The sequence below is a fragment of the Candidatus Dormiibacterota bacterium genome (genome assembly GCA_036495095.1).
In the GTDB taxonomy this organism is placed as follows: domain Bacteria; phylum Chloroflexota; class Dormibacteria; order Aeolococcales; family Aeolococcaceae; genus CF-96.
The window spans coordinates 1-41,064 of the sequence record DASXNK010000109.1 but is presented as its reverse complement, the minus strand read 5'-3'; the positions used below and the strand labels follow the sequence as shown (position 1 = coordinate 41,064).

37 protein-coding genes and 3 tRNA genes are annotated in these 41,064 nt (G+C 73.6%); 30 read left to right on the top strand and 10 right to left on the bottom strand.

The features are described 5' to 3' along the window. Positions 1–967, bottom strand: a 967-nt coding sequence (locus VGL20_12180; protein ID HEY2704439.1) for a DUF6531 domain-containing protein, incomplete at its 3' end; no start/stop codon positions are given. A gap of 1,040 nt (positions 968–2,007) precedes the next feature. Between VGL20_12180 and VGL20_12175 the strand changes: the two genes are divergently transcribed. From VGL20_12175 to VGL20_12145, 7 genes are all read left to right on the top strand, one after another. Next, positions 2,008–2,271, top strand: a complete 264-nt coding sequence (locus VGL20_12175) for a hypothetical protein (protein HEY2704438.1) — start codon at positions 2,008–2,010, stop codon at positions 2,269–2,271. Continuing rightward, positions 2,268–2,693 carry a hypothetical protein gene (locus VGL20_12170; GenBank protein HEY2704437.1) on the top strand — a complete coding sequence of 142 codons (426 nt, stop codon included), beginning with the start codon at positions 2,268–2,270 and terminating at the stop codon, positions 2,691–2,693. The genes VGL20_12175 and VGL20_12170 overlap by 4 nt, the downstream gene beginning before the upstream one ends. Then, a complete protein-coding gene (locus VGL20_12165; protein HEY2704436.1) occupies positions 2,687–4,624 on the top strand; it encodes a TraM recognition domain-containing protein in 1,938 nt (645 codons plus the stop codon). Before VGL20_12170 ends, VGL20_12165 begins: the two co-directional genes overlap by 7 nt. Continuing rightward, positions 4,611–5,867, top strand: coding sequence for a hypothetical protein (locus VGL20_12160; protein ID HEY2704435.1), 1,257 nt, complete (start codon positions 4,611–4,613; stop codon positions 5,865–5,867). Before VGL20_12165 ends, VGL20_12160 begins: the two co-directional genes overlap by 14 nt. 28 nt (positions 5,868–5,895) lie before the next feature. Continuing rightward, positions 5,896–6,273: a single-stranded DNA-binding protein gene (locus VGL20_12155; GenBank protein HEY2704434.1), complete on the top strand. Its 378-nt coding sequence runs from the start codon at positions 5,896–5,898 to the stop codon at positions 6,271–6,273. 493 nt (positions 6,274–6,766) lie between these two features. Continuing rightward, the gene (locus tag VGL20_12150; protein ID HEY2704433.1) at positions 6,767–7,195 is read left to right on the top strand and encodes a hypothetical protein; all 429 of its coding nucleotides are present in this window, start codon (positions 6,767–6,769) and stop codon (positions 7,193–7,195) included. A 30-nt stretch (positions 7,196–7,225) separates the two neighbouring features. Further along, complete coding sequence (locus VGL20_12145) at positions 7,226–7,447, top strand: helix-turn-helix transcriptional regulator (GenBank protein ID HEY2704432.1); 222 nt, start codon at positions 7,226–7,228, stop codon at positions 7,445–7,447. On the opposite strand, the gene VGL20_12140 is transcribed toward VGL20_12145, so the two are convergent. From VGL20_12140 to VGL20_12125, 4 genes are all read right to left on the bottom strand, one after another. Beyond that, entirely contained in the window at positions 7,444–8,421 is a 978-nt protein-coding gene (locus VGL20_12140; GenBank protein HEY2704431.1) for a tyrosine-type recombinase/integrase, read from the bottom strand. The two genes, VGL20_12145 and VGL20_12140, sit on opposite strands and share 4 nt — an antisense overlap. A gap of 176 nt (positions 8,422–8,597) precedes the next feature. Beyond that, a tRNA-Thr gene (locus VGL20_12135) sits at positions 8,598–8,669 on the bottom strand. Positions 8,670–8,696: 27 nt separating this feature from the next. After that, positions 8,697–10,799: an adenosylmethionine--8-amino-7-oxononanoate transaminase gene (gene bioA, locus VGL20_12130; GenBank protein HEY2704430.1), complete on the bottom strand. Its 2,103-nt coding sequence runs from the start codon at positions 10,797–10,799 to the stop codon at positions 8,697–8,699. Next, on the bottom strand, positions 10,796–12,007 hold the full coding sequence (locus VGL20_12125) for an aminotransferase class I/II-fold pyridoxal phosphate-dependent enzyme (GenBank protein ID HEY2704429.1): 1,212 nt from the start codon (positions 12,005–12,007) through the stop codon (positions 10,796–10,798). The genes bioA and VGL20_12125 overlap by 4 nt, the downstream gene beginning before the upstream one ends. A 138-nt stretch (positions 12,008–12,145) precedes the next feature. Between VGL20_12125 and leuS the strand changes: the two genes are divergently transcribed. Together leuS and VGL20_12115 are read left to right on the top strand one after the other, a co-directional pair. Further along, a complete protein-coding gene (gene leuS, locus VGL20_12120) occupies positions 12,146–14,575 on the top strand; it encodes a leucine--tRNA ligase (GenBank protein HEY2704428.1) in 2,430 nt (809 codons plus the stop codon). 60 nt (positions 14,576–14,635) lie between these two features. Next, a complete protein-coding gene (locus VGL20_12115; GenBank protein ID HEY2704427.1) occupies positions 14,636–16,792 on the top strand; it encodes an HD domain-containing phosphohydrolase in 2,157 nt (718 codons plus the stop codon). Positions 16,793–16,923: 131 nt separating this feature from the next. On the opposite strand, the gene VGL20_12110 is transcribed toward VGL20_12115, so the two are convergent. Next, complete coding sequence (locus tag VGL20_12110; protein HEY2704426.1) at positions 16,924–17,169, bottom strand: hypothetical protein; 246 nt, start codon at positions 17,167–17,169, stop codon at positions 16,924–16,926. Positions 17,170–17,411: 242 nt separating this feature from the next. On the opposite strand from VGL20_12110, the gene VGL20_12105 reads away from it, so the two are divergent. From VGL20_12105 to clpX, 5 genes are all read left to right on the top strand, one after another. After that, positions 17,412–17,493: transfer RNA gene (locus VGL20_12105), tRNA-Leu, on the top strand. A 50-nt stretch (positions 17,494–17,543) separates the two neighbouring features. Beyond that, positions 17,544–18,425, top strand: a complete 882-nt coding sequence (tig, locus tag VGL20_12100; protein ID HEY2704425.1) for a trigger factor — start codon at positions 17,544–17,546, stop codon at positions 18,423–18,425. Positions 18,426–18,440: 15 nt separating this feature from the next. Continuing rightward, on the top strand, positions 18,441–18,845 hold the full coding sequence (locus tag VGL20_12095) for a hypothetical protein (protein ID HEY2704424.1): 405 nt from the start codon (positions 18,441–18,443) through the stop codon (positions 18,843–18,845). Positions 18,846–18,892: 47 nt separating this feature from the next. Then, on the top strand, positions 18,893–19,594 hold the full coding sequence (gene clpP, locus VGL20_12090) for an ATP-dependent Clp endopeptidase proteolytic subunit ClpP (protein ID HEY2704423.1): 702 nt from the start codon (positions 18,893–18,895) through the stop codon (positions 19,592–19,594). A 15-nt stretch (positions 19,595–19,609) separates the two neighbouring features. Continuing rightward, positions 19,610–20,869: an ATP-dependent Clp protease ATP-binding subunit ClpX gene (gene clpX, locus VGL20_12085; protein ID HEY2704422.1), complete on the top strand. Its 1,260-nt coding sequence runs from the start codon at positions 19,610–19,612 to the stop codon at positions 20,867–20,869. A 7-nt stretch (positions 20,870–20,876) separates the two neighbouring features. On the opposite strand, the gene VGL20_12080 is transcribed toward clpX, so the two are convergent. Beyond that, entirely contained in the window at positions 20,877–21,968 is a 1,092-nt protein-coding gene (locus VGL20_12080) for a hypothetical protein (GenBank protein HEY2704421.1), read from the bottom strand. A 110-nt stretch (positions 21,969–22,078) separates the two neighbouring features. Here VGL20_12080 and VGL20_12075 point away from each other — a divergent pair, with 110 nt between their 5' ends. The 14 genes from VGL20_12075 to rsfS all read left to right on the top strand — a co-directional run bounded on the left by VGL20_12075 (position 22,079) and on the right by rsfS (position 35,138). Further along, entirely contained in the window at positions 22,079–22,669 is a 591-nt protein-coding gene (locus VGL20_12075; protein HEY2704420.1) for a hypothetical protein, read from the top strand. Between the two features lie 57 nt (positions 22,670–22,726). After that, complete coding sequence (locus VGL20_12070) at positions 22,727–25,348, top strand: valine--tRNA ligase (GenBank protein HEY2704419.1); 2,622 nt, start codon at positions 22,727–22,729, stop codon at positions 25,346–25,348. Continuing rightward, a complete protein-coding gene (locus VGL20_12065; protein HEY2704418.1) occupies positions 25,345–25,830 on the top strand; it encodes a zinc ribbon domain-containing protein in 486 nt (161 codons plus the stop codon). Before VGL20_12070 ends, VGL20_12065 begins: the two co-directional genes overlap by 4 nt. Positions 25,831–25,862: 32 nt before the next feature. Continuing rightward, positions 25,863–27,521 carry a hypothetical protein gene (locus tag VGL20_12060; protein ID HEY2704417.1) on the top strand — a complete coding sequence of 553 codons (1,659 nt, stop codon included), beginning with the start codon at positions 25,863–25,865 and terminating at the stop codon, positions 27,519–27,521. Then, positions 27,518–28,153: a hypothetical protein gene (locus VGL20_12055; protein HEY2704416.1), complete on the top strand. Its 636-nt coding sequence runs from the start codon at positions 27,518–27,520 to the stop codon at positions 28,151–28,153. The genes VGL20_12060 and VGL20_12055 overlap by 4 nt, the downstream gene beginning before the upstream one ends. Further along, on the top strand, positions 28,150–29,409 hold the full coding sequence (locus VGL20_12050; protein ID HEY2704415.1) for a hypothetical protein: 1,260 nt from the start codon (positions 28,150–28,152) through the stop codon (positions 29,407–29,409). Before VGL20_12055 ends, VGL20_12050 begins: the two co-directional genes overlap by 4 nt. Continuing rightward, entirely contained in the window at positions 29,409–30,134 is a 726-nt protein-coding gene (locus tag VGL20_12045) for a hypothetical protein (GenBank protein ID HEY2704414.1), read from the top strand. Before VGL20_12050 ends, VGL20_12045 begins: the two co-directional genes overlap by 1 nt. A gap of 171 nt (positions 30,135–30,305) precedes the next feature. Further along, positions 30,306–30,968 (top strand): Maf family protein, encoded by a 663-nt coding sequence (locus VGL20_12040; protein ID HEY2704413.1) that lies wholly within the window; start codon positions 30,306–30,308, stop codon positions 30,966–30,968. 47 nt (positions 30,969–31,015) lie between these two features. Further along, entirely contained in the window at positions 31,016–31,996 is a 981-nt protein-coding gene (locus tag VGL20_12035) for a hypothetical protein (protein ID HEY2704412.1), read from the top strand. 67 nt (positions 31,997–32,063) lie between these two features. After that, positions 32,064–32,552 (top strand): 50S ribosomal protein L21, encoded by a 489-nt coding sequence (rplU, locus tag VGL20_12030; protein ID HEY2704411.1) that lies wholly within the window; start codon positions 32,064–32,066, stop codon positions 32,550–32,552. A 4-nt stretch (positions 32,553–32,556) separates the two neighbouring features. After that, positions 32,557–32,862, top strand: coding sequence for a 50S ribosomal protein L27 (gene rpmA, locus VGL20_12025; GenBank protein HEY2704410.1), 306 nt, complete (start codon positions 32,557–32,559; stop codon positions 32,860–32,862). A 1-nt stretch (position 32,863) separates the two neighbouring features. After that, positions 32,864–34,156, top strand: a complete 1,293-nt coding sequence (obgE, locus tag VGL20_12020) for a GTPase ObgE (GenBank protein ID HEY2704409.1) — start codon at positions 32,864–32,866, stop codon at positions 34,154–34,156. Then, on the top strand, positions 34,153–34,797 hold the full coding sequence (gene nadD, locus VGL20_12015; protein HEY2704408.1) for a nicotinate (nicotinamide) nucleotide adenylyltransferase: 645 nt from the start codon (positions 34,153–34,155) through the stop codon (positions 34,795–34,797). Before obgE ends, nadD begins: the two co-directional genes overlap by 4 nt. Continuing rightward, positions 34,794–35,138, top strand: a complete 345-nt coding sequence (rsfS, locus tag VGL20_12010) for a ribosome silencing factor (protein HEY2704407.1) — start codon at positions 34,794–34,796, stop codon at positions 35,136–35,138. The genes nadD and rsfS overlap by 4 nt, the downstream gene beginning before the upstream one ends. Here the strand turns inward: rsfS and VGL20_12005 are convergent, their stop codons facing one another. The 3 genes from VGL20_12005 to VGL20_11995 form a co-directional block, all read right to left on the bottom strand. Further along, entirely contained in the window at positions 35,139–36,491 is a 1,353-nt protein-coding gene (locus VGL20_12005) for a rhomboid family intramembrane serine protease (GenBank protein HEY2704406.1), read from the bottom strand. 20 nt (positions 36,492–36,511) lie between these two features. Continuing rightward, the gene (locus VGL20_12000) at positions 36,512–39,028 is read right to left on the bottom strand and encodes a transglycosylase domain-containing protein (GenBank protein HEY2704405.1); all 2,517 of its coding nucleotides are present in this window, start codon (positions 39,026–39,028) and stop codon (positions 36,512–36,514) included. Between the two features lie 67 nt (positions 39,029–39,095). Continuing rightward, positions 39,096–39,251 (bottom strand): hypothetical protein, encoded by a 156-nt coding sequence (locus VGL20_11995; GenBank protein ID HEY2704404.1) that lies wholly within the window; start codon positions 39,249–39,251, stop codon positions 39,096–39,098. A 162-nt stretch (positions 39,252–39,413) separates the two neighbouring features. On the opposite strand from VGL20_11995, the gene VGL20_11990 reads away from it, so the two are divergent. After that, the gene (locus VGL20_11990) at positions 39,414–40,739 is read left to right on the top strand and encodes an ATP-binding protein (GenBank protein HEY2704403.1); all 1,326 of its coding nucleotides are present in this window, start codon (positions 39,414–39,416) and stop codon (positions 40,737–40,739) included. Between the two features lie 73 nt (positions 40,740–40,812). Further along, a tRNA-Ala gene (locus VGL20_11985) sits at positions 40,813–40,885 on the top strand. The last annotated feature ends 179 nt before the right edge of the window (positions 40,886–41,064 follow it).

The window sequence follows — 41,064 nt, the reverse complement described above, 5'->3', positions numbered from 1 at the left end:
CCTTGGTGAAGTCCAGCTCGGTGACGCGGTGGTTGGTGTCATAGACCAGGTGCGTGTGGCCGGCCCCGGCGGGGTCGGTGATGTCGACGATCTCGTGCTTGCCCAGCGTGTCGTAGCCGAAGACGGCCGTCTTCGTCGGGTTCGCGGGGTCGGCGTAACCTGTGAGGTTGTGGCTGCCGTTGATGGTGTAGGTATAGGTGCGGCCCAGGGCATTATCCACCATCGTCGCCACGTTGCCGCCGCCGTTGTAGGTGAAGCTGACGGTTCGGCCGCTGGCGTCAGTGACCTGGTGGAGGGTTCCGTCGCCGTTGTACGCATAGGTGAAGGTGTTCGGCGCCTGAAAGCCGCTGTTGCGGTCGGCGTTGCTGGTCAGCTGGCCGGTGCCGTTGAAGGTCAAGACCTGTCCGTTATTGTGGTACGTGAGGGTGTAGGGGCCGCCGCTGGCACCGACCAGGCTGGCATCCAGCCCCGCTGGACTCGGCTCCTGCCAAGCGCTGCCGTTCGCGTTGAACACCTGCTGGAAGCTGCTCGGGCCCTGGTAGGTGATCGTGCCCACGCCGATGGTGAGCTTGACGTCGCCGCCGGCGCTCATGACCCAGTCCGAGCCGAAGTCGGCTCCGCCGCCGGCCCCGTTGGACAGGCTGTTGTAGTAGCGGTCGAGGTTGATGTTGTGGCCGGCGATGCCTGCGATCGCGAGGTCCTTCTCGTGGAGGAGGAGGTCGCCGCTGGCGACGTTCACCGAGAGGCTCGCCGTGTCCCACAGCTGATGCTTGTCCATGGTGTACCAGCTCTGTTCGCCAAGCAGGGTTGGGGTGGTCGACGCCGCCGCGATGAGCGGCCGATCGATCATGACGAGCGTGGTGGCGGCGGGCACGCAGAACGCGAAAAGGGCGAGCACGACACGGCGCCGGGCATCGAGGCGCTCGGAGTGGCGCGGGAGCATGGAGAGTCCTCGTTCGGTGGTCATGGGACCGGCAGGGTCCGCACCCCATCCGCCGGAGGAACGAGGTCAGGCGATCCTCACATGGGAATCAGGCTTTCCCGAGCCGCCGCTGGCGAGTCGTGCCAGCCCGTTACCGTGGCCACCACGTCCACCACGGGATCCGCGCTCCGCCGATCGTGGCGACCCTTGTCGGTGAGCTGCGGACCCGATCGCTACACGGGGGCTAACGCCGACGTGGGGCGACAGAGGCAGCCCCCCCGGGTTCGCCTTCTCACCGTGACACCGGCGGTGCCTATCGCTCCCGTTCCGGCGATGGCACCGTCGCAGCTCCGTCGCCGGGCGCTGACGCCGTGGCAGACCACGGTAGGCTCATCCGCGAGGTTTCCCCTCACGGTTGAGCCCCGGGGCGGAGTTGGTCTGTCGGTGACCGCATCGCTGATGCCGAACCCGAACCCCACCGCGGTGCTACGGGCGTCTGCGTACGACGCGTCAGCAACACAGCACCACAGGACGATGGGGGAGGTGAGGGGGTGCCCCCCTCGCGGACGTGGGGTCCGGGGGCGGAGCCCCTGGGCTCGCTCGCGCGCCGCGCGGCCTCCGTCAGGGTGCGGCGACCACTCTGGGTCGTGGACCTCGGGGGAATGTGGCAGCGTTCTCGCGGTGCAAGGATGCGGGCGAGGGTGGACGGGCGCCAAGCGGAGCCAGGGCGGAACGGGGCCCTCGGGCCTCGGATAGGGGGGGTGGATTAGCTCTTTGTCATCACCTTGCCATTCGAGACAGAGTGATGACAGGGTGCGCCTAGTCAGCTGGTCGCAGAGGCGGTCTCCTGCACGCACAGCGAGTTGCTGCCGTCGCCCCCATAGGCGGCGCGGCGGCGAGCTCGCTCAGCTGGATGCAGGAGCGCGCTGATGGACCGCCACCCGTACTACGCGCATGACCGGGAGAGGACACATCCCCTCCGGACCTTCGCGTTCATCGCAACAGTCCTTCTCGCGTTGGCCCTCCTCTACGTCTGGGCAGCTGGTCAGGTGCTCGGTGGCCTGGAGCACGGATCGTGGCCGGCCGTGTCTTGCGCGGACTCGGCCGCCGAGTTCATCCAGCTGAGCCAGCACCCCGGTGACCCAGTGGCCCCCGGTATCCCCGGCGGCTCCGCCTACTTCGCCGTCCTCAGCCTCCTGGTCCTCGCCAGCGGCGCACTCGCCGTGTGGCTCCTCCGGCTGGTGCGACGGCCGAGGGTGTACTGGGCACCGCCGCGGGTCATGAGCCGCAGCAGCTACCAGCCCTTCCTCCACGTGTATCGCGGCGGGCGCGCGAGGCGGTGGCGATGAGTGCCGAGGCTCACAGCAGCGCAACCGTCCTGGTTCCCTGGGACCTCGATGCGCTGACCCCCGACGAGCTCCGGTCCGCCTACCTCGACCTCTCCGGCTTCGTGGGGTGGCTTCGGGACTGCGACGTCGACGTCCCCGGGTGCTGGTACGTCCACGGATGGGTTGTCCGACGGCTCGCCGCTCTCCGCTACTGGCGAGAGGCGGTCCTCGACCCCGAGGCCCCGGCGAAGGCCGCCAATGAGTGGTGGTCCGCCCTCTTCGCCCTCCAGCGCGACTGGGAGGAGGTGCGTGGACACCACGGGGCCCACCCACCGAGGGAGCAGCCCTGGGGGAACCCGGTGGCCACGCCCGCCCTCGAGGACGCCGTCGCCGAGGCGGTGGCGCGCCGACGCCGCGCTCCCGCAGGACATCCGCCATGGTGACAACCGCCCTCCGGCGGAGCCGCAGCCGCCTGCTCGCACTCCTCCGGACCGCCGCAGCCGGGGTGCCCCCGCTCTGTGCGGCCGTCGTCCGGCTGGTTGTTGTCGCCTGGCGACGCCTCGTCGATCTGGTCATCTCGCTCGGTCGCTGGCGTCCGCACGCTCTCTGGATGGGCTGCGTCGTCGCCGGCGTGGGCGTGCCACCGCTGGTACCCGGCCTCGCCGCCCTCTCCCACGCCTCGCAGGCCGGTCGGGGAATGCGCCGGATCGCCACCGCCGCCGTCCCCCTGCTCCTGGCCATCCCGGTCATCGCCTCCATCCGCTACGGCCTCCATCTCGGGCGGGCCGGACACCCGTCGGCCGGCTGGGTCGTCGCGCTCAGCCCGGGCCTCGCGGCCGGCGGCGGCCGCCTGGCAAGGGCGGTGGACCGTCGGTCGGGCAGGCGCCCCCGCCTTCGGCCGGTGCGCGCGACGCTCGCCGTTGAGCCGTACGGCCTCCCGCCTTGCGAGGTGGTCATCGGCTTCTCGGGCCGGACCTGGATCACGGCACCGTGGCAGCACTCGGCAATCCTCCTCGGCGGCATGGGCACCGGCAAGACCCGCCGGGTGATCATCCCCAACGTCCTCGCCTGGACCGGCTGCGTGCTCACGACCACCACCAAGCGCGACGTTCTCGACGCCTGCGCCGCGGTCCGATCGCACCGGGGCACGGTGTGGTGCTTCGACCCCCTCGGGGTGCTTGGCGGGACACCCCCCGCCGTGCGACGGCTCACCTGGTCGCCGCTGCGCGGTTGCCGCGACCGCGACACCGCCCGCCAGCGCGCCTTCCACCTGTGCCAGGACGCGGGCAAGGGATCGGTCGACCGCACCCACTGGCGCACCCGCGGCACCCAGCTGCTCACCGAGTTGCTCCATGCCGCCGCGCTCGAGGGGCTGCCGATGTCGACCGTCGTCTCCTGGACGAGCGGGTTCCGCATCGAGCCGGCGATGCAGATCCTCGAGCGCCACCACGACCTCTTCGGTCTGCAGGTGCTCAAGGGTATCGCCAGGACGCCCGACCGTGAGCGCAGCTCCTTCTGGAGCGCGGTGGCGGGCATCCTCTCCGCCTTCGACACGGAGGCGGTGCTGCGCTGCGCCGACGCGGCGGATGCGTGCGGGTTCGAGCCCTACGAGTTCCTCACCGGCGCGAACAGCATCTTCGTGGTCGCCCCGAGTGACGCCCAGGTCGACCTCTCACCGCTGGTCGTCGGCCTGGTCGAGGAGGTTCGAACCGCGGCGCTCCGGGTCAGCGACCGGTTCGGCCAACTGCCGGTTCCCTTGCTGCTCGCGCTCGACGAGGTCGCCAACATCTGCCCGCTCGAGTCGCTGCCGTCGATCGTCTCCGAGGGCCGCTCCCGCAACATCGTCGTGCTCGCCGCCCTCCAGAACATGGGCCAGGCGGTCACGCGGTGGGGGAAGGACACCGCGTGGGGCCTGGTCTTCGGCGGTGGCGTCGCCACCGTCCTCTTCCCCGGGTGCGGTGACGGCGAGGTGCTGGACCGGATCGAGAAGCTCGCCGGCGAGCACTGGGTGCCGCAGCGGACGAGGTCGATCTCCCGGGGAGCCCAGGGTCCCTTCCACGCCTTCCACGTCTTCGACGTCGGCCACTACGAGAGCACCCAGGACGGCTACGTCCGGGTGCCGCGGATGCCCGCTGCGGAGATCCGGCAGATGGCGCCGGGGAACGCCGTCGTGGTCATGGGCCACTACCCGCCCGGCGTGATCCGGGTCGCCGACCACACCGAGCTGACGCCGTTCCGGCAGTGGGACAGGCTGACGCCGGTGGTCGACGTGGTCGCCGGCAGGGCGCGGATCGTCGAGCTGCACCCTGACGCGCGACGGTACGGCCGCCCGCACGGCGGACCGGGAGGGAGGACCCGCCATGGGTCTGCGTGAGTGGATGGGCGGCGGTTCCCGTCGCCGGTGCGAGCGGCGCCGAGACGTCGCCGGGGACATGGCGGAGATCCGCGACCTCGCCCGGGCGGCGTCCTCGTACGAGGAGGCTCTCCGCTCGCCGCAGGAGGCTGCCGTCCACCGCTCGGGTTTCGTCGACCTCGACCCGCAAGCACAGCTGGCACCCACAGCGGAGTGGGATGGCGATGCTCCTCGTGCCGCCGGTGAGCGAACCGCACCGTGGACTCGCCAGTGGAGTGTCATCGAGGGCGGCGATCTCACCCCGTGGATGTCACCGGAGGAACGTGAGCAGGCCGCTGGTAAGGAGATGGCCGACCTGGTGGCCCCCCGTCTGCGCCGGCCCTTCCCCTTCACGCCCACACACGAGTACGTCCACGAGATCTACGACCCAGCGGCCGAGGTCGACCAATGGCGTCCCGAGCGCCACGACTTCATGGTCGTGAACCGTGAGGCGTACGGACGCGATTCCTGGGACCGGGGCTCGAGTCCCGACTTCATCCTCGATCGTCAGGGAGGCTGGTGGGCTGACGGTGTCGGGCGCGCGTTCGAACCGGACAACGCGCCGGCTGAACTGCCCTGGCGCTACATCCCGTGGCAGGACGAGAAAGGGAGCTGGAACACCCTCGCCGCTAAGGACGAGGTCGAGTTCATCCCCCGTGGCGACGACCGGTCTACCGCCGAGGTCGCCCTCGACAGCGTCCTCCCCGGCTGGCGCGACCTCGAGGGAAGCGAGGAGAGGGTCCGCTCCGCATACGGCGAGTGGCCCTCGGCGAAAGCCCCGGTCGATCTCGACGACGCGGTGTACGTCGCGCTCGGAGAGGGTGCGGCGCTGTCCAGCCCCGAGACGCTCGCCGAGCGAGATGAGTCGTCCCAGGCCATCTCACCGGCGAGAGGGCCCATGCGTGAGCGGGACCGTCCCGTCTCGGACGACGACGTACGCCATGCGGACTTCGTTCGGGCTCGAGAGGAGGACCGGCTGGACGCGCTCGATGCAGAGCGCGAGTCCGAATGGGCGGCACGCGAGCGCGCCGCTCAGAGCCTCGACCGTCTGTACGACAGCGGACGCGAAGTCGACCGGAGGACGGCACCGGAGTCGGACGCCCTAGTGGACGTGCCGCCCGAGGAGCCACAGCGAACGCCATCGGCCGGCATCGAGTGGTCGCCTCCCGAGCGGGAGGCCATCCATCGAGGTGTCGAGCACGACCTGGACATCGGGCTCGATTGAGCCCGCACCGATCACGGAGGACTGCACCATGCTGAACCGTGCCGAGGTCATCGGTCGCCTGACGCGCGACCCGGAGCTGCGCTACACGCCGAAGGGCACGCCGGTCTGCCATCTCGCCCTGGCCACCAACGAGATGGTCGGCAGTGGCGAGCACCGCGAGGAGCGCACCGAGTTCCACGACGTCACCGCCTGGGACACGCTCGCCGAGACCTGCGCGCAGTACCTCGCGAAGGGCCGGCTGATCTTCGTCGAGGGCCGCCTCCACACGGAGCGGTGGGAGCGCGATGCGGTGCCGCAGCGGCGCACCGTCATCGTCGCCGGCACCGTGCGGTTCCTCGACCGGCCGGAGGGCACGCCCATTCCGGCGGACACCGCCGACGCGGTCACGTCCGACGCGGAGCGGTGACGATGTGCGCCCGATCGCTCCCTGCCGAAGAGCCGCCACCGATCCCCGATCCGATGGCAGGGTCGCGCGCCCCGGCGCCCGGTGCTGTCAAGCCCAAGCGGCTTCGCCGTGCCCACCGGGCAGCCCTGACAGCGGCGACGGGGCCCGCGCCGGTTCCGCCATCGGGGCCGGTGGCGCCCCAGCGGGGGACCGAGGAGGCACCTGGAATGTCCGAGCTCATCGAAGTCGAGACGATGACTCACTGGTGGTGCCGGCGCTGCGGTCGGTGGGAGGTGTGCGACGACCGTGATCACTGCATCGAATGCGCCTACATGGTCGGTGGACGGCAGCGCGGTAACGGCAGGAGCCGGCGGTCTGTAGACGGCGACAGTGCAGCGAGCCCAGCGCGGGCGAGCACGTCGATGGCCGCGGAGCAGCGGTCGTGATCCATACGCGCACCCCGGCAAGCCGCTCCGCCAGCACCACGACGACTCACTCAGGAGGTCAACAGCAGATGTCCGTCATCGCACCGGCGGGGGGAGGCTTCTCCCTAGTCACGACAACCCTCGTGGAGGCGGATGCCAGACGCCGGGCCCTCGCGCGGCACCGACTGGTTCATGCCCGTACCCGCTCGCTGTGCGAGGACCTCGCCGAGCGTCTCGCATGGCTCCAGCGGCCCGACGATCCTGACCGGGTCGCCGACGTCATCACAATGGTCGGCAATGAGACGGCCGCCCTGGAGGTGTGCATCGGGCGGGCGTCCACTCTGGCCCTCGAGCCGCCTCAGCCCCCCGAGGCGGTGCTTGCTGCCCTGGTCGACGCCATCGACGCCGAGATGCGTCTCGCTGAGCTCGGGGACCGGAAGGCCCGCCGTCGGGCGCGCGAGATGTCAGCTGCGCTGGCGTGTGGCATCAGCGCCATGGCGAAGCGGGAGGAGACGTGATGCCGCATCAAGAATGCGAGGAACGGTGACATGAGCCGGGTCAGTCTGGACCCCGAGAAGGTCGTCGCCGCACTCAACCGCAAGAGCCTGAGCCAGCGGGAGCTGGCTCGTCGCACGGGGGTCAGCGAGACCACGGTGAGCCACCTTGTCCGTGGGATTCCCGTCAGCCGACACAAGGCCGCCCAGGTGATCCGCGTGCTCGTCGACATCCCCGACGTGGACGGGATGGCGGACTTTCTCCCGTGTGTCTAGTCGGTGCGACGCTGGTAGGCGGCGATCAGGTCCTCCTCGGTCGCGGTGAGGTAGCGCATCGTCATGCGATAGGTGGTGTGCCCCATCGCCTTGCGCAGCGCCTCGTGGTCCAGCCGGGCGGCGAGCGAGCGCATCGCGAACGTGTGCCGGCACCGGTACGCGTGGGCCTGGACGCCCGCCCGGTCGGCGATCCGTCCGAAGAGCTTGGCGATCCCGTTGGAGGTCATCGGCGCGTAATCGCCGTCGGGGCCCGTGTGGCGCTTGGTCAGGAACATCTCCCGCCGCCGGGTGTCCTTGGGCCGCTCCTTGCGAAGGTAGTTCCGAAGCGTCTCGCTGAGGGCGTGGTGTGGGGTGTCGAGCGGGATGATCCGCTCCTTGTCGCCCTTGCCGTAGACGCGGATGAGCCAGACCCCGTTCACGGTCTCCTGCAGGTCATCGATCGTCAGCCGGGCGGCCTCCTGGGGTCGCAGCCCAGTACGCAGCAGCAGCTCGACCAGCATGCGGTCACGCTCCCCCAGTCGCTTCGCCGCGGCGAGCAGCTTGCGCTCCTCGTCCTGGCTCAGGCCCCGCGGATGCTGCTCCGGGATCTTGGGCCCCTTGACCATGAGCACCTGCGGGTCGCTCAGGTAGTGCCGCTCGAGGCAGAAGCGCAGGAAGGTCTTCATCGTCCGGTGGTGGATCGAGAGCGCACTGAGCGACAGCGGCGGGTCGACGCCGGCGAGGGCGGCCTTGAAGCGGCGGAAGGCCTCCGCGTCCCACTGCTCGATGGTGGTGAAGCCCTGCTCGGCCGCGAACTCCTTGGCCCGGCCCTTGAGCACCCATTCGTAGTTCCGGATGGTTTGGCGGGCACGCCCGTCGAGCCGCTTGTCGCCGATGAAGAGGTCGACCGCCTCATTCCAGGTGAGGCGATGCTCCGGAAGCTGGAGAACGGCGCCCTGGCCGAGAACCCGGCGGGTCCGCTGGGCTCCGCGCATGCCGATCCTCCCTTCGGTCGCCCCCTCAGAGGGGCTATGGGAATGAAATGGTAACAAACAAGCCGAAGAGTGTATGGCGTGTTTCATGCGCGCTTTTCGAGGGTTCTGGAGGCCTCCGGAGGACAGATCGTAGGAGGGACAAAATCCCTGCTACGACGCCAACATTGGACCCCCGGAGCCGACGGGGAGGTTCGAACTCCCGGCCTGCCGCTTACGAGGCGGCTGCTCTACCACTGAGCTACGTCGGCGGGGAGGCTCCCGGGGCGCCCATCCTATCAACGCACCCCCGGCAGGGCGGGGAGGCGTGTCACGACCTCGACGATCGACTCCGCGACCGCCTCGACCATGAGGTCGGCGTCGGCGTCGGTCATCACCAGGGGAGGGTTGAGCACCACCACGTCGCCGAGGGGGCGGACGATGACCCCGCGGCGGCGGGCGGCGAGGACCACCTGGCGGCCGGCACGGAGCGCCGGGTCGAGGGGACGGTCGAGCCGGCCACCGCCGAGCTCGATGCCGGCCATGACCCCGCGGCGGCGCACCTCGGTCACCCCGGGGAGGTCGGCGACCTCCTCGAGCCGCTCGCCGAGCCGGCGGCCAAGGTCGCGGGCGCGGGCCAGGGTGCCCTCCTCCTCGAAGAGGGCGAGGGAGGCGCGGGCGACGGCGCAGGCGAGCGGATTGGCGGTGAAGGTGTGCCCGTAGTAGAGGGTGCGGTGCTCGCTGTAGGCGCCGGTGAAGAGGTCGAAGAGGTCGTCGCCGACCAGGGTCGCGGAGAGGGGGAGGTAGCCGCCGCTCAGGCCCTTGCCGAGGGTGAGGATGTCGGGCTCGACCCCGGCGCCGCCGCAGGCGAAGAGGTCGCCGGTGCGGCCGAAGCCGGTGGCCACCTCGTCGCAGAGCAGCAGCGCCCCGCAGCCGCGGGCCTCGGCCGCGACGGCGCGCAGCCAGGCGTCGGAGTGCGGCCAGATCCCCGCCGCCCCCTGGACCCGGGGCTCGACGACCACCGCCGCGAGCCGGTCGCCGGTCTCGGCGACGGCCCGCCGCACCGCGGCGAGCGACTCGCGCTCCGCCGCGTCCGCCGAGCCGCCCCGGCGGGCCCGGACCAGCTGGGGCGGGGGCACCCGCACCGCGTCGAAGAGCAGCGGGTCGAGGCCGCGGTGGAAGGGCTCGGACCGCCCCACGCTGACCGCGCCGGCGGTGTCGCCGTGGTAGCCGTCCTCGAGGGAGAGGAAGCGGGTGCGCCGCGACTCGCCGCGGAGGCGCTGGGCGAGCACGGCGATCCGCAGCCCGACCTCGACGGCGGCGGCCCCCGCCTCCGAGTAGAAGACGCGGGTGAGCCGGCCCGGGGCGGCGGCGGCGAGCTCGGCGGCGAGATGGGCGCCGGGCGCGTGGGTCTGCCCGAGGAATGTCGAGTGGGCGATGCGCCCGGCCTGGTCGCGGAGGGCGGCGTCGAGCCGGGGGTGGGCGTGGCCGTGGACGTTGGCCCAGAGGCTGGAGATGCCGTCGAGGTACACGCGTCCGCGGGCGTCCCGCAGCCGGCAGCCGGCGCCGTCGCGGATCACCAGCGGCTCCTCCTCCAGCCACTCCGAGGTCTGGGTGAAGGGATGCCACACGTGGGCGTGGTCGAGGCGCACCACCTCCGCGGTCTCGGCCTCCTCCGCCCGGCGCCCGGGTTCGCCGAGGCGGGCGAGGAGGGCATCGAGGTCGAGGTGACGCTCGGCGGAGGCGGCGAGCCCGGCGGCGTCGCCGAGGTCGGCGGCGGAGAGGTGGGGGAGCACCCCGAGCACCCGCACCGGGCACTGGGCGGCGACCTGGCCGGCGTTCTCCGCCGCCAGGTCGGGGTCGACCCCGCCGGCGACGTCGCTCAGCACCACCCCGACCACCTCGAGCCCGCCGGCGCGGCAGGCGTCGACGGTGAGCGCGCAGTGGTTGATGGTTCCGAGCCCGGCCCGGCCCGCCACCAGCACCGGCGCACCCAGCCGCCCCATCAGGTCGCGCACCGTGCACCCCGCGGTGAGCGGGACCAGCACCCCTCCCACCCCCTCGACCACGAGCAGGTCGAGGCCGGCGTCCCCCGCCCGCCGCACGATCTCCCGCTCCAGGGCCTCGACGTCGACCCCGCGACCCTCGGCCGCTGCGGCGGCCAGCGGCGACCGGGGGAGGGCGAGCTCCTCGAGCGCGCAGGCGGAGGCCGGCACCCCGGTGGCGAGCCCGAGCAGGGCGGCATCGCCCCCGGTCGACCCCGGCGCCACCCCGGTGGCCACCGCCTTCACCGCGCCCACCCGCAGCCCGCGTCCGCGAAGGCCGGCGGCGACCAGGGCGGCGACCACCGTCTTCCCCGCGTCGGTGTCGGTGCCGACGACGCCGAGCAGCCGGGCGGTCACCGCCCTTCTCCCAGCACCGACAGCAGCGCCCCGGCGAGGGCGTCGAGCTGTTCGTGGGTGTGCTCGGCGGAGACCGCGATGCGCAGCCGCGAGGTGTCCACCGGCACCGTCGGCGGCCGCACCGCCTGGACCAGCATGCCCCGGTCGAGCAGCGCCGCCTCCAGGGCCACCGCCCGGTCCTCGGCGCCGGCCGGCACCGGGAGCACGGGCACGTCGGCGCGGCCGCCGGGCTCGAGCGCGGCGAGCGCGGTGCGGAGCCGGGCGACGTTGGCGCGCAGCCGGTCGACCCGCTGCGGCTCGGCGGCGAGCACCGCCAGGGCGGCGCGGGCGGCGGCGACGGTGGGGTGGGGGAGGGCGGTCGAGAAGATCAGCGCCCGCCCCCGCTGGAGCAGCAGCCCGCGCACCGCCGGGTGGCCGCAGATCCCCGCCCCCTGGGCCCCCAGCCCCTTCGACAGGGTCACCACCCTCACCACCTGAGGATGGCCGGGGTCGATCCCCGCCTCGGCGGCGGCGCCCCGGCCCCCGGGACCCAGCACCCCGGTGGCATGGGCCTCGTCGAGCACCAGCCAGGCGCCGTGGCGCTCGGCGAGGGCGAGGAGGCCGTCGATCGGGGCCACCGTGCCGTCCATCGAGAACACGCTGTCGCTGGCGATCACCGCCCGGCGGCCGGCGGCGGCGCGGAGGCGGGCGGCGAGGTCGTCGAGGTCGCGGTGGCGATAGACCTCGACCGCCGCGCGGCTGAGCCGGCAGCCGTCGATCAGCGAGGCGTGGTTGCGCTCGTCGCTGAGCACCAGCGCGTCGGGTCCGCCCAGGGCCTGGAGCAGGGCGACGTTGGCGGCGTAGCCGCTCGGCGCCAGGGTCGCCGCCGGCGCGCCCTCGAAGGCGCAGAGGTCGGCCTCGAGCTCGTCGATGGCGGCGTGGCACCCGCTGAGGTGGCGCGAGCCGGTGGAGCCGACGCCGTGCTCGAGGGCGGCGTCCGCCGCCGCTCGGCGCACCCGGGGGTGGGCGGCGAGCCCGAGGTAGTCGTTGGAGGAGAACACCACCACCCTGCGGCCGTCGACCTCGGCGACCGCGCCGCTGCCGCCCAGCCGCCGTCGGGGGCGGCGCAGCCTGCCCGCCCGGGCCTCGCCCTCGAGCACGCCCTCGGCCCAGGCCAGCGGCGCGGCGGCGGCGGCGGATTGCTGGGCGGCGGCCCCGGGTACGGTCATCGGCGCACGCCAGTGTAGGGTCTGACCACGTCCGGACCGCCGCGCGGCGCCGGTTCCCGATCTCGCCGATCCCGCCCCCGGGGCGGTGGCGAGGCGGTACCCTGTGCGCTCGCCAAACCCGGTTCACCACGAACACGAATGAGCACCACCGAGCCCGTTCCCTCGACCCACGCCCTCGACCCCTATGACCACGCCGTCGTGGAGGCGAAGTGGCGCCGCCGCTGGGAGGAGACGGGCGCCCACCGCACCGACCTCGACGCCCCGGCCCGGCCCTTCTACAACCTGATGATGTTCCCCTACCCGTCGGCCGAGGGGCTCCACGTCGGCAACGTCTACGCCTTCACCGGCGCGGACATCTACGGCCGCTACCGCCGACTGCTGGGTGACACCGTCTTCGAGCCGATGGGTTTCGACGCCTTCGGCATCCACACCGAGAACTTCGCGCTCAAGATCGGCGAGCACCCGGCGCGGATGACGCCGCGCAACGTCGCCCACTTCCGGGAGCGGCAGCTGAAGCGCCTCGGCGCGATGTTCGACTGGGACCACGAGGTCGACACCACCGACCCCGGCTACTACCGCTGGACCCAGTGGATCTTCCTGCGCCTCTTCGAGGCCGGCCTCGCCGAGCAGCGTGAGGGCCCGGTGAACTGGTGCCCCTCCTGCCTCACCGTGCTCGCCGACGAGCAGGTCATCGACGGCCGCTGCGAGCGCTGCGACAGCGTGGTCGAGCAGCGCGTGCTCACCCAGTGGTTCCTGAAGATCACCCGCTACGCGAAGGAGCTTCTCGAGGCCCTCGACCACCTCGACTGGTCGGAGCGCACGGTCACCGCCCAGCGCAACTGGATCGGCCGCAGCGAGGGGGCGAACATCCGCTTCGACCTCGAGGGCTGCGCCCGCGCCGACGTCACCGTCTTCACCACCCGCCCCGACACCCTCTACGGCGCCACCTTCCTGATGATCGGCGCCGACCACCCGAGGCTCGCCGAGTTCACCGCCCCGGACCGGGCCGCCGAGGTCGAGGGCTGGCGGGCGTCGCTGCCCCCGGCGGGCGACGAGCCCGACTTCTCGGTGGGCGTCGACCTCGGCACCGTGGCGATCCATCCGCTCACCGGCGCGCGGCTGCCGGTCTGGGCCGCCCCCTACGTGCTCGGCGGCTACGGCACCGGCGCGATCATGGCGGTGCCCGCCCACGACCAGCGCGACTGGCAGTTCGCCCGCGCCCACGGCCTGCCCATCGTCGAGGTGATCGGCGGCGGCGACGTCGCCGCCGAGGCCTACCCGGGCGACGGCCCGATGCTGAACTCCGCCGACCTCGACGGCACCCCCTCGCGGGAGGGGCGGCAGCGCGTCGTCGAGCGGCTCCGCGAGCTCGGCCGCGGCGACGCCACCGTCCAGTACCGGCTGCGCGACTGGCTGATCTCCCGCCAGCGCTACTGGGGGCCGCCGATCCCGATCATCCACTGCCCCACCCACGGGCCGGTGCCCGTGCCCTACGACCAGCTGCCGGTGCTGCTCCCCGAGGTCGAGGAGTTCAGGCCACTGGGGACGGGAACCTCGCCGCTGGCGGCCAACCAGGACTGGGTCAACGTGCCCTGCCCCACCTGCGGGGAGCCGGCGCGTCGCGAGACCGACGTGAGCGACACCTTCCTCGACTCCGCCTGGTACTTCCTGCGCTATCCCTCGACCGAGTTCGACGACCGCCCCTTCGATCGCGACCGCACCTTCCGCTGGCTGCCCGTGGACATGTACATCGGCGGCAACGAGCACGCCGTGCTCCACCTGATGTACTCGCGGTTCGTGATGCGCGCCCTCCACGAGCAGGGCCTGGTGCCCGACCCCGAGCCCTTCAAGCGTTTCCGCGCCCACGGGCTGATCATCCGCAACGGCGCCAAGATGTCGAAGAGCAAGGGCAACGTCGTCAACCCCGACGAGTACCTCGAGCGCCACGGTGCCGACACCCTGCGCATCTACCTGATGTTCCTGGGCCCGTACACCGAGGGCGGCGACTTCCGCGACGACGGCATCCGCGGCATCACACGCTTCCTCGACCGGGTCTGGCGGGTCACTCAGCAGGCCGTGTCGGAGGCGGACGACACCGATCGCGAGCGCCGCCGGCACCGGCTCATCGCCGCCGTGGGCGAGCGCTACGCCGAGCTCCGGTACAACACCGCGATCGCCTTCCTGATGGAGTTCTCCGACGGCCTCTCCCGCGAGGCGGCGGAGGGGACGGCACGGCGGATCGACGCCGAGACCCTGCTCCAGCTGCTGGCGCCGCTGGCGCCGCACATCACCGAGGAGCTGTGGGAGCGCACCGGCCACCGCCGGTCCATCCACGACTCGGGCTGGCCGGAGCACGATCCGGCCCTGCTCACCGCCGAGCAGGTGACCGTGGTGGTCCAGGTCAACGGCAGGGTCCGCGACCAGATGCAGGTCGACCCCGGGCTCGACGGGGCCGAGCTGGAGCGCCTCGCCCGCGAGCTGCCGAGGATCGCCTCCCTCCTCGATGGAAAGCAGGTGCGGAAGGTGATCCCGGTCGCCGACCGGCTGGTGAACTTCGTCGTCTCCTGACCGCGGGCGCCGGTCCGTGGTCAAATGAACCGGCCGGTCAGCCGGCCGGGAAGGAGCGACATGCGAGAGAGACTGCGCCGGCGGCGGATCCGGCGCGACGCGGACCGCCGCGACCCCTCGGCGGCGCAGCGCTGGCGGCGCCGCCCCGGGCTCGCCTTCTGCGTGCGCGTTCTCGTCTTCCTCGTCCCGATCGTCGCCACCCTGGCGGTCTCGATCGCGGTCTCACGGGCGCTCCCGTTCCCGGCCGACCGCTGGCACGAGCTGCTGTGGTGGACGGCGGTGGTGGTGGTCAGCCTGGTCGCCTTCCTCGTGGCCGACCGGCTCTGCCGCCGGGCGCTGCCCCTGGTGGCGCTGCTCCAGCTCTCGATGCTCTTCCCGGACCGCGCCCCCGGCCGCTTCAAGGTCGCCCGCAACCGCGGCCGGGTGAAGGAGCTCACCGCCGAGCTGGATCGCGCCGTCGACCGCGACCCCGCCGACCCGGCCACCCGCGGGGCGGTGACCGTGCTCACCCTGATCGCCTCGCTCGCCGTCCACGACGGGCGCACCCGCGGCCACTCCGAGCGGGTGCGGATCTTCGCGGACATGATCGCCGAGGAGATGAGCATCCCCGAGGAGGCCCGCTACCGGCTCCGCTGGGCGGCGCTCCTCCACGACATCGGCAAGCTCGAGGTGCCGGCGTCGATCCTCAACAAGCCCGGTCGCCCCGACGACGAGGAGTGGGTGCAGCTGCGCCGCCACCCCGAGACCGCCGCCCGGCTGCTCAGCCCGCTCCACGAGTGGCTCGGGGTGTGGATGCTCGCCGCCGAGCAGCACCACGAGCACTTCGACGGCACCGGCTACCCCCGGAGGCTGAGGGGCGAGGAGATCTCGCTCGGCGGCCGGATCGTCTGCGTCGCCGACTGCTTCGAGACGATGACCGCGGCGCGCCCCTACAAGAGGACGATGACCGCGGTCGCCGCCCGCGAGGAGCTGGTGCGCAACGCCGGCACCCAGTTCGACCCGGTGGTGTGCCGCGCCTTTCTCAACATCTCGCTGGGCCGGCTCTGGCGCGGGCTCGGCTTCGCCGCCTGGCTGGGCCAGCTGCCCCTGCTCGCGCCCTTTGCCGGGACGCTCTCGCGCTGGGGTGGCCACGCGGCCTCGATGACCGCAACCGTGGCCGCCGGGGCGGTGCTCGCCGCCGGCGGCCTGCTCAGCATCCCCAACGTCGGGTTCAGCAGCGCCCGCACCCCCACGCTCAGCCGGCTGCCTGCGAGCCCCGCCCCGGTGCTCGTACCCGCCCCGGCCCCGGGAACCGGGGTCAGCCCGCCGCCCACCTCCGTGCCGGAGCCGCCGCCCCCGCACGCGACCGCCGGAGGCCCCGTGGCCGGCCTCCCCGGCGCCCTGCCCGGAACCGGCGCGATCCTGGCCCCGGTGGCCACCCCCGCGGCGCCCCCACCACGCGGGCCGGCCGCCGCCGACGCCTACGCCCTGCTCGGCGTGATCGGGCTGCCCGGCCTCGCCAGCCTCGGCCCGGTGGCGCCGACGTCGGCCTCGGCGTCGTCCCGGCGGCCCACCGCCAGGTCCTCGGCAGCGGGCTGCGGCCCGGGCGCCTGCCCGCCGGGGATCGACGAGATCAGCCTCGGCGGCAGCAGCACCCTGGCCACCACCGAGAGCGGCCGCCGCATCGACTGCGGGGAGGGCGCCCCTCCCGCGGGCTTCGAGACCGCCCCGCTCACCCCGCCGGCCGCCGCCGCCTGCACCTCCGGGCTGCGGGTGGTCGCGCTCACCACGCCCCTGGGACTGGTCGTCGACGGGGTCGCCGCCGAGTCGGTGACCCAGGGCTGCCGCCTCGCGCCCAGCGGCCACGCCAGCGTCCGCGACCTCCAGCTCGGCGGGCTGCACCTGGCAAGCGGTCCCTCCGGCCCGGTGCCGAACACGCGGATGGCCGTGCTCCTCGCCGGTCAGCCCGACGCGATGCTGCTGGTGCTCGACGAGCAGATCCCCGACCCGGGCGGCCGGGGCCTCACCGTGAACGCCGTCCACATCAGCGGCGGTGCCGTCGACCTGATCATCGGCCACGTCCACAGCGCCGCCACCTGCCCGATGGCGACCGGTCGCACGGTTGGCGCCGGGCTCCCCGGGATCCCGGGCCTCCTGCTCCTCGTCCTGGTGGCACGGCGCACGCCGAACCAGTCGAGGGAAGAGCGGCGAGGCCGGCGAGTGCCGGCCAGGGGGTAGTCGCGGGATGCGCCAAGCGGCTCCCGCGACTGGACCGGGGGACGTCGTCCCCTCGATTGTAAAAATGGAGACGGCCGGCTGCTTCGGCCGTCTCCATCACACCGTTCGCCCGACCCTGGGTCGGGCGGTGGTCAGGCCATCGTCTCCGATGCGGTGAGCAGCGGGGAACGATGCCCGAGGAGCGCCCGCGTGGCCGCAACGCGGCAGGCGAGGAGCTCCAAAACGTCGTCGAGCTGGCTACGGAAGTTTCCGGCCAGCTCGATTGGATGGTTGTCGATCTCCCGCAGCAGCGCTGACAACCGGAGCGCCCTCTGCTCGATCTTCGCAACGACCTGCTGCGGGTCCTCGGCCGTTGCGGCCAAGTGAATCGGCTCCATCCACACACCTCCTGGTCGGCGGTGGCGTGACCCGTGTCCGGCCCACGTCGCCGCGGATGTTGCCGGGTGCTCCGGCCCCCGCCGGAGAGGCACCCCCTGTGCGGGTCATCCTACGGGTGATCGGGTTTTCTGGCAAGGGCGTGAGTGAGCTCGTCACCGGTCCGCCATCGCCCGCCGAGGTGGCCCCGAGCACCGGTGCTAGACTCCCGGTCCGCCCGTACCGGACAACGGGATCCGGCCCAGCGCGGATGGCGGAATCGGTAGACGCGCGGGACTTAGGATCCCGTGGGGAGACCCGTCCGAGTTCGAGTCTCGGTCCGCGCACGGCGGTGCTCGCCGGCCGGCCCCGCCCGCAACCCCGCAGAGGATCTGTAGTGGCCTCCGTTCCCAGCAGCGCAGCCGAGCTCACCGTCTCGGTCGAACCCCAACCCGGCTCCCAGGTCGAGCTCGCCGTCGAGGCCCCCTCCTCGGAGGTCGACACCGCCGTCCAGCAGGCGCTGCGCCGGCTGAGCGGGCAGGTGCGCCTGCCCGGATTCCGTCCCGGCAAGGCTCCGGCCGCGCTCGTCGAGCGCGCCGTCGGCTGGGACGCGGTCCGCCGCGAGGCCGCCGACAAGCTCATCCCCACCCTCTACCTCCGCGCCCTCGCCCAGGCCGGGGTCGAGGCGGTCGGCGACCCCGACGAGCTCGAGGTGGGCGACTTCGAGCGCGGCAAGCCGATCACCTTCACGGCGCGGGTCACGGTGAAGCCCGAGGTCGAGCTCGGCGACTACGCCTCGATCCGCGTCGACGAGGAGATCACCGAGATCGACGAGGAGAAGCTCGACGCCGCCCTCGAGGAGGTCCGCAAGGGCCACGCCGAGCTCGTGGAGGTCACCGACCGGCCCGCGCAGGCGGGCGACGTGGTCACCGCCACCCTGGGCATGAGCCGGGACGGCGTGCGGGTGGCCGAGCCCGAGGAGCGCGACGTCGAGCTCGACCGCGAGCGCGTCCTCCCCGGGCTGGTCGAGGGCATCCTCGGGCTGAGCGTCGGCGAGTCGAGCACGAGCGAGGTGACGCTCCCCGACGACTATTCCGCCGAGGAGCTGCAGGGCGCCACGGTGGTGTTCGATATCACCGTGAATCGCATCAAGGAGCGCAAGCTGCCACCGCTCGACGACAGCCTCGCCGTCCTCGACAAGCACGGCGAGACTCTGGAGGAGCTCCGCGCCCACTACCAGCAGGTGCTCACCGAGGCCGCCGAGCGCCTCGATCGCTAGCGCTACGAGGGGGCGGTGCTCACCGCGTTTCGCGACTCGGTCTCGTTCGACGTCCCCCACGTGATGATCGAGCGCGAGATCGACCGCCAGCTGCGCGACACCGAGATGCGCCTCAACCAGGCGGGCATGCGCTTCGACCGCTATCTCGAGTACACCGGGCAGACCCTGGAGAAGATCCGGGGCGAGGCCCGCGAGCCGGCGACGATGCGGGTGAAGCTCGAGCTGGTGCTCGAGGCCCTGGCCGCCGCCGAGGGCATCGAGGTCGACAGCAGCCAGGTCGATCGCGAGGTCGACCGGCTCGCCGCCGACCGCAAGCTGAGCCACGAGGATCGTCACCGCCTGGAGCATGCGGCCGAGCGCGACCTCCGCTTCCGCGGGGCGGCTGAACGGGCGGTCGAGATCGCCCGCGGCCAGGGGTGATCGGGCCGATTCCGGGAAGTCCAAAAACCGACCGTATAATGCGGGTGATGACCACCTTCCACAACCTCATCCCCATGGTGGTGGAGACCACCAACCGTGGCGAGCGTTCCTTCGACATCTATTCGAGGCTGCTGAAGGACCGCATCATCTTCATCGGGACCCCGATCGACGATCAGATCGCCAACGTGGTGATGGCGCAGCTCCTCTACCTCGAGGGTGAGGATCCCGAGAAGGACATCTCCATCTACATCAACTCGCCGGGTGGCTCGGTGTACGCCGGCCTGGCGATCTACGACACCATGCAGTACGTGCGGCCCCGGGTCAGCACCATCTGCCTGGGTCTGGCGGCGTCGATGGCGGCGGTGCTCCTCGGCGGCGGGAACAAGGGCATGCGCTACAGCCTGCCCAACACCCGGGTGCTGATCCACCAGCCCTCCGCGGGCTTCAGCGGCCAGGCGACCGACATCCAGATCCACGCGCAGGAGATCCTGCGGGTGCGCCGGCGCCTCGACGAGATCCTCGCCGAGCACACCGGCAAGCCGATCGAGGTGATCAATCACGACTCCGAGCGCGACTTCTTCATGAGCGCTGCGGAGGCCAGGGCGTACGGCCTGATCGACGAGATCATCGAGGGTCACGGCCGCCTCGGCACCAACGGCGCAGGGGTCGCGGAGCCCGCCGCGCGCGGCGTGAACGGCGGCTCGTCGGGCCCGACCACCGACGGCGGCAGCGCCGCCACCCGGAACTAGGGAGGTCATGCGCCGGTGAACGAGCGCGACGATCGCCGGCGCCACACCCGCTGCTCCTTCTGCGGAAAGGGACAGGAGCAGGTTCGGAAGCTGGTCGCCGGTCCCGGTGTCTACATCTGCGACCAGTGCATCGACCTCTGCCAGGAGGTGCTGGAGGAGGACAACCGCAGCACCGCGCAGAAGCGCACCAAGAGCGGGCTGATCCCCAACCCGCAGGTCATCTGCGCAGCGCTCGACCAGTACGTCGTCGGCCAGGAGCACGCCAAGAAGGTGCTCAGCGTCGCGGTGTACAACCACTACAAGCGCATCGCCCACTCCAAGACGGCGGGCGACGTCGAGCTGCAGAAGTCGAACGTGCTGCTGGTCGGCCCCACCGGGTGCGGCAAGACCCTGCTGGCGCAGACCCTCGCGAAGATCATCGACGTGCCCTTCAGCATCGCCGACGCCACCAGCCTCACCGAGGCCGGCTACGTCGGCGAGGACGTCGAGAACATCCTGCTGCGCCTGATCCAGGCCGCCGACTTCGACATCAGCCGGGCCGAGCGCGGGATCATCTACATCGACGAGATCGACAAGATCGCGCGCAAGTCCGACAACCCGAGCATCACCCGCGATGTCTCGGGCGAGGGCGTGCAGCAGGCGCTGCTGAAGATCCTCGAGGGGACGGTGGCCAACGTGCCCCCACAGGGCGGCCGCAAGCACCCCCACCAGGACTTCATCCAGATCAACACCACCAACATCCTGTTCATCTGCGGTGGTGCCTTCGACGGCCTCGAGAAGATCATCGAGCAGCGCATCGGCCACCGCGCCATCGGCTTCGGCAGCAAGCCGCGGTCGACCCGCACCAAGGACTCCACGAAGCTGCTGCGCGAGCTGCAGGCGCAGGACCTGCTCAAGTACGGCCTCATCCCCGAGTTCGTCGGCCGCCTCCCGATCACGGTGGCACTCGACTACCTCGACGAGGAGGACATCATCCGCATCCTCACCGAGCCGAAGAACGCCTTCGTCAAGCAGTACGAGAAGTTCTTCGCGCTCGACGACGTGGAGCTGGTGTTCCACGAGGGGGCGCTGAAGGCGATCGCCAAGCGTGCCCTGGAGCGCGGCACCGGTGCTCGCGGCCTCAAGTCGATCATCGAGGACGTCCTGCTGCACAGCATGTTCGACGTCCCCAGCCGTCCCGAGATCAAGCGCTGCATCATCACCGAGCAGTCGATCACCGACGGCATCGAGCCGCTGCTCCTCACCGAGGAGCCGCTCCGGGAGAGCACCGGCTGAAGCTTTTCTAGAGCAGCCCCAGCGCCACCGGCGCTGTGCTCAGACGGGTGGCACCGGCACCGGGGATGATCGTCCAGGTGCCGGGGTCGCCGCCCTCGATGCCGGTGGGCCGGTCGGCGAGGATGCGGTCGCCGGGCAGCCACGCCACCGGGATGAGCCCCGAGGCGGGGAGCGGGTGGACGGTGCCGTCGTGGCGGTCGACGAGGACGTCGGTCACCGGCTCGCTCGCCTCCGCGGTCGCCGGCGAGCCGGCAAGGGTCACCCAGAGCCCGTCGGGCGAGAAGAGGGCCGCGCCCGCCTGCTGGATCCCCGCAGGCATCCGCACCTCGGTCGGCGCGCCGCTGCGCGGCTGGATGCGCAGCCGCACCGGGCCGGCCTGGTTGGGACCCTCGCGGCCGTCGACGACGCAGGCGACGGTGCCGTCGGCGGCCAGGTCGCTGAAGGCGCAGGCCTCCGCGGTGAGCGGGCGGAGGCTGCCGCTGTCGAGGTCGAGCAGGCTGGTGGGCCCGAAGGTTCGCCGGAAGAGGACGTACCCGCCGATCCCCACCGGCTCGTCGCCGACCACCACGCCCCCGGCGGTCCAGGCCACCGGCTGCAGGGCGCGGCCGGCGGCGGTGTGCTCGAGGACCACCCGGTCGGGCTCGCCGACGCCGCCGCGGTGGATCCGGGAGGTGATGGTGCCGTCGCCGTGCTGGACCACCGAGGCGAACAGCCAGCCGCGGCCGTCGGGGCTGATCACCAGCCCGCGCACCAGCGCATCGGCGCCGCCGGCGGCGAGGGGCTCGACCAGGCTGAGCGCGACCGGGGCCGGGCCGCCGCCGACGCTGGCACCGAGCAGCCGCCCGGCCCCGGCCACCAGGACCCGGTGGCCTCCCACGGCGACCGCCTCGGCGTCGTCGGGGAGGGGCAGGCGGGCGGCCTCGACGCCGTCGAGCCCCACCAGCCGAACCGCGTTCGGCACCGATCCGAAGGGCGCCTCGAGCACCGCCACCAGCGGCGCGACCTGGGCCGCCCGGGACACCGGGGCGGCGGGACCGGGGTCGCGGCCGGGCTGACCGCAGCCGGCCGAGAGCACGCAGGCGGCAAGCACAGCGATCATGCGTCCCGCCGGCGACATCACCCAGCCCATCCTCCCTGTCGCGCCGGTCCGACCTCGGCGCTCTCCTCCGCCACGCTACCTCACCTGCACCTCGGGAACCAGTCGCAAACGTGCACCACCTCCGGTCCCACCCCCGGCTCGCCGGCCTCGCCGCAGTGCTTCTCGCCTGCCTGCTGACCGTCGCCGTCCTCGCCGCCCGGTCGCGGGCCGAGGGCGGCTGTGCGGCGGCGCCGCCGGTGCCCGACCTGCCCGCCCAGCTGCGCGCCCTCGGCGACTTCGACCAGCCCTACGACGTCACCATGCCCCGCACCCTCGAGGACGCCGCCCTGAAGGCGGCCTCGGCGCTGCACCCCGACCTCGCCGCGGCGACCTCGCTCGGCGGCCCGGTCGACATCGCCGCCCTCGACCCCGGCCGGCACGACGCGATCGTGTTCCCGCTGGGCACCAACCCCGGACCCGACGGTGCCCCGCGGACGATCGCGGGGCTCGCCGTCTTCCTCCGCTCCTGCGGCGACCAGGCCTACTTCTCGACCGTCGACGACCTCGCCGCGGCGCCGCCGGCGGCCTTCCCCGGGGTGACCCGGGAGCGCGCCGTGCGCCAGCTCGGCCCGGGGGCGCAGCCGGAGCTGGTCTACTCCACCACCCCGCTGCAGCCGAGCTGGCGGGACCGGCGCACCGGCGCGTCCATCCCGGCGGCGTAGGCGCGCTGACCGCCGCGGCGGCCCCTCTATACTCCGAGCCCTAGCCCAGGAGCCCTCATGGACAAGTCCTTCTCTCCCTCCGACGTCGAGCCGCGCTGGCGGGCGCGCTGGGAGGAGCTCGGGGTCGGCGTCGCCGACGCCACCACCGACCGCACCTCCTTCAGCATCGCGCTGCCGCCGCCGAACATCACCGGGGCGCTCCACATGGGGCACACCGCGTCGTTCTCGGTGCAGGACGTTCTCGCCCGGCACCGCCGGATGCGCGGCGACGAGGTGGAGTGGTGCCCGGGCACCGACCACGCCGCGATCGCCACCCAGAACGTGATCGAGCGCCAGCTCGCCTCCGAGGGCCTCACCAAGGAGGAGCTCGGCCGCGAGGCCTTCAGGGCCCGGGTGGACGCCTGGTACGAGGAGTACGGGGGGCGGATCTTCGAGCAGATGCGCCGCCTCGGCTTCTCCTGCGACTGGTCGCGGGCGCGCTTCACCCTCGACCCCGCCTACGTTCGTGCCATCCGTGTCGTCTTCAAGGAGCTCTACGACGAGGGGCTGATCTACCGCGGCCCGCGGATCGTCAACTGGTGCCCGCGCTGCCGCTCGGCGATCAGCGACGAGGAGGTGGAGTGGCAGGAGCACACCGACAGCCTGGTGCGCATCCGCTACCCCGTCGAGGGCGGCGGTGACATCACCATCGCCACGGTGCGGCCGGAGACCATGCTCGGCGACACCGGCGTGGCCGTGTCCCCGGGTGACCCCCGCTACGCGGAGCTGGTGGGGCGCCTCGTGGTGCTGCCGCTCACCGGGCGGCGGATCCCCATCTTCGAGGACGATGCGGTCGAGCCCGAGTTCGGCACCGGCGCGCTCAAGGTGACCCCGGCCCACGACCCCACCGACTACGACATCGGCCAGCGCCATGGCCTCCCGATGATCGGGGTGATCGCCCTCGACGGCACCATGGACGTGCCCGACCTGCCCCGCTTCCACGGGCTGTCGGTGAACCGCGCCCGCGCCGAGGTGACCGCTGCGCTGCGCGAGCTCGGCGCGGTGGTGGGGGAGGACGAGTACGTCCACTCGGTCGGCCACTGCGACCGCTGCAAGGGCGTGCTCGAGCCGCTGATCAGCGAGCAGTGGTGGGTGACGATGCGCCCGCTCGCCGAGCCCGCGATCGCCGCCGTCGAGGCCGGCGAGGTGAGCTTCCACCCGCGGCGCTTCGAGAACGTGTACCTGGACTGGATGCGCAACATCCGCGACTGGTGCATCAGCCGCCAGCTCTGGCTGGGCCACGCCATCCCGGTGTCGATCTGCGCCAACGGCCACCGCTTCGCCTGGGTCGAGCACCCCGAGGCATGCCCGGAGTGCGGCGGCGCCGAGCTCACCGACGACCCCGACGTGCTCGACACCTGGTTCAGCAGCGCGCTCTGGCCGTTCGCCATCTTCGGCTGGCCCGACGACACCCCCGACCTGCGCCGCTTCTATCCCACCGACGTGCTGGTGACCGCGCGCGAGATCATCTTCCTCTGGGTGGCGCGGATGATCATGACCGGCCTCCGCTTCGCCGGCGCGAAGCCCTTCAGCGACGTGATCATCAACAGCACGATCATGGCCGTCGACGGCTCGCGGATGAGCAAGTCGAAGGGCAACGTGATCGACCCCCTCGACATGATCGAGCGCTATGGCGCCGACGCGGTGCGTGCCTGGGCGGGCGCGGTGGGCACCTCCGGCCAGGACATGCGCTTCGACGAGAACCGCGTCGCCGGCTACCGGCTCTTCGCCAACAAGCTGTGGAACGCCACCCGCCTGCTGGTCACCCGGCTCGGTGACGGCGAGCGCATCGCCCGGGCGCCGGAGCTCGACCCCGCCACCCTGCACCCCGAGGACCGCTGGATCCTCGCCCGGGTCGCCGAGACCGTCGCCGCCTGCGACGCGGCGATCGCCGCCTACCGCTTCCACGAGGTGATGGAGCGGCTCTACGACCTCACCTGGCGCGGCTACTGCGACTGGTACGTCGAGATGATCAAGGGCCGGCTCGGCGACGACGCCGACCCCGCGTCCCGGGTCGCCGCGGAGTGGACCGCGGTGACCGTGCTCGACACCCTGCTCCGCCTCCTCCACCCGTTCATGCCCTTCGTCACCGAGGAGTGCGCGGTGCGGCTGCCCGGGGCGGCGCCGACGCTGCAGCAGCGGGAGTGGCCGGCGCCGCCGTCCTGGTGGCGGGAGGGCGCCAACGGCGCCGCCGCCGGGGTGGAGCGGGTGATGGAGCTGGTCGGGGCGCTGCGCCACGCCCGCCAGGAGGCCGGGCTTCCCACCGGCTTCAAGCAGCGCCAGCCGGTGACGCTGCGCACCGCCGACGAGAGCCTGTCGACCGACGACCTGCGCCGGCTGGTGGAGGCGCTGGTGGCGGTGACGGTGGTCGACGAGCTCCCCACCGGCACCGACCCGGTGCGGGTGGTGGCGGGGGGGACGGAGGCCGCCCTGGGCACCGGCGGGGCGCCGGTGGACCGGGCCCGCCTGGAGAAGCAGTGGCGGCAGGCACAGGCCCTGGTCGACCGCTACACCGCCCAGCTGGCCAACCCCCGCTTCGTCGACGGCGCTGGGCCGGAGATGGTGGAGAGGACCGGCCGCCTCCTCGCCGAGGCGATCGCCCAGCGCGACACCCTGCGCCGGCTGCTCGACCAGGGATGACCGCCCCGCCGGCTGCCCTCCTCGACTCCGCGGCGGGCACCCTGCTGGTGGTGGTCGTCGTCCTCTTCCTCGCGTTCTTCTGGATCGCGCTCGCCTTCTGGGCGGTGCGCGACGCCCGGCGCCGCAGCGAGTCGCCGCTGCTCGCCGTCTTCGCCGGGGCGGTCAACGTGCTGCCCTACCTCGGCCTGCTCCTCTACCTGGTGCTGCGGCCCCCCCACACCCTCGACGAGGAGCGCGCGCTCCTGCTCGAGGAGCAGGCGCTCACCGAGGGCCCGGTCGAGGTGGTCTCGCGGCCCTGCCCCACCTGCGGGCGCGAGATCGAGCTCGACTTCGTCATCTGCCCCTACTGCCGCACCCAGTTCGCCCGCCGCTGCCGTGGCTGCCAGCGCTGGCTGCGGCTGGGCTGGCGGGTCTGCCCGTACTGCGCCGAGGAGGTGGCCACCCCGGGGCGCGGCGGCAGCGGCCAGGCGGCCTCCTCCTGAGCCCCGGCCTCCGGCCGCTGCTCACCTGCGGGGTGCTGGTCGCTGCCACGCTGGCCCTGTATCCGCTGCCGCCGCGGGCCGCCCGGACGGCCCGGCTGCTGTCGCTCGCGGCGGTGGTGGCGGCGCTGGCGCTGCTCGCCTCCGACCTCCCCGTGGTGCTGCCCTCCGGACGGGTCGAGCGGTCGCTCGGCGACCTCGTCCCCGGGGCGGCGCTGGTGCTCCGCGCCGACCCCGCCGGGCTGACGGTGGCGATGATCGCCTGCGCGGTGACGCTGATGGCGCTCGCCGAGCCGCGGCGGAACCCGGTCGAGCGGGCCGGGCTGATGCTCTGCCTCACCGCCAGCTGCCTCGCCGCCCTCGCCGGCAACGCGGTGCTGCTCTTCGGCGGCCTCGAGCTCGGCAACGTCGGCGCCGTCCTGCTCGCCGCCGGCGCGGGGCCGCTGGGGCGCCGGGCGCGGATCGGCCTCGCCCTCCAGCACGCCGCCGCGCTCGGCCTCCTGGCCGCCGCCATCGAGCTCCAGAACGGGGTGGGCACCACCGACCTGAGCGCGCTCCCGGCCCGGGCCCTCACCTGGGGGACGGTTGCCGGGCCCTGGGCGCTCGCCGGCGCGGTGCGGCTGCTCGGGGCCGCCGGCCTGCCCTCCGTCCCGGGCCGGCGGGAGAGCTCGAGCTGGGTGGCGGTGGCCGCCGTCCCCACCGGCCTGATCGTGCTGCTCCGGCTCAGCGAGGCCGCCGGCGACGCCGGGCTGCCGCCGCTGGTGGCCGGCACCCTGGTGGCGGCGGGACTGGCGATCGGCCTCGCCGGGGCGGTGGAGGCGCTGCGCCGCCACGCCCTGCCCACCGCCGCCGGGCGGGCGCTGGCGTTGGCCGCCGCCGGCCCGGTGATCGCCCTCGCCGGGGTGGTCACCCAGCCGGCGCGGCTGGGGGTCGCCGCCACCGGGGTCGCCCTGCTTCTCGTGCTCGCCGCCGCGCCGGCCTGGGGGGCGGGCGGCGAGGAGGGGAGCGGCCGGGCCGCGGTCTGGCTGCGTGCCATGGCGCTTGCGGCCGCCGGCGGCCTGCCCCTGGGGATCGGCACCACCGCGCTCGTCATGGGCGCGGGCGCGGCGCTGCCCCAGGGACCGCTGGGGGCGGCGGCGGGCAGCGGGGTGGCCGCCGTCGGGCTGCTGACCGCCGCCGCCGGGGCGGCCGCGGCGCGCTCGACGCTCGCCTCGGCGCCGTCGGGGCTGGCCTGGGGGCGTCCCCGGGTCGACGCCCTGCTCGCGGTGGTGAGCGGCGCGGTGCTCGGCCTCCTGCCCGGGCTCGCCCTCGGCGGGATCATCGACCCGCTCGCCGACGCCGGCACCTCGGGCGTGGTCGACGCCGGCGCGGTGCTGGGCGCGGGCGGTGGCTGGCCGGGCGGATACCTCGAGCTCGCCGCCCTGCTGGCGGTGGTCGCCGCCGCCTCCGCCGCCGCGATCGAGGGTGTCGCCACCCCCGGGCGCGAGCCGGGCCGCCCCGGGCCGCCGCCCCCAGCGCTGGTCGACGCCTGGCCGTCCCTGGGGCGGGCGCTGCCGGGCCTGGTCTCCCGCGGGCTGGCGGCGGCGGGGAGGGGGATCCACGTGCTCGTCTCCGTCGACCGCTGGCTGGTCACCCAGCCGGGCCTGGTCGTGGTCCTCGCCGGCGTCGCCGCCTGCCTGTTCATCTTCCGATGAGCCAGACCCTGATCGCCGCGCTCGGCTTCCTCGGCGGCGCCGTCGCCGCCCTCGTCGACGGGCACCGGGCGGTGGGCATCGCCGCGCTGGTGGTCGGTCTGACCCTCGCCCCCTCGGCGGCGAGCGTCGGCGGCCTGCCCGCCGCGGCGGTGGTGATCGGCGCCGGGCTGACCGCGGCGCTGCTCGACCCGGCGGCCGGCCAGGGCGCACGGCGGATGGGCAGGGTGGCCGGGCTCGACCCGCTGGTTCCCGTGGTGGCGCCGCGGGAGGCGCTCTTCGGCCCCCGCAGCATCCGTGCCGCGGCCGCGGCGCTGGCGCTGGTGGCCGCGTCGTGGGTCAGCCTCAACGTGCTCGTCGGCGCCGCCGGAACCGCCCAGGGGGCGGTCTTCGCCGCCGCCTACACCTGGCTGGTGGGGGCGATCCGGCTGCTCCGCGCCCGCGCCCTCGAGGACCTGCTGGTCGGCGCCGCCACCGTCGCCCTCGCCGGGGCGGTGGCCTGGATCCTCGAGGCGGGGCCGAGCGCCCTGCCCGAGGCGATGGCGGCCGCCGCCCTGGCTCCCGCGGCCGCGGTCACGGCCGGCTGGCTGCGCGGCCGCCACCACCGCGCCGCCGCTCCCGAGGCGGGGGTGTGACCCCGATGCTGCTGGCCGGCGTGTGGGTGGCGGGCGGTCTCACCGCGCTCCTCCTCGGCCCGCTGCGGCACCGCCGCCGCCTGGCGTGGACGGTGCCCGGGATCGCCGGTCTCTGCGCTCTCGGGGTCTCGACGACCGCACCCTGGCCGGGCCCGGCCGCCTCCGCCCGCTACGGCGCCAGCCTCGCCCTCGGCCGGCCCGCCGCCGGGCTGATGGTGGTCGCCGGGCTCGCCCTCGCGCTGACCCTGGCGCTGGCGCCGCGGCTCGACGGCGGCGAGGTGCTCACCGCCTGCGCCGCCGGCGCCGCCTGCGCGGTCGCCCTCTCCGCCACCGTCGCCATCGTCTGGGCCGTCGCCATCGCCGTCGCGGTCGCGACCATCACGGTGCGGTGGATCACCACCGCGCCGCACCGGGCCACCCTCGCCGCCGGGCGCATCGCCGGCCTCGGCGCGGCCGCGCTGATCGCCGCCGCCGCCTTCCTCCCCGGCGCCGGGCCCACCCTCGACGCCCGCACCGCGCTGGCCGGTGGCTGCCTTGCCGCCGGGGTGTCGGCGCTGCTCGCACTGCTGCCGCTGGGGGGCTGGGCGGCCGCCTCCACCGGGGTGGTGCGCGGCGCCGACGTCGCCCCGTGGGCGCTGCTGGTGGCGCCCACGGTGCTGCTCGGCACCACCGTGCTGCTCCCCGGGCTGCCCCCGGGGGCCCGCAACCCCTTCGCCAACGTGCTTCTCTGCCTGGGGGTGGTGAGCGCGGCCTGGGGCAGCCTGATGGCGCTGCGATCGACCGAGCCGGCCCGCTACGGGCGGGTGCTGATCGCCGACCTCGCCCTCGCCGCGGCGGGGCTGGGCAGCACCCACGCCTCCGGGCGGCTGGGCTGCTTCGTGCTCGTGCTCACCCACATGGGCGCCGGCCCGCTGCTCCTCCACAGCGCCCGCTCCGCCCTCGACCGGCAGCGGCGGCTGGCCTGGCTCAGCCTGTCCGGGCTGCCCCCCACCCCTGCCTTCTGGGGCCGCTACCTGGTGCTCCTCGGCCTGGCGGCGGCCAACGGCACCGCCCTGCTCGCCGGGCTGGTCGCCTCGGCGGCGCTGCTGGGCACGGCGGCGCGCGCCCTCGCCGGGGGCTGGCGGCCGGGCGATTCCCTGCCCGCGCCGCGGGTGACCCGGCTGCTCGCCTGGTCGGTGGCGCTGGGGCTGCTCGGGCTCGGGCTCGCCCCGGACTGGCTCACCACCGGCGTCTTCGGCAACGGGGTGAGCGGCTGATGGACGCCCTCGCGCTGCTCTCCGCGGCGGCCGCGGTGCTGCTCTACCCCGGTGGCGCCTACCTCGCCGGGGCGGCGCTGCTCGCCGGCGGCCGGGCGGCGGTGGCGCCGGCGCGGTGGACCGCGCCGGCGGCGGCGGGGGTGGTCTGCGCCGGGCTGGCCGCGGCGCTGCTGCCGCTGCCGGGCAGCCCGGCGAGCAGCCTGCCGGGGCGCTCCGGCCCCGCCCCCAACCTGCTCGGCATGCTCGTGCTCCTCGCCGCCGCGGTGGCGCTGACCGGACCGGTGCGCTGGTCGCCGCCCCGGCTGCTGGTCGCCGCCGCCGCGACCGTGCCCGCGCTCGCCCTCGCCGCCGCCGGCGCCACCTTCAGCCTCCCGGTGATCGTCGGTCTCCCCGGCACCCGGGTCGCGCTGGCTCGCGACCTCGCCGCGGTCGCGGTGCTGGTTGCCGCCCCGCTGCTGCTGCCCGACGAGCCGGGGAGCTCGCCGGCTCCGGCCCGCGCCCTGGTGCTCGGGGTGGTGGTGCTCGCGGGGATGTCCCTGTGGGCGCCGGCGGCGCTGCCCCGCCTCCCCGGCGCCGCCGCGGCGCTGGTGGTGCTCGCCGCCGTCGCGGTCCACGGGCGGCTGGCGCCGGGGCTGGGCCGGCGCGCCGTCCGGCAGGCCGCCGCGGTGGCCGCCCTGGCCGGGCTCGCCGCCGTGGTGCTGGGCGCGATGGCCGGCCGGCCGTGACCGCGCACCGCCTCCACATCCCTCACCTGTGCGGAAACCACAGCCTCAAACTTGATACCATATGAACGGTTTCTCGTCGCCGCGCCCGGCGGGCACGGTGGCTCCTCTCCCGATCTCCCGCCGCCGGCCATTAGAAGTGAGTCTCACGGACCGCCTGAGCACGCGCCGCCGATGACACGCATTGTTCTCGCCTCATCCAGCCCTCGCCGGCGCGAGCTGCTGAGTCGCATCGGTGTCCGCTTCACCGTCGTGACCCCGCCGTCCGAGGAGATCAGCCCTCCCTCCGGGATGTGCAGCGATCTCGCCGTCCAGCTGGTGGCACGTCACAAGGCGCTGTCGGTGGCCCGCACCCAGGCGGTGGGCACCTTCGTCCTCGCTGCGGACACCGCGGTGGTGGGGCCGAGCGGCCTGATGGGCAAGCCCGGCACCCCCGAGCGGGCCCGCCAGATGCTCGACGAGCTCAAGGGCACCCGCCACACCGTCCTCACCGGCATCTGTGCCATCGCCGCGCCCAACGGGGCCGAGGCGCTGGGCGTGAGCCGCTCCGCGGTCCGGATGCGGATGATCGACGACGCCGACCTCGACGCCTACGTGGCCTCGGGCGAGCCCCTCGACAAGGCCGGCGGGTACGCCATCCAGGGCGGCGCCGGGGACTGGATCGAGGCGGTGGGCGGCCGGGTCGACACCGTGGTCGGGCTCGACGTCACGCTGGCGCTCCGGCTGCTCGCCGAGGTCGGCTATCCGATGCCGCTGCCCAGCGCCGCCGACGTGCCGCTGCAGCCGCGCTCGGTCCGGCGGCCGCTCTCGCCGCTCAGGACCCCGAGCCGGGTCTGAGCGCGGGCTCTCGCCGCGCACTGGCGTGGCTGCTCCCCCTGCTGGTGGTGCTCGCGGCTCTGCCCGCGCTGCCCGGCTGCGGCAGTGGAAGCCTCAGCAGCCTGATCGTCAGCCTCACCAGCGGCGAGAACGGCGCCACCGTCAAGGCGGGGGACACCCCGACCTACACGCTGAGCATCGTCAACGGCGGTCCCCAGGCGGCGAGCGGGGTGAGCGCCCGCGTCGACCTCCCCGACGGGGCCACGTACGTCGCCACCAACAGCATCGACATCGACCCCTACGGGGTGCTGCGGACCCTGCCCCAGGATCCCGGGGTGCGCACCAACAACCCCTCCTGGGGGGTGTGGACCCTGAACGCGCCGGTGAGCCAGGCCGACGGGACGGTGCGCCGCCCCCACGTCACCATCACCTTCACGATCGCCGTGAAGTCGAAGCCGGGCACCTTCGCGGTGACCCCCCACGTCTTCAGCGACAGCGCCGACGGCGAGCTGGTGGGCAAGCCCGCCGACCTCAAGGTCGGTCCCTCCGGCCACCTCAACATCAGCATCGCGGCGGTGCCCAACCGGGTCAAGCGCGAGGACGACGTCACCTACCTGCTCACCGTGACCAACGACGGCAGCGGGCCGTCGTCGGGGGTCGACGTGCTGATCACCCTTCCCGACATCCTCGCCTTCCAGAAGACCGAGCGCCTGGGCGGGAACGCGACCCGGAGCAACGCCACCGACCCGGCGCCCAACGCGGTGGTGCTGGACTACGGAGGCTGGACCATCCCGCCCGCGGGGAACGCCGGGCCGGGGCGGCTGACGGTGGTCTTCAGGGCCCACGTGGTGCCCTCCGCCTACCTGGGCCGCTACCCCGTGACCGTCCAGGTCAGCGAGGCCAACGGCACCGTGACCTCGGTGCCCGACACCGCGCCGATCAACATCGACGCCCCGCCGCCGCCCACCCCGTCGCCGTCGCCCTCGCCGAGCGCCTCGCCGACGGCGCGCGGACTCCACCGTCCGAGCCCGTCGCCGACCGGGCACTGAGCCCGGGCATGCTATCCTCACGCGTCGCGCTGGCCGGGCATTCCGGCAGAGTCCGGTCGGCCCGGACGTGCGCCGCAGCATCTCGGGAGCTCGCATGTACGCCATCGTCCAGCAGGGGGGCCACCAGTACCGGCTCGCCCCGGGTGACCGCTTCCTCGTCGACCGCGTGGCCGCCGAGGTGGGGTCGATGATCGCCCTGGAGCCCGTGCTCCTCCTCGGCGACGCCGACGGCGCCGGCTCCGGGATCGACGCCGCCCAGGGCGCCCGCGTCGCCGCGGTCGTCGTCGGGCACCGTCTCGGACGCAAGCTGCGCGTCTACAAGTACAAGGCGAAGAAGCGCTACCGGCGCACCCAGGGCCATCGCAGCCGGTATACCGAGCTGCGCGTGGAGGCGCTGCTCACCGCCGGCCAGCCGCTGCCCAGCCCGGGCGCGCCCGCCGCCGCCGGTGTGGAGGCCCCCGCCCCCGCCCCCGCCCGGCGCCGCGCCCCGAAGGCCGCCGCCCCGGAGGCGGTGGAGCCGCAGGTCACCGGCACGGCCGGCGACACGGAGGACTGACCCGATGGCTCACAAGAAGGGCGGTGGCAGCTCGCGCAACGGCCGCGACAGCGCCGGCCGCCGGCTCGGAGTGAAGCGCAACGCCGGCCAGCTCGTGCTCGCCGGGACGATCATCGTGCGCCAGCGGGGCACCCGCATCCTCGCCGGCGACAACGTCGGCGTGGGCCGCGACCACACCCTCTACGCGCTGCGCTCGGGGACGGTGGCATTCGACAAGACCCGGGGCGACCGCTCCCGGGTCAACGTGCTCGAGCTGCCGCTGCTCCGGGTCGGCAACATGGACGCCGCGCTCGCACCGGCCGCGGACTGAGCTGTTCCTCGACGAGGTCGTCCTCGAGGTCACGGCCGGGGACGGGGGACGCGGGTCGGTCAGCTTCCGCCGCGAGCGCTACCAGCCCAACGGCGGCCCCGACGGCGGTGACGGCGGTCGCGGCGGCGACATCGTGCTCGTCGCCGACCCCCAGGCCAGCACCCTCGGCGCCTTCCGCGACCGGCGCCGCTTCCGTGCCGAGAGCGGCCGGGCCGGCGCCGGGGCGCTGAAGGCGGGGCGCGCCGGCGCCGACCTCATCCTCGAGGTGCCGGTGGGCACGGTGGTGCGCGACCTCGACGAGGACCAGGTGCTCGCCGACCTCGCCGTCGCCGGCGAGCGGGTGGTGGTGGCCCGCCACGGTCGCGGCGGCCGCGGCAACGCCCGCTTCGCCACCTCGGTGCACCAGGCGCCGCGGATCGGCGAGCTGGGGGAGCCCGGCCAGCACCGCCGCATCGAGCTGGAGCTGAAGCTGATCGCCGACGTCGGGCTGGTGGGACTGCCCAACGCCGGCAAGTCGACGCTGCTGGCGGCGCTCACCGCCGCCCATCCGAAGATCGCCGCCTACCCCTTCACCACCCTCGAGCCCAACCTCGGCGTCGCCGAGATCGAGGGCGGCCGCACCCTGGTCTTCGCCGACGTGCCCGGCCTCATCGAGGGCGCCCACCTCGGCGCCGGGCTCGGCATCGACTTCCTCCGCCACCTCGAGCGCACCCGGGTGCTGGTCCACGTCGTCGACGCCTCCGCGGGGGAGGAGGCGGCGCGGGCGGCGCTGGCGGCGGTGCGCGCCGAGCTGCTGTCCTTCAGCGAGGTGCTCGCCGCCCGTGAGGGCCTGGTCGCGCTGAACAAGGTGGACGTGCACGAGGGGCGGGAGGCCGCGGCCGCGCTCGCCGCCGCCGAGCCCGCGTCGCTGGCGATCTCGGCGGCCGGCCGTGAGGGGGTGCAGGAGCTGCTGGGACGGGTGGCCAGGCTGGTGATCGAGGCGCGCCGGGCGGCCGCGGTCACCGCCCCGCCGGGGTCGGCGAGCGGCGAGCACCGCATCTATCGCCACCGTCCCCGGCGTCTCGGCGACGTCGTCGTGGTGCGCGAGGACGACGCCTGGCGGGTGAGGGGCGAGGCCCTGGAGCGCGAGGTGGCGATGACCGACCTCAACTCCGAGGAGGCGGTGACCCGGATGCAGCGCCGGCTCAAGGTGGCCGGCGTCGACGCCGCGCTCGCCGCGGCGGGCTGCGTCGGGGGTGACACCGTGCGCATGGGGCGCGCCGAGTTCACCTACGTGGAGGAGCCCACCGAGTGAGCGACCCCGGCCGGGTGGTGGTGCTCGGCGGCACCTTCGACCCCGTCCACCTCGGCCACCTCGCCGCCGCCGAGCAGGCCCGCGACCTCGCCGGCGCCGCCGAGGTGTGGCTGGTGCCCGCCAACACGCCGCCGCATCGCGGCGCCACCATCGCCAGCCCCGCCGACCGCCTCGACCTGCTCCGCGCCGCCATCGCGGGCCGCGAGCGGATGCGGGTGCTCGACCACGAGCTGCGCCGCCCCGGCCCGTCCTACACCGCCGACACCCTCGCCGAGCTCGCCGCCGAGCACCCCGGCACCGAGATCTGGTTCGCCCTCGGCACCGACGCCGCCCGCGACATCCCCACCTGGCACCGCCGCGACGAGGTGCTGGAGAGCGCCCGCTTCCTGCTCCTCAACCGCGGCGGGGTGGGCGAGGTCGACGCCGCCGAGGCGGCGGCGCTGGGGTTCCACCCGGGTCGCACCCTGATCGTCCACATCGACTCGCCGCCGATCAGCGCCACCGAGGTGCGGCGCCGCGCCGGCGCCGGTCTCGGCACCGACGGGCTGGTGCCCGGCCCGGTGGCCCGGCTCATCGAGGAGCGCGGCCTCTACCGGCCGGTCGCGGCCTCGGGGCCGCCGTGGGATAATCCCGCCGGATGACGCCGACCGAGCTCGCCGCCCTGATCGCCGCGGCCGCAACCGACCGGAAGGCGCGCGACGTGGTCACCATCGACCTCCGGGGCAAGACCACCATCGCCGATTTCTTCGTGATCTGCGAGGGGGACACGGACCGGCAGGTTCGCGCCATCGCCGACAGCGTCGAGGAGGCCTGCCGGGGAGCCGGGGTGCGGCCGCTCTCGACCGCCGGGCTGAAGGACGCGTCCTGGGCCTGCCTCGACTACGACGCCGTGGTGGCCCACATCTTCCTGCCCGGCGAGCGCGTCTTCTACGACCTCGAGGGCCTCTGGCAGGCGGTGCAGAGCACCCGCGAGGTCGGCTGATCAGTTCACCGGGGGGAGGTCGCCCGCCGACTGGATGAGGATGCCGGCGGCGTGGTGGACGCCGAAGCCCAGGGCGACGACCGCGGCGGCCACCACGGCCACCAGCACCCCGCGCTCCACCAGCCGCAGGCGCCGGCCGCCCACCGCCTCCACCGGCGGGACCACCAGGCCGAGGACCACGCCGGCCAGGAAGCCGCCCACGTGGACCCAGTTGTTCACGTTCTGGACGAAGTTGAACAGGCTGAGGACGACCACGAAGACGCTGTAGCCGATCGCGTACTGGCGGATCGACGAGGCGATGCCGACGGGCACGTCCTTCCCCTGCACCCTGCCGAGCATCACCAGCAGACCCATCAGACCGAGGATGCCGCCGGAAGCGCCCAGGCCGGGGGCGGGGGAGGTGAGCCCGGCCGCGGTGGCGGCCATCCAGAAGAGGTCGCCGAGGGCGGCGGTGAGCAGGAAGGTGCCGAGCAGCACCAGCCGTCCGAAGAGCTGCTCGACGAGGCCGCCGAGCAGGAAGAGGGCCATCGCGTTGCCGAGGATGTGGAGGATGTTGGTGGGGTCGTGGAGGAAGTCGCTGGTGACCAGACGCCACCAGTTGTCGAGGGTGAGGCCGCAGTCGGTGGTGACCGTCCCCGAGCAGACCGCGCCGAGGTCGATCTCGGTCACCGGAGCGCCGCCGTGGACGGAGTGGAGCACGGCCTTCTCGACCAGGTAGGCCACCACCATGACCGCGATCAGCCCGTAGGTGACCACCGGCCGGGTCACCATCGCCCGGCGGGTGGGGGCGGTGTAGCCGGCGGCGACGGTCTGCCGCTCGGCGAGGTCGACCGCGGCGAGGGTGGGGGCGGGCCGGCCCTGGCGCAGTGAGCGGATGTGGTGGCGCAGCTCGGCGGCGCTGGGCAGGCCCCGGGGGAGGGGCAGCAGCACGTCGACCGTGCCCGCCTCCTGGATGGCGACGGCGCCCACCCGCACCGCCCCGCCCCCGTCCCCGGCCGGCGCCGGCCCGGGCACGGTGCCGAAGGCGATGAGGAGGATGTCGCAGCGCTCCGCGTCCTGGGCGCTCAGCCGCGCCTCGCCCCAGCGCAGCGCCGCCGACCGGCGCTCCTCGAGGTCCCGGGTGGCGGCGGCGGGGTCGTCCGGCGGGCGGTAGAAGCCGACGTAGGCGGCTCGCCGTCCCGTCCAGGCGGCGGCGCCGAAGGGGTAGGCGCCCCCCAGCTCGCCGAGCCGGGCGTCGCGCGGATCGGTGAGGCGGAGGTGGTACCGGGTGACCAGCTCGAGGCCGATGGCGAGGGCCAGCGGCGGGGGCTCGGGCACCGGGCTCGCCGGGTCGGGCCCCGGGGTCTCGTGCACCCGGGCAGTGTATCCGCGGCTTAGGGTTGGGTCGGTGGCGGCGGGTTGGCCGTGGGCGCCGGCGCGGGAGCGGCCGGCGGCGGTGCGGTGCCGGTGCCCGGGGCGGTGGTGCCGACGTAGCGGCAGGGGTTCGACGGGTCGGCGGCGGCGCCGTAGTAGTAGCAGCCGCCGCCGGCGATGTCGGGGTTGCCGCTGCCGGTGCTGGTGGCCGGCGGCGGTCCGGTGGTGCCGGGCAGGAAGAAGGTGGTGTCCTCGCCGGGGCCGCTGCCGACCACGTCGTTGGGGCGCGGGTACCAGTCCTTGGGCTGGTCGGCGAGCGCCTCGCTCATGTACGCGTGCCAGATCGGCGCGGCGCCGGTGATGCCGGTCGAGCCCTCGAGGTGGCCGCAGTGGTCGTCCTTCGGCGAGAGGCCGAAGTGGGCGAGGTCGGCGGGGCTCAGCGGGTCGTCGAGCTGGTCGCCCAGGCGGGCGCGCACGTCGGCCTTGGCGCGGTCCTCGGGCTTGAGGCAGGAGCCGGAGGGGTTGCCGACCCACACCACGTTGACGAGCGTCGGGGTCCAGCCCAGGGTCCAGTTCGCCGAGAAGAACTCCGTGGTTCCGGTCTTGGCGCTCACCCGGCGGTCTGGGAGGGTCAGGTCGCCCTTCGGTCCGAAGGCTGCATAGCGGTTGGAGTCGTTACTGGTGATCTGGCTGATGATGTACGCGGCGTTGGCAGGGATCACCCGGTGGCCCTGGTCCTTGGCGTCGAGCGCGTAGAGCACCTTCCCGCGTGCGTCGGTGATCCGCACCACCGGGGTGGGGTCGTGGTGGACGCCCATCGCGGCAATGGTGCTGATGCCGTTGGCCATCTCCAGCGGGCTGACGCCGTAGGTGAGGCCGCCGAGGGTGGCGGCGAACTGGTTGGGTTTCGGCCGGTTCCGGGGATCCTTGAGCGAGGTGAGCCCGGCGGCGATCTCCAGGTCGGTGATGGTGGGAATGCCCACCGCCGCCTCCACCTTGACGGCGGGGATGTTGTACGAGTTCCCCAGGCAGCGCATCAGCGGGCACACGCCGTGGTAGCTGTGGTCGTAGTTCTTGGGCGAGTAGCCGCTGTTGGAGCCGTCGTCGAGCCGGATCGGCCCGTCGACGATCGGCGTGGTCATCGTGAACTTCCGGGTCGCGATCGCGGTGGTGTAGGTGAACACCTTGATCGTCGATCCCGGCTGCAGCGGACGGGTGGCCATGTTCAGCTGGCCGACCCCGGCGTTGTTCGGATCCCAGGCGCCGACCATTGCGACCACCGCCCCGTTGCGCGGGTCCATGCTCACCATCGCCGCGTCGTGGGCGTTGTAGCGGTCGTAGATCTTCTGGATGCCGTCGTGGACGCTCTTCTCCGCGATCGCCTGCTTCTTGGCGTCGAGGGTGGCGGTGATGGTCCAGCCGCCGGGCTTGATGTAGGCGTCGCCGAAGTGCTGGTCGAGGTACTGGCGCAGGTAGATCATGAAGTTGGTCACCGACGGCTCGCTCTCGCCGGCGGCGTGGAACACCAGCGGCTGCTGGTAGGCGAAGCTCGCCTGCTGCTGGGTGATGTCGCCGTTGTTCACCATCGCCTGCAGCACCACGAGCTGGCGCGCCTTCGCGTTGGGGTTCACCGACTGCCCGGCGGGATGGTCGAGCGGGTTGAGATAGACCGGCGAGTTCGGCAGCCCGGCGAGCATCGACGCCTCGGCGAGGTCGAGGTCGCGCGACCTCTTCTGGAAGTAGGTCTGCGCCGCCGACTCGATGCCGATCGAGTGGTTCCCGAACGAGACCCGGTTGAGGTACATCTCGAGGATCTGGTTCTTCGAGAAGTTGTTCTCGATCTCGATGCCGAGGATCAGCTCCTTCACCTTGCGGTCGAGCGACCGCTCCGGCGAGAGGAAGCTGATCTTCGCAAGCTGCTCGGTGATCGTCGACGCGCCCTGGGTGGCGCCGGTGTGGCGGACGTCGTCCCATCCCGCCTTGACGATGCGGGGCAGGTCCCACGAGCCGTTCTCGTAGAAGTGCCGGTCCTCGACGTCGACGGTGGCCAGCTTCACCCACCGCGACACCTGGTCGATCGCGATGTGCTGGTGGCGGTTGCCGTTGTCGTGGAGGAGGCCGATCAGGGTGCCGTTGCCGTCGACCACCCGGGAGTCGAGGGGGGGCTCCATGCCTGCAAGGGTCTGGGCGTCGGGCAGCCCGGTCTTGTAGCCCTGGTAGGCGGCGTACACGGCGGCGACACCGGCGAGACCGCAGCCGCAGATCACCGCCAGGAGGATGAGCCCGATGCGCAGGGCCCGCATCTGCGGGGTGCGGCGCTGCCGGAGGGCGTGGCCGGTGCTCGCGCTGGCCCGCTGCCGGCGGGTCCGTGGCTGGCCCGGCACCCGCGGCGGCATCCCGGTGCGGGCGCTCCGCCGCTGGCGGCGGACCCCAGGCGGCAGCACCGCGCCCCGAGGTCGCGCCGGCGACGGAGGGGGCGGGGTGGCTCCCGGCGGGCCGGGACGGGCGGGGAGGGGAGGCTCGTTGAAGCGTCGCATGGGGTGGATGGCGCCTCTGGGGCGCATCCGGCCAACGGGCAGGGCCCGCCTCCGGGTACGGGAGTGATCAGCGCGGCCGGTTGACGACCGCCACGATATACAGCGCGAGGACCAGGCTGAGGAGGAGGAAGCCGGCGATCACCAGCCCCACACCCTCCTCGATCCAGAACGGCCCGACCCGACGCCGGCCCGGATGGCCCTGGTCGAGGGGGACATCTGGCATGGGGTGACGGTAGCACGCCGGCCCGTGGGCGATGCCCAGCCCTGGATCCGTGCAGCGGGGGCCGGGATCTCGCCGTCCGATCCGGCGGTCACGGCTGGAACGGTCCGATGACGGTCGGGTGCGCACCCTCGTCGCAGAAGGAGCCGATGCGAGACTCCAGCGATGCCCATCCTCCCCGTCACATCCGCGGCCAACGCCGCCACCACCGTCGCCTACCCGCCGGTTCCGCGGAACGTGGAGGCGACCGGCCTCCCCTTCAGCTTCCTCTCCGACCTGGTGCTGAAGGTCCTCTACTTCCACGGCAGCATGCTGGGCGGGGACATCGCCCGCCACGTCTGCCTGCCCTTCTCCCTGGTCGAGACCACGTTGAAGTTCCTGGCCGACGAGGGGTACTGCGCGAGCACCGGGGTGCGGATGGCCGCCATGAACGCCGGGGAGTCGATCGCCACCGGCATGCAGTTCCTCATCTCGAGCGCCGGCCGCGCCCGCGCTCGCGAGCTGATCCAGCTCAACCAGTACGCCGGCCCGGCGCCGGTGCCGGTCGAGGCGTACACCGCCGTCGCCGAGCACCAGGCCGCGTCCGACCTGCGCATCGACCGCGAGGCCCTGCTGGGCGCCCTGGACCACCTCGTGCTCTCCGACGACCTGCTCGGACGCCTCGGCCCCGCCCTGAATGCCCGCCAGGCGATCTTCCTCTACGGACCTCCGGGAAACGGCAAGACCTCGATCGCGGAGTCGTGCGCCGGCCTGCTCGGCGAACCGGTGTTCGTGCCCCGTGCGCTCTACGTCCACGGCGAGGTCATCCGCTTCTTCGACCCCGTCCACCACATCGAGGTGGCCCACGGGCTGCCCCTCCACGACCGGCGCTGGAAGCTGGTCGAGCGCCCCGTGGTCAAGGCGGGCGGGGAGCTGCTGCCACGGATGCTCGACCTCGGCTTCGATCCGCTGCTCGGCTTCTACGAGGCGTCGCTCCAGCTCAAGGCCAACGGCGGCCTCTTCCTCGTCGACGACTTCGGCCGCCAGCAGCACATGCAGCCGCCCGACCTGCTGAACCGGCTGATCGTGCCCCTGGAGCGGGGAATCGACCACCTCAACATCGCCCGAGCGGGGACGAGCATTGCGGTGCCCTTCACCACCCTCCTCATCCTCTCCACCAACCTGAAGCCGAGCGACCTCATGGACGAGGCCTTCCTGCGGCGGGTGCGGTTCAAGGTGCTGGTGCCCGACCCCACCGAGGAGGAGTACCGGGAGATCTGGCGCCGGGAGTGCGAGCGCAACGAGGTCGCCTGGGAGCCCTGGGCGGTCGACGAGCTGCTCGAGCGCCAGTACCGCCAGGTGGGCCGCGCCCTCCACGGGGTGCACCCCCGCGACCTGCTCGACCACGTCGTCCACGCCGCCCGCTACCGGGGTGAGCCCGCCGAGCTGACCGCGGCGACGCTCGACCTGGCCTGCGACACCTACTTCGTGCACGGCGCCGAGGCCTGGTAGGACCGCTGCGGTTGGGGGCTCCGAGGGGCCCCTGGGGCCTATACTGCGGCTGCCCTGCGGGCCGGTCGACCCTGGGGCGGTAGCTCAGCTGGGAGAGCGCTGCCCTCGCACGGCAGAGGTCAGGGGTTCGAATCCCCTCCGCTCCACATCCGGGGTCGACACCGAGAGTCGTATTCGAATCCAGGGCTCTGAGTTCCTCCGACCTGGGCTGACCACGCCCTCCGGTTGACAGTGGAAATAGGTGTGCGATGATCGCACCTACAAATCTGCCTTTGTAGGTGCGAGGCCCCATCCTCATGACCGAGGTCCCAGCTCATCTCCGGCC

Coding starts and splice junctions, on each gene's coding strand:
- VGL20_12170 (HEY2704437.1), top strand. CDS start 2,268: ATGAGTGCCGAGGCTCACAGCAGCGCAACCGTCCTGGTTCCCTGGGAC.
- VGL20_12165 (HEY2704436.1), top strand. CDS start 2,687: ATGGTGACAACCGCCCTCCGGCGGAGCCGCAGCCGCCTGCTCGCACTC.
- VGL20_12160 (HEY2704435.1), top strand. CDS start 4,611: ATGGGTCTGCGTGAGTGGATGGGCGGCGGTTCCCGTCGCCGGTGCGAG.
- VGL20_12155 (HEY2704434.1), top strand. CDS start 5,896: ATGCTGAACCGTGCCGAGGTCATCGGTCGCCTGACGCGCGACCCGGAG.
- VGL20_12150 (HEY2704433.1), top strand. CDS start 6,767: ATGTCCGTCATCGCACCGGCGGGGGGAGGCTTCTCCCTAGTCACGACA.
- VGL20_12145 (HEY2704432.1), top strand. CDS start 7,226: ATGAGCCGGGTCAGTCTGGACCCCGAGAAGGTCGTCGCCGCACTCAAC.
- VGL20_12140 (HEY2704431.1), bottom strand. CDS start 8,421: ATGCGCGGAGCCCAGCGGACCCGCCGGGTTCTCGGCCAGGGCGCCGTT.
- VGL20_12125 (HEY2704429.1), bottom strand. CDS start 12,007: ATGACCGTACCCGGGGCCGCCGCCCAGCAATCCGCCGCCGCCGCCGCG.
- leuS (HEY2704428.1), top strand. CDS start 12,146: ATGAGCACCACCGAGCCCGTTCCCTCGACCCACGCCCTCGACCCCTAT.
- VGL20_12115 (HEY2704427.1), top strand. CDS start 14,636: ATGCGAGAGAGACTGCGCCGGCGGCGGATCCGGCGCGACGCGGACCGC.
- VGL20_12110 (HEY2704426.1), bottom strand. CDS start 17,169: ATGGAGCCGATTCACTTGGCCGCAACGGCCGAGGACCCGCAGCAGGTC.
- clpP (HEY2704423.1), top strand. CDS start 18,893: ATGACCACCTTCCACAACCTCATCCCCATGGTGGTGGAGACCACCAAC.
- VGL20_12080 (HEY2704421.1), bottom strand. CDS start 21,968: ATGATCGCTGTGCTTGCCGCCTGCGTGCTCTCGGCCGGCTGCGGTCAG.
- VGL20_12070 (HEY2704419.1), top strand. CDS start 22,727: ATGGACAAGTCCTTCTCTCCCTCCGACGTCGAGCCGCGCTGGCGGGCG.
- VGL20_12065 (HEY2704418.1), top strand. CDS start 25,345: ATGACCGCCCCGCCGGCTGCCCTCCTCGACTCCGCGGCGGGCACCCTG.
- VGL20_12055 (HEY2704416.1), top strand. CDS start 27,518: ATGAGCCAGACCCTGATCGCCGCGCTCGGCTTCCTCGGCGGCGCCGTC.
- VGL20_12045 (HEY2704414.1), top strand. CDS start 29,409: ATGGACGCCCTCGCGCTGCTCTCCGCGGCGGCCGCGGTGCTGCTCTAC.
- VGL20_12040 (HEY2704413.1), top strand. CDS start 30,306: ATGACACGCATTGTTCTCGCCTCATCCAGCCCTCGCCGGCGCGAGCTG.
- rpmA (HEY2704410.1), top strand. CDS start 32,557: ATGGCTCACAAGAAGGGCGGTGGCAGCTCGCGCAACGGCCGCGACAGC.
- rsfS (HEY2704407.1), top strand. CDS start 34,794: ATGACGCCGACCGAGCTCGCCGCCCTGATCGCCGCGGCCGCAACCGAC.
- VGL20_12000 (HEY2704405.1), bottom strand. CDS start 39,028: ATGCGACGCTTCAACGAGCCTCCCCTCCCCGCCCGTCCCGGCCCGCCG.
- VGL20_11995 (HEY2704404.1), bottom strand. CDS start 39,251: ATGCCAGATGTCCCCCTCGACCAGGGCCATCCGGGCCGGCGTCGGGTC.
- VGL20_11990 (HEY2704403.1), top strand. CDS start 39,414: ATGCCCATCCTCCCCGTCACATCCGCGGCCAACGCCGCCACCACCGTC.